The following is a 57,671-nucleotide window of genomic DNA, read 5'->3' as shown; positions in this document are numbered from 1 at the left end:
TGAGACCATAAAAGGTGCCAAAGAACGCGTAGTATATCCTTTTGGATACGGTCTTTCCTATACATCTTTTGACAAAGAGCTGATCAAAGTGATCGAAGAAGATGACGGCTTCACATTCAGAATACGAGTTACCAATACAGGTAAGCTCGCCGGTAAGGAAGTTGCTGCTATCTATATGTCAGCACCTATGGGCCAACTTCAAAAACCCTCAAGAGTTCTTGTTGCATTCGAAAAGACAAGACTTCTTGAAGCAGGAGATGCTCAGGTTATGGAGCTGTATGTATCCAGATACCAGCTATCATCCTACGACGATCTTGGCAAGATAGAAGAGTCCTCTTATGTTATAGAAAAAGGTGAATACAGTTTCTTCCTTGGGTCAAGCGTAGAAGATGCCTTCGAGACAGAGTATAAGTTCGTGGCACCTGAAGACATAGTTTATAAGAAACTTTCAAGAAAGCTTGCACCGGTATCTTTGAAAAAGAGACTCCTTGCAGACGGAAGCTATGAAGATCTCCCCACAGGTCCTGATGCTGATATTAACGAGTGCATATTTGAAAAGATGGTTCCGGGAACAGAAGAAGCTGTAGTTCCTGCGGACAGAGGAAGAGAACCGTATCTTCTTATGGATCCTTATAAGACCAAGGATACAAAGCCCCTTATAGATGTCTATGAAGGGAAAATATCTATTGAAGACTTTATAGCACAGCTAAGAGATGATGATCTTATAGACCTTCTGGGAGGTCAGCCCAACAGAGGCGTTGCCAATACCTGGGGCATGGGCAATAAGCCTGAATACGGCGTACCTAACGTCATGACAGCAGACGGCCCTGCAGGAGTTCGTATAAATCCTGACTGCGGCGTAGTTACAACAGCATGGCCATGCGCTACTCTTCTGGCATCTACCTGGAACAAGGAACTGCTTTACAAAGTCGGCGAAGCAGGAGGCAAGGAACTTAAGGAAAATAATCTCCAGATCTGGCTCACACCGGCTGTTAATATCCACAGAAGTCCACTTTGCGGAAGGAACTTCGAGTACTACTCAGAAGATCCATATCTTGCAGGAAAGCTTGCATCAAGTCTTGTAAAGGGTATCCAGTCTCTGGGCGTAGCAGCAAGTGTCAAGCACTTTGCAGCCAACAACAAGGAGACCAACAGGAAACACAGCGATTCTAGAGTATCAGAAAGAGCCCTTAGAGAGATATACCTAAAGGCCTTCGAAATAATAGTCAAAGAGGCAGATCCATGGACCATCATGTCAGCCTATAACGCAGTCAATGGCCAGAGAGCATCAGAATCCAAGGACCTTCTTACAGGAATCCTTAGAGATGAATGGGGCTTTAAAGGAATGGTAACCAGTGACTGGTGGAACAGGGCAGAGCAGTACAAAGAGATCCTTGCAGGCAATGATGTTAAGATGGCCAATGGCTATCCGGACAGAGTAAGGAAAGCCATGGAGATGGGAGCTATACATAGAAGCGACTTGGAAATATGCGCAAAGCGTGTACTTATGATGATACTGAAGCTTGATTGATGGGATGTTATTACTTTTTTATGCTATAACAGGATGTTATCACGAATAAAAATCGGAAAGAAGTGAGGCATGGAAGCCGAACGCCGATTTTTATGCTATAATTGCCTCATATCATTCTAATTTCGGGGGTCCTTGCCATGGAAAATAAAAAAGCAGTTGTATCACTTGGTCACGAAGCACTTGGATATACAACAGGTGAACAAAAAGAAGCAGTATCTAGAACTGCAAAAGCACTTGCTGATCTTGCTCAGGCAGGTTATCAGCTTACCATAACTCATTCTAACGGACCGCAGGTCAGCATGATACATAAGGCCATGACTGAGCTGCACAGAATATACATAGACTATACGGCTGCTCCTATGAGCGTATGTAGTGCCATGAGCCAGGGCTATGTAGGATATGATCTTCAGAGCTCACTTAGAAGCGAACTTGAGCAAAGGGGCATATCTAAAACAGTTACAACTATCCTCACACAGGTAACAGTAGATCCATATGATGAGGCTTTCTATTCACCTACTAAGGCAATCGGAAGATTCATGTCCAAAGAGGATGCTGATGCAGAGATCAAGAAGGGCAATTTTGTAAAAGAAGTTCCCGGCAAAGGATACCTTAGAATAGTAGCTGCTCCAAAGCCTATTGATATAGTAGAACTTGATGCTATAAAGCTTTTAGCTGACGCGGGAGTAGAAGTTATAGCCTGCGGTGGTGGCGGAATCCCTGTTCTTGAACAGGAGCACAAATTAAAAGGAGCATCAGCTGTAATCGAGAAGGATGCAATTGCAGGTAAGCTTGCAGCAGACCTTAAGGCAGACCGTCTCGTAATCCTTACATCTGTTCCTTGTGTATATACATCTTTTGGTAAGGACGATCAGGCTCCTATCGAGAAGATGACTGTCGCCAAGGCAAAAGAGTATATAGAAGCAGGCGAATTCGGAGAAGGAGACATGCTTCCCAAGATAGAAGCTGCTATACAGTTCCTTGAAGCAAATCCTGAAGGATCAGTACTTATAACATCGCTGGATCACGTATCGGATGCACTTAAAGGCCGCTCCGGAACATTCATTACAGCATAATAACACCGGATACGGGAAAGAAACCGGGGACAAAGTTAAGGGACCATTTTTGGATTCAAGATCCAAGAAGTGGTCCCTTTAATTCTGCCTCTGGAAGTCTTTTATTTGACAGCTGTTCTCTGCTTTTTAAGAATCTATTTTTATCTTTTGGAATCAGCCTTCAGTTTCTACAGCACCTGGCATAGATGAGGCATTTTCATCTGTAGTATAGAACTCGGCTTCGTCAGATGCATTCCATCCGGATTCTAAATAGATATTGCCGTCATCTGAGATGAAGAGATTAAGGTTTCTGGTTATTCCATGAGGTGCTACTGATGTAAACCATCTTCCGGACATTGTAGTGCCATCACCAAATACAGCTTCACCAATTGATGTTTCAAAGATTCCATATAGAATGGGAGTCTCAAAATACTCTTCATAATCAAGTCCGTTATCACTAAGAAGCTTATTGATAGCTGTAAGCTCATCTTCTGTAAAAGCAAACTCAATATCATGTTCATTAATATATTCAGGCTCGGTCGTCACATAGGTTCCATTGGCGGATACGCCTCCTCCCATGCATCCAAAGCCCCTTTGAGCAATCTCCATTGATTCGCCGCTTATTTTGAAAAAGTATACAGCATCAAATTCTTCGTCTACAGCGAACATAGTATTCTCCGAAAGATAGTAACCTGTAATATTATCTATATCTCCACAGTTGCCGTAGTGATCGAAACTACCATTTACAAGGCAGGTACTTTTTGAAACTTCTTCTATTTCGACATAGCCATCTACACCCATAGCTACATATGTCCTGTTCCAGGTGCCGATGAATTTGCTGTTATCTATATCGGATACTCCGTTTTTGAGTGTCTGGAGCTTTGAATCATCAACTTCTATACTTGGATCATTAAAAAGTTCTTCGAACAAGTCACAAGCTGCAAGATAGTCTTCTGAAGAAGAGATAAGAGCGGTGGACTCATCATCTACCAGATCATCGCTTGCACCAATTGATGAAGCGTCAGATGAGTTGTCAGATGCGTCTTTCGAGCTTGAATTATTAGAATCAGTATTTACATCTGTTGTTATGACTATAGATGCATCATCAGTAGAACTTAGATTTTCAATATTAGCGTCAGTGCATCCTATGAGAAAAGAAGCAGATAGAGATGCGAGCAAAGCTTTTGCAAGTATTTTTTTCATAATAGTCCTCTTATTAATAGATAAGCATGATCTATTGAACGTATCTTATAAAAATATACTATCAATATACATGTCTATGATCTTGTGATCAAAAAGATACTATTATTAAAAACTATAATAGTTATATTTTCAAGGGTTGTATATTTTGTGATATTATAAAAAACCCCGGAAAATGAATGAACATCTTCCGGGGGATATTGTACTAATGAGCAGATGATATTACAGATCGGATACATGGAATACTTCCAGTAGTTCAGTAAGCTCGGTTGAGATATTCTCAAGTGTAGCAGAAAGATCGCTGATATTCTCAACAGTGTTGTTGACTTCCTGCATTGAAGCACTTGTCTCCTGAGCGCTTGCAGCATTTTCTTCTGATATAGCTGACAGTGAACTCATTGTATCGTTTAGATCAACGCATTTGGTTCTGGTGATCTCTGCTGCATCCTTGGCTTTGTTGAAGTTCTCACGAACATCTGCGATCATACTGATAACATCTCGTACAGCCTCAGCTGTTTCATCGCTTATCTGCTGCTGGCCTCCAACTGCGTCATTGAGCTGGCTTACGGTTCTTACTGCGGATTCGGAGCTGTCGGATAGTCCCTTCATGATCTCGCCGATACGCTGAGCGGACTGAGATGACTGAACTGACAGATCCTGAATCTCTGTAGCAACGACCGCGAAGCCTTTACCTGCTTCACCTGCTCTTGCAGCTTCAATTGATGCATTAAGTGACAAGAGGTTGGTTCTGGAACTTATCTCATTAATAGCTGCAACAGCATTCTGAACTTCTTCTACAGAATCACCCATTGCTTTTACTTTTTCTGATACATCAGCAAGGGAATCTGCTGACTGGGTCATGGCAGCTTTTAACTTCTCGAAGTTAGCCTGCATGTTGTCGGAAGACTCTGCCATAGCATTGGCTTTCTCGTCAGCAGCATCAACTTCATTATTGAGAGTTTCAACATTCTGAAGAATCTCCTGAATAGCGTTAACACCGTCCTGAACACTTTCAGCCTGATTGGTAGCACCATCGGCAATCTCGCCTACAGCTATAGTGATGTTAGCACTGTTGTCCTTGGTCTGTGCTGCGCCCTGAGCCAGTTCGATAGAGGAGTCGTGGACACTTATAGAATCGTTCTTGGCACCTTTTAAGAGCTTGCTGACAGAATGTCTCATCTTTTCAAGCTGCTGCATGAGTATACCAAAATCATCATGAAGCTCTGTGTATTTAGGATCTATATGTCTTGAGAAGTCTCCGCTTCCCATTTCATCAAGCCATACAGAAGTATCCTTTAATGGACCTACGATAGATCTTGTGAGCATTACTGTCAGTACTACAGATATTATGATAAGTACAACACCTGTACCTATGGAGATTGCAGAGATATTGGTTGCTTTAGCAGACAGGACACCTTCATGCTCAGCAGTAGTAGATTCTATATAATCGATATAGTTACCTGTTCCTATTACCCATTCGAAGTTAGGATAAGCTTTGGTATAGGCTCTCTTTGGTGAAGGCTCAGTTTCGCCTGCCTTTGGGAAATAGTACTCGTTGAAGTAGCCTTCGTTTACATTTTTTTTGGCACCTTCAATGAAGTCAGCCACCATTGCAAATCCCTGACTATCTTTGGATCCCAATCTGTTGGTTCCTTCTGTATCGTTTCCAAGGAGGACTACATTGACGCCGTCATAGGTATCTACCCACAGATATCCGGCTTCGCCATAGCTTATACCTCTTATAACAGTCGCGGAATATTCTTTGGCTTCATCAAGTGTCATTGCACCGGCCTGATACAATCCATAATATGTATCGCAGATTGCGAAGGCCGTATCAACTTCGTTTTTTATCTGATCATCATAGTCCTGACTGATGGAGTCTTTGATGATCTCAACTGAAGTCGACTGAATCTGACTCATTCCTATTATAGCCATACCGCTTAATCCGATCATGGCTATTACTACAACTGCAAGAAGGATACTTAGCTTTGTTCTGACTTTCAGATTTTTCATAAGATTTTCCTCTATTAAACATATAAATGTATGGTTTGGGAGAAAAGAGACACCCAATGACTAGAAGATATTTCGGGTTTTTGGCCATAATTATTTAGCGGCTGAAGATTATTTTTTCAAGTTAAAAAATAGACTGTGCAATGACCCAAAAGAGCTTTTGGCATCAGGTGCATCATATATATTAGTGATGGTAGTAACAGCCAGGGGATACATTATCTAAAAGTTATTGTTATAGCCTTTGTTGTGATATACTATTTAAAGTATTGTGCTTAACATGCATATCAGGGAGGTTCAAGATGGATATCGCACTTAAAATCACACAGGAGCTTGGCGTTAACAAATGGCAGGTAGAAGCGGCCATTAAGCTTATCGATGAAGGTAATACCATACCTTTTATTTCCAGATATAGGAAAGAGGTAACAGGTTCACTTAACGATGAGCAGCTCCGTAACCTTGATGAGAGGCTCAAATACTTAAGGGGCCTTGAGGACAAGAAGCAGACTGTCCTTGCGTCCATAGAAGAGCAGGGTAAGCTCACAGAAGAACTTAAGAACAAGATCATAGCAGCAGAGACTATAGTAGCTGTTGATGACTTGTATCTTCCATATAGACCTAAGAGAAAGACAAGGGCAAGCGTAGCAAGAGAAAAGGGACTTGAGAAGCTTGCTGATATCATAAGACAGCAGAAGATCTCTATAGATGAACTTATAGTAAAGGCAGGAGAGTTTGTCACATCAGGTGATGTACCTGCAGATAAAGAAGTCAAGAATGTCAAGGAAGCCCTTCAGGGTGCCAAAGATATAATCGCAGAGGAACTGTCTGATAATGCAGATGTTCGCACTTATATCCGTGAAGCTACTATGCAGGAAGGCCTTATATCATCTACTGCCAAGGATGATAAGGCGGAGAGTGTATATGAGCAGTATTATGCTTATGAAGAGCCTGTAAGCAAGATTGTAGGACACAGAGTCCTTGCTCTTAACAGAGGAGAAAAAGAGAAATTCCTTAATGTTAAGATATCTGCTCCTGTAGACAGGATCCAGATGTTCCTTAATAAGACTCTTAGTCCTGATGGAGAGACTCCTCTTTCTCCTGTAATAGCAGAGATATGTCAGGATGCATATGATCGTCTTATAGCTCCTGCTATCGAAAGAGACATAAGGAATGAACTTACAGAAAAAGCTGAGGATTCTGCAATCACAGTATTTGGTAAGAACCTCCAGCAGCTTCTCATGCAGCCACCTATTGCGGGTAAGACTGTACTTGGCTGGGATCCTGCTTTTAGAACAGGATGTAAGCTTGCAGTAGTAGATCCTACAGGTAAAGTTCTGGATACTAAGGTTATTTTCCCAACAGCACCTCAGAACAAGGTGGATGAGGCTAAGTTTGAACTCAAGAAGCTTATCAAGAAGTATGGCATAGACCTTATCTCAGTTGGTAATGGTACAGCATCCCGTGAGTCTGAGCAGGTTATAGTAGAGCTTATCAAAGAGGTCGATACCAATCTTCAGTACGTTATAGTTAATGAGGCAGGAGCTTCCGTATACTCTGCAAGTAAGCTTGCTACAGAAGAGTTCCCTCAGTTCGATGTAGGCCAGAGGTCTGCTGCATCTATAGCAAGACGTCTTCAGGATCCTCTTGCAGAACTTGTTAAGATAGATCCTCAGTCCATCGGTGTAGGTCAGTACCAGCATGACATGAACCAGAAGAAGCTCGCAGAAGCACTTGGCGGAGTTGTAGAAGACTGCGTTAACAAGGTGGGCGTAGATCTTAATACAGCATCTGCACCACTTCTTACATATATATCAGGTATCAGCAAGCCTATTGCCAAGAATATTGTTGAGTATAGAGAGAAGAACGGCAGATTCACATCCCGTGAACAGCTCCTTAATGTACCTAAGCTCGGACCGAAGGCTTATGAACAGTGTGCAGGATTCCTCAGGATCCATGATGGAGACAATCCTCTTGATGATACTTCAGTTCATCCTGAGACATATGAAGCTACCAGAAAGCTCATGGAGAGACTTGGAATCACTATGGATGATGTCAGACAAGCTCAGAAGCAGGCAGCAAAGAGCATAGCTCCCGGAGCACAGAAAGCCAAGGCTTCTGACAATAAGGCTTCCAAGCAGGGATCTAAGAATGACAACCGCCGCAGAAATGAAAATAAAGTCGTAATAAGAAATACAGGAACAGCAATGGGCGCGGCTCTTGCAGCAGCATTTGGCACAGCATTTGTTGCTGACGGATCATCGGACAACAAGAAAAGCTCAGGTTCAAAAGGCGGATCAGCAAGTGCAAATAATGGCAGCAGCGCATCATCTTCCAAAGGCACAGCAGGATCTCTTTCTGCAAGGCTTGGAGATAAGGCTAAGCTTGCAGCAGATCTTGGAATAGGTGAGATCACTCTTACAGATATCGTATCTGAGCTTGAAAAGCCAAGCCGTGACCCTCGTGAGAGCATGCCGGCACCAGTCCTTCGCTCAGATGTAATGGATATGAAGGACTTAAAGCCCGGAATGATCCTTAAGGGAACAGTACGTAACATAGTAGATTTCGGTGCCTTTGTTGATATAGGTGTGCATCAGGACGGACTTGTACATATATCTCAGATCACAGACCGCTATATTAAGCACCCTCTGGAGGCTGTGAGCGTTGGCGATATCGTCGAAGTTCAGGTTATAGAGGTTGATATTAAGAAGCAGAGAATCGGACTTACAATGAAGATCAAGAACCAGAGCAAGTAAGCTTTGGATAGAGGGATATGAGAAAACAAATCTTATCTGCGTTAATAATCATAACAGTTTTGTTCACAGAGTTGTCTTTTGCAAGTAAAGGCAGCTCTATGGATGATACTATTGCCAGCATGCAGGAAGAGGAAGCCAAGACTCAGGAGAAGATATCTGATCTTGAGAAGCAGACTCAGGAAACTCAGAATGCTATAGATGAGCTCAATGAGCAAAAAGAGCAGACACAGAACAATGTATCATCTCTTCAGAATCAGAAGTCTCAGCTGCAGGATACTGTAGATGACTATTCTGACAAGCTAGAAACGCTCAGCGCCGAGATCACAGAGACAGAGAGTGCCATGGCAGAAGTTTCAGCTCAGATCATTGCACTAAATGAAGACCTTCAGGCTGCGGAGACTCTTAGAAAAGAGCGATATGAAAGCCTTAAAAAGCGTATGCAGATGACATACGAAAGAGGCGGTGATGAAAGTCTTCTTTTGATCCTTTTTGACTCAACATCACTTCAGGACTTCCTGACCAAATATGAATATATCAATGATATAGTAGCCTACGACCAGATGAAGATGGAAGAATATCAGGCTCTCGTAGACAGTATAGCTGCGCAGATAGCGGAGATAGAGAAAAAAGAAGCAGAGCTCGATGAATATCAAACGCAGCTTGATGAAAAGCATGAAGAGCTTGCTGATCTGACAGATACGGTAATGGGGCAGCTGTCTTCTACCAACAGTACCCTTTCTTCTGAAAGAAGTAAGCTAGATGATTATGACAAGCAGTTATCCGATCTTGATGAAAAGATGAAGTCCCTTGAATCCCAGACAGCAGCTGCTCAGGCAGAACTTGCCAAGCAGATAGCAGAAAGACTTGCTCTTACCAAGGAAGATACATCAGGTTCTTACAGCGCTTCTGCATCAGAGCTTGAATGGCTTGCTGCAACAATACAGGCAGAAGCTGGAGGCGAGTCCTATACAGGTAAGCTTGCTGTAGGTTCTGTTATCATGAACAGGGTTAAGAGTTCAGCATTCCCTAATGATATTGTAAGTGTTATAACCCAGACCAATCAGTTTGCATCCTACAGGTCAGGTAAGGTTGAACTTATCATATCGGCTGGTCCCAATTCCACCTGCATTCAGGCAGCTCAGGAAGTTCTGGGCGGAGCCCGTGTGGGCGACTATCTCTTCTTCATGACCCAGTATTGGGCTGACTATTACGGGATCAGTGAATATACCATGATAGGTAACCATGCATTCTTCTACCGCTGGGTTACCAACAAGAAGTCAGAAGAACAGAGCACTCCGGATACAAGTACTTCGGAACAGAGTGAACCTGCAGATAATACTCAGGATAGCGGATCACAGGATGCACTTCCGGAGGACAATGCTACACCTGAAGCTATTCCAGAAGATAATGGCGAAGGAGATGGTGGATCAGAAGGCGATGGGCAAGAAGGATCTGGTGATGGAGAAAACACGCAGTGATATCACGTAATATGTATAAAATATATAGTGATAGATCTGATTGAATGGATAAAAACGGAAAATTGTCTATTGATATATAAGAAAATGTATTGTAGTATATGTGTGAATGACTAAGAATAAGTTATTCACACATATTTTTAATTCTCTTATTCAGAGTGGTGGAGGTACATAGGACCTGTGAAGCCACGGCAACCCCTTGATCATATCAGGAAGGTGCCAACCTGAGCGTGCAAATTACGAGCAATAAGAGGATCTGAGACCAATATCAGTTCCGCTTGTTTGTGCACGCAACAAGCGGATTTTTTATGCGCTAAATAGCGCGGTGTGTTTACACACAGAAAGGAAAACTAATGGATAAGTTTATTTTCACTTCCGAGTCAGTTACAGAAGGACATCCGGATAAAATCTGTGATAACATCTCTGATGCTATCCTTGATGCCTGCATAGCACAGGATCCTATGAGCCGTGTAGCTTGCGAGACAGCAACATGCACAGGTTTCGTTCTCATCACTGGTGAGATCACAACTAAGGCAGTAGTTGACTATGCCAAGATTGCTAGAGAGACAATCTGCGAGATCGGCTATGACAGCTCAGCTAAGGGCTTTGATGGTAACACATGTGCTGTACTTGTAGCACTTGATCAGCAGTCAGCTGATATCGCTATGGGTGTTGATAAGGCTCTTGAAGCTAGAGAGAACCAGATGACAGATGAGCAGCTTGAAGCTATCGGTGCCGGTGATCAGGGTATGATGTTCGGTTATGCTACAAACGAGACAGAAGAATACATGCCATACGCTATCAGCCTTGCACACAAGCTTACCAAGAAGCTTACAGAAGTTAGAAAGAACGGAACACTTGATTACCTCAGAGCAGATGGTAAGAGCCAGGTATCTGTTGAGTATGATGAGAATGGTAAGGTTAAGAGACTCGAAGCTATCGTTATCTCAACTCAGCATGATGAAAAGATTACCCAGGAACAGATCCACGCTGATATCAAGAAGTATGTTATCGACGCAGTTGTTGATGCAGCTATGGTTGATGCTAACACCAAGATCTATATCAATCCTACAGGACGTTTTGTAATCGGCGGACCTCAGGGTGATGCCGGTCTTACAGGTCGTAAGATCATTGTTGATACTTATGGCGGAGCAGCTCGTCACGGCGGCGGTGCTTTCTCTGGTAAGGACTGCACTAAGGTTGACCGTAGCGCAGCATATGCAGCAAGATACGTTGCTAAGAATATCGTAGCAGCAGGTCTTGCAGACAAGGCTGAGATCCAGCTTTCATACGCTATCGGTGTAGCCCAGCCTACATCTGTTCTTGTAGATACATTCGGAACAGGTAAGGTTTCTAATGAGAAGCTTACAGAGGCTGTTCGTAAAGTATTCGACCTTCGTCCTGCTGGAATCATCAAGATGCTCGACCTTCGTCGTCCTATCTACAAGCAGACAGCAGCTTACGGCCACTTCGGACGTAACGACCTTAATCTTCCTTGGGAGCAGACTGATAAGGTTGAAGAGCTCAAGGCAGCAGTTAATGCATGATCAGCTTGATTAAAAATAGAAATAAAAAAATGTAAAAATATAAAAAGTGTCCCCCTTAAGGATCTGATTTTCCTTAAGGGGGACGCTTTCATTAACTGCTAATAGTATAAGGCAGGTGTCAAAAGTCCCGTAATTACAGGATGTAAAAAGGGAATGCCCAGAAGTACACGGATGTACTTCTATTCCCGTCATTATTAAGGGAATGCCAAGAAGTACACGGCCCGTTAAACCCTTATGTCATCTGTACATTTTCACTTCCAAATTTATCCTGCAGCATGGTCATGACTTCTTCTCCCGCATTGAATTTGATGCCGGGATATTTCTTCATCTGTTTGGTGTCTTTGAGGTAGGCGATTATAGAATCTTTACCGCCGTGACCTTCTATGATGCTGAGCATTTCTTTTTCGCTTATATCAAAAGCTTCCCTGTTTGCAAACTGAACCCATACTGTTCGTGGGATCTCTTCAAATGTCATGACTTTGTCAGCCATGAGTTTGGCGTCTTTTTCATCTTCGACGGATACATGGCCTTCGATTATCACGTGGGCATCTTCTGATATCTTCATGGCAGCACGCTCATAGATCTTAGGGAATACTATGACTTCTACAGCACCTGTCAGATCTTCAAGTGTTACGAATGCCATCATTTTATCATTTTTGGTATACTTGGTCCTTCTGTCTGTGACCATGCCGGCAAGAGTTACCTTTTGTCCTTCAGTAACTTTAGGTGTTCCTGTCTCCTCATCGAGATAGAAATCTGTTGTGAGGTTTGTAGAGTGTTTTTTCATAAAAGAGGCATAGGCTTCAAGCGGGTGACCACTTACATAAAAGCCCAGGACTTCTTTTTCAAAATTAAGGAGCTCTTCCTTATCAAACTCGCCTACATCAGGAAGCGGTATCTCGAACTGGTGCTTTTCTTCAGGTGCTGCAAAATCAAAAAGCGACATCTGACCTGCCATGGTGTTCTTGTTGTTATGAAGAGAATCCATGATCTGCATGTATACGTACATATACTGGCGTCTTGTTCCTCCAAGGCAGTCAAGGGCGCCGGACTTGATGAAGGCTTCTACGGCTCTCTTATTCATCTGACCGTCACCGGACATCCTTGTGAGGAAGTCATTAAGGCTTCTGAACTTGCCGTTTAAGTGTCTTTCTGCCACGACAGCTTCGATGACAGGAGTTCCGACTGATTTGATTGCGGTAAGAGCGTATAATATCGCCTTGTGCTTGTGGTTGTCTAAAGAGGCCACGTTCATAGCTTTAGAGGAATGCTCTTCATTAGGGGATGCAGCGTTCTTAGTCGAAGAGGTGGCACTTTCATCTGTATCCTCGTAGGTACAAACTGAGAATCCCACTTCTCCCTGGTTAATATCAGGAGCAAGGATTTCTATTCCCATAGAGTGGCATACGGATATGTAATACGAAACCTTGGAAGGTACGTCTATTACTGATGTCATAAGGGATGCCATAAATTCTACAGGATAGTAGTATTTGAGCCAGGCTGTCTGCATGGCTACAACGGCGTAGCAGGCGGCATGGGACTTGTTAAATGCATACTTGGCAAAGTCCATCATGGAGTCGTAGATCTTGTTGGCAACATCTGTAGATATACCTTTTGAAGCACATCCGGGAACCCCTTCTTCGGAATTACCGTTTACGAAGTTGTTCCTTTCAACTTCCATGACGTGCTGCTTTTTCTTACTCATGGCACGTCTTACAAGGTCTGCTCGTCCTAGAGTATAACCTCCAAGCTGCTGTACTATCTGCATTACCTGCTCCTGATATACGATACATCCGTAAGTTGGCTTTAAGATGGATTCAAGCTCAGGAGTGTCATAGGTTATGGATGACTGGTCGTTTTTGCCCTGGATATATTTAGGAATGAAATCCATCGGACCCGGGCGAAATAGGGATATACCGGCTATGACATCTTCAAGTGATCTTGGCTTTAGTTCCTTCATGAATGACTGCATGCCGCCGGATTCCAGCTGGAAGATACCGTCTGCATGACCGCTTCCTATAGATGCAAGTACCTTGGGATCGTTGTAGTCTATGTTGTCGATATCTATATAATTCTTATCACCTTTTTGGGCTCCAATAGAAGCGTTAGCTGCGTTAACTGCATCCTTTATTACAGTGAGGGTTCGAAGCCCCAGAAAGTCCATCTTAAGAAGGCCCAGCTCTTCGATGGTAGTCATCGTGAACTGAGTTGTTATGGAACCTTCAGCTGATCTTGAAAGAGGGATCAGGTCTTCGGCATTTTTGGAGCAGATAACTACGCCTGCAGCATGGATCGAAGTATGTCTTGGAAGGCCTTCAAGTTTTCTGCACATTTCAAGAAGGTCATGAGCCTGGTCGTTTTCTTCGTATTCTTTTCTAAGTTCAGGATTCATCTCAAGAGCTTTATCAAGTGTTATCTTAAGCTCCATGGGAACCATCTTGGACAGGGTATCAGCATAGGCATAAGGGATATCCATAGCTCTTGCAACATCCTTTATAACGCCTCTTGCAGCCATGGTTCCAAAGGTTATGATCTGGACGACTTTATCTTTGCCATACTTTCTCGTCACATGGTCTATAACATCCTGACGGCGTGTATATTCGAAGTCCACGTCTATATCAGGCATGCTGACACGTTCCGGGTTAAGGAATCTTTCGAAGAGAAGATCATACTTAACAGGGTCTATATTAGTTATATGCATGCAGTAGGATACGACAGATCCGGCTGCAGAGCCTCGTCCAGGGCCTACTGCGATGTCATGCTCTCTTGACCAGTTGATGTAGTCCCATACAATGAGGAAGTAATCAACATAGCCCATCTTCTTGATGACAGACAGCTCGTAGTCAAGCTGCTTTCTGACTGTTCCGTCGTCATCAGGATATCTTTCTTTTAATCCGTCATCACAGAGCTTATTAAGGTATGTCCATGAATCGTAGCCTTCCGGTACATCGAAATGTGGGAGCTTGGTTACACCGAACTCTATCTCGACGTTACATCTGTCAGCTATTATCTGTGTGTTATCTATAGCTTCCTGAGCGTATGGGAAGAGGGCTCTCATCTCGTCTTCGCTCTTAACATAGTAGTCAGGCTTGCCGCTCATCCTCATACGGTCTTCGTCAGATACCTTGCGCTGCGTCTGTATGCACAAAAGTACGTCCTGAGCAGCAGCGTCTTCAGATCTTGTATAGTGGCAGTCGTTGGTTGCAACAAGTGGGATGTCCAGCTGCCTTGACATACGAAGTAGAGCATTGTTGACATCTGCCTGCTCCGGGATTCCGTGATCCTGCATTTCAAGGAAGAAGTTGCCGTGACCGAAGATATCGTCATACTCTTTGGCAATTTCCACAGCCTTTTCATAGTTGCCTGATGTGATGGCCCTGGGGATAGCACCTGCAAGGCAGGCGGACAGGCATATGATGCCTTCGTGGTACTGCTTTAGAAGCTCTATATCAACACGGGGCTTATAATAATATCCTTCTGTAAAGCCTCTGCTTACGATATGTGACAGGTTCTCATAGCCTTTATTATTCTCTGCCAGAAGTATCAGGTGGAAGTATCTGTCTTCGCTTGAAGTATCCTTATCAAAACGTGATCCCGGAGCTACATATACCTCGCATCCTATGATCGGCTTTATGCCGTTTGCTCTTGCTTCTTTATAGAAATCTATAACGCCGTACATGACGCCGTGGTCTGTGATGGCACCGGCGCTCATGCCTAGCTCTTTTAATCTTTTTACATATTCAGTTATCTTGTTGGCTCCGTCCAGAAGGGAATATTCTGTGTGGACGTGCAGATGTGTAAATGCCATATAAATCTCCCATTAGCTACTTGTAGACCTAATGTTATAATCATAACATATTTTTGAGTTTTTCATTGCAAGAAGAACCTTGTTGCGATAAACTTATAAAGAAGTATTTTTTGGAATTTATATTGATATTTTTTTGTCAAACTTCTAAAAGAAATTGGCTAGGAAGTATTGAAAGGAAGCATGGATTATGGCAAAAGAGATTAAGAAGATTGGCGTACTTACCAGCGGTGGTGATGCTCCGGGTATGAATGCTGCCATAAGAGCAGTAGTACGTAAATCAATCGCAAACGGACTTCAGGTGGTTGGAATCAAAAAAGGTTATCAGGGACTTCTTAATGAAGAGTTCATAGATATGGACCGTCATTCTGTTTCAGATATCATCCAGAGAGGTGGTACAGTCCTCGGAACTGCCAGATGTATGGAGTTTAAGACCGAGGAAGGTCAGCAGAAGGCAGTTGAGATCTGCCACCAGTATGGTATCGACGGTGTCATCGTAATAGGCGGTGACGGATCTTACAGAGGTGCTCAGAAGCTTTCACAGCACGGCATCAATACAATCGGTATACCGGGTACTATCGACCTGGATATCTCCTGTACAGATTATACTATCGGTTTCGATACAGCTATCAACACAGCTATGCAGGCTATCGATAAGGTTCGTGATACATCATCTTCACATGAGAGATGCTCTATCATCGAGGTTATGGGTCGTCACGCAGGTTATATCGCACTTTGGTGTTCTATCGCTAACGGCGGTGATGATATTCTCATTCCTGAGAAATATGACTTCAACGAGCAGAAGGTTATCGACAACATCATCGACAACCGTAAGAGAGGTAAGACTCACCACATCATCATCAATGCTGAGGGTATCGGACATTCAACATCTATGGCTCGTCGTATCGAGGCAGCTACAGGTATTGAGACAAGAGCTACTATCCTTGGTTACATGCAGCGTGGTGGTTCACCTACATGTAAGGACCGTGTATACGCTTCTATGATGGGTGCATACGCAGCAGATATCATGACTCAGGGCAAGACCAATAGAGTTGTCGGATATCGTGATGGTAAGTTCCAGGATTTCGATATCGAGGAAGCTCTTAACATGGAGAAGTCAATCGACGAGTACATGTATCAGATAGCAAGAATCCTCTAATATTTATGTTTAAAACTTCAGGACACCGGAGCAATCCGGTGTCTTTTGTAAATATGGGGTTATCGGGGGGATTCCTGAGGGCTGGCAGTTTATAAATGATTATTGTGTCAAAAAGGATTTCAACTTCAAGGCATGATATCTGAAATAATATATTCCGGGATCCAAACTCGCTTCGCTCAGACATGTGGATCCCTTGCGGAATATATTATTTCATCTATCAAGCTCTTGAAGTTGGAAATTCTTTTTAAGACACAAAAATCATTTATAAACTGCCAGCCCTCAGGAATCTTCAACACGTAAGCAGCATAATATGTGTGCGCAGTTTGAGATAATAAGATATTATATTAATAAAATAGTATTTTGAAATAAACTGTATCCATGAAAACGGAGTCATATGATAAGCAGTCCATCTAATGAAAAAGTAAAAAGAATAGTAGCATATAATGCCAAGAATCGTCTTCGGAGAGAGGATAAAGTTTTTATTGTTGAAGGAATAAGGATGCAGGTGGAGATACCGGCGGAGCTTATTCTTGAGACATATGTGTCCGAATCTTTTTTGGATAAGGCATCGGGAAGTGATAAAGAATATTTGATGAGTCTTCCTAATGGATATGAAGTGGTGACGGATCAGGTGTTCAAGAAGATGTCTGATACCAAGGCACCGCAGGGGATTCTTTCTCTTGTCAAGCAGCTTGAATATGAAGATAAGGACCTCTTCGTTTCAGCCAAAAACAGAGATGGATCAAGTACAGGGCAGGCACCTATGATTCTGATTCTTGAAGGCATTCAGGATCCTGGAAACCTTGGCACGATCTTTAGAAGTGCTGAAGGAGCCGGCGTTACCGGTATCTATATGAGCAGCGACTGCGCTGATGTATACAACTCTAAAGTTGTAAGATCCACGATGGGAGCTATATTCCGTCAACCTTTCAGGTATACAGACGATCTTCTTGGAACTATAAATATGTTGAAAGATAAAGGCATCGTAAGCTATGCTGCTCATCTTAAGGGCACTAAAAACTACGACGAGCTTGACTTTACAAAAGGAACAGCATTTCTTATAGGTAATGAAGGTAATGGCCTTAGTAAAGAGATTGCAGATGCGGCAGATGAGTATCTGCTGATACCTATGCTGGGTCAGGTGGAGTCCATGAATGCGGCAACATCTGCAGCACTACTTGGATTTGAAGCAGCAAGGCAGAGACGAATTGGTTAAATAAGAAAACTGCCCGGTTGTATTACAGAGATGGCAATAGTCATAAGTAAAAACAACCGGGATTAAGTTAATACAAAAGGTATATAAGGAGGCAAGCAATGGTTATAGGTTTTATCGGACTTGGAAATATGGCTAAGGCCATGATTGGTGGCATCTTAAAGAAGGATATCGTATCCTGTGAAGATATAATCGGTTCAGCTGCTACTAAGAAGACCTGCGAGAAAGTAAGCGAGAAATTCGGGATTCAGACAAGAGATTCCAATCGCAAGGTAGCAAAGGAAGCAGATGTTATAATCCTTGCGGTTAAGCCTCAGTACTTCACTCAGGTCATTGCTGAGATAATGGATGATGTTGATGAAGACAAGCTTGTGATATCTATTGCTGCAGGTAAGACTCTTAAATGGATCGAAGGCGCTTTTGAAAAGAGGGTCAAGCTTATCCGTGTTATGCCTAATACACCTGCCCTTGTAGGCGAAGGATGTACAGCGGTTTGTCGTAACGAGCTTGTATCTGATGAAGAGCTTGCATTTGCCATGACTATATTCGAAAGCTTCGGACAGGCAAGTGTTGTCAATGAGAATCTTATGGACGTAGTAGGTGGTGTCAGCGGATCAAGCCCTGCATATGCCTTCATGTTCATAGAAGCTATGGCCGATGCTGCCGTAGAAGGCGGAATGCCAAGGAAGCAGGCTTATCAGTTTGCTGCACAGTCCCTTCTTGGAAGTGCCAAGATGGTACTTGAGACCGGCAAGCACCCCGGAGAACTCAAAGATATGGTATGTTCACCCGGAGGTACTACGATAGCAGCAGTTAGAGTCCTTGAAGAGAAGGGATTCAGAGGAGCTGTGATCGATGCTATCAAGGCCTGCATAGATAAGACTAAGCAGTTATAATATGTATAGCTCCCTGGCTAAGATACAGATAGATCTTAGCCGGGAAGTTATTTTACCAGCTGACCATAGAACAGGAGTTCCGGAGTTTCACTGTCAGTGAGGATCATATATGTAAACGGTTGATTAGCGATAAAATTTATTACTTCTCCCGGTTCTGCACATGTTTCGCTCATCATGACGGCCGTGGCAGCAGCTGCCTTGATGCCATTTTCATCAACTTCTATTTTGGTTTTCTGAATAATATCAGATATATACAGGTTCATCTCGCTGCTCATAAGAGAAAAGTCAGCATCTGATCCAAAGGCAGAATACGCGCCGCGTTCCTGGCAAAATGTTATAAGATCGTCATTACTAAATGTTGTTTCTGTTTCAAATTTTGGTATACATACATTGACATCTTCATAGGATGCTTCAGGTATTTTGGTCATCACATCTGTAGCGTCGCCTAGGATAAATACTGCATCTATCCCGCCATTCAAAGGTATTACAACGAATGTACAGTCACTATCCTCATAGTATTTATATGTATCTTCCTGATATATATAGTCTTTTTTTACTATATCTCCCTGAATAGTTGTAAAATCATCTGATCCCCCTTCATTAAAGCTTTCTGCCCAGGCTGTTTTTAGATATAAGGTATTGATCAGTACGAGATCTACAAGTGACAGATCGTCGCTGATGGAATCTATAAGTCCGTCTGTGCTATCCTTGATCCAGTTATTAACGGTATCAGTGATCTCGTCAGCAGATACGTTGCACGCAGTAGCATCAAAGTTCTTGGCTACATAGTTCATATAATCTTGTGAGAGTTCACCACTTGCACTTGTGGTGTTACGCCATATGGAATTCTCAAGTTCGAATGCACCATCAGGCTCTGAAGAGTTATCATCGAAGTCTTCTCTATTATCGTTATAATATGCCTTGTCCTCTTCTAACAACTTGTTAAAGTTGTCAATAGATCCGGTAACACCTGTATACCATGCTACAAGTTCTTCCATGTCATTAAATCCCATAGCATGAAGCAGTTCATCTTTGGTATCGTTATCAGCACCCGCGATTGCTAGTGCCATGGCGGCTCTAAAAGAAGTTGGGGATATCATGAAGTTCTCATCTTTTAGGCGGTTTTCGCTTATGTATTGTATGAGCGCAGTGTTAAAGTTTTCGCTACCGGCTAAGGTGGTATCTGCTGAAACATTTGACGGGTCATAGTCACTTGTGATATCCGGAACATTGGATAGATCGGTATCATTGAAGGTGGTTGAGCTTTTAGACTGATCATTGGCATCGGTGATATCTGTGGTATTTGAAGTGCTTTGAGTCTTGTTGTCCTCCATCGAAACAACAGGGCTGGAACATCCTGTTATAAGATTTGAAATTGCCAGGATTGTAAGGAATGATGATATTATTCTTTTTTTCATGAGTAGTCTCCTTTAACATATATTAGTAGCGAGTGCAGTAGTCATAAGATGTCAAAAGAAATTCTTGGCACATGCATCATTATATTTGCTTTACATTAGCATTATGGAATTATAGTCCTTATGATGCTTTCAATATATGAGACGGAGACAAGTGCATATAGGTCACAGTGAAAAAATAAAAAATAGAATCTATCCAATCTGTGGTTACTGCATCTGACTTGTTCGGCTGAAAATAAAGAGAATACAAATTAAGCCGGTCTTAATAATTCTAAAAAATGGTAATATAACTACATAAAAACCTTTAACTATATTATTGGGAAATGGCCCACAAAACCCTTTGAAATCAAGGTAAATCCAGACTGGAAGCCATTGCGCGGAAACTCCCGATTTGACAAAGCTGTGTCCAAATGTTAAGATGTCTCTTGTGGATTTTTAAAAGAAAATTAACAAAAAATCCATAAGAGGGACAAAGCTTATGAAAAGAAGAGAGCGAGTGTTCTTCTCACGAGCCTTTTGTTGTCAGCTTTAATGCTCACACCCGATTTGGGAATAACAGCAAAGGCCGGTGGGGTTGGTGTAGCTTCTGTGATTGGTGCATCCGATGAGGATGATCAGGATGAAATTGAAAAAGCGCAGGAATCAGCACAAGCTATTCAGGAGAACGCAGAGAAGACAGATGGTGCAGGTACATCATATGTCGCAGGGTACAGCTCAGATCTGGTCATGGCCAATGTCAGTAAGACACTAAATGTCAGAACCGAACCGAGCGATAGTGCGGAGAAAGCCGGAGTACTTTATAAGGACTGTGGCGGACGCATTCTGGAACAGAAGGACGGATGGACTAAAATAGAATCAGGTGATCTGGTAGGATGGGCAGATGATGATTATCTTCTCTTTGGAGAGGATGCTAAAGAGCTTGCTTCTGAAGTTGGAAGTGAAGTCATAACTGTAACTACCAATGCTCTTTATGTAAGAAGTGAGGCAACTACTTCTTCAGATTCTCTTGGAGTTATAACAAAGGGCGATCAGCTGGATATAATCGAAGATCTTGGAAATGGCTGGATCAGCGTTGAATACGACGATGAAGAAGGCTATGTACAGGCTAAATATGTAACTACGGATTTCAGACTTGATGCCGGAGAGACTCTTGCTGCTATCAAGCTTCGTGAAGAGGAAGCCAAGAAGGCCGAGATGACACGTCAGCGTGAAGCTGTACAGGCAGATGGCGATGAAGTTAAGCTCCTTGCTGCACTTATTCAGTGCGAAGCAGGCAACCAGCCATATGATGGCAAGGTAGGCGTCGGAGCAGTTGTTATGAACCGCGTCAAGAGTGCTGCATATCCTAATACAATATATGATGTTATCTACGCTTCAGGCCAGTTCACACCTGCCCTTAACGGCAAAGTGGCTGAGGTCTATAATAGCGGCAAGATAAGCGATAGCTGTATGCAGGCAGCGCAGGCTGCTATCAACGGTGAGACTACCGTAGGTGGAGCTACCCATTTTAAGCGTGTAGGTCACCACGACGGTGGTTACGTAATACAGGATCATGTATTCTGGTAAAACTAAATATTTATCCGGATGCTACATAAGCGACGGATCATGGCTCTCCTGCTAAGATGATGGCAGGGGAGTTTTTATATAACTCTCACTTGTATGCAGGCCAATCCAGGTAGCTTTAGTATATAAGCATTTGACATAGTCTACTATTTGGATTGATTGTATATTTTAGATATCTAATGTGCGAAAAGAGCAAATTAGAATATGCTAAAACTGACTTGTTATATATTTATCATAAGTACAGTTTAGGGTATACTATAGAAAACAGAGAGATTCCTGAAGCTGTCTTTTGGGAGAAAGGAGTTTTGCATGGAGATAAATATGGTTGTTGTCTGGCTGGTACTGCTTCTTGTATGTATCATAGTTGAAGCGGCAACAGCATCTCTTGTCAGCATCTGGTTTGCCTTTGGGTGCCTTGTTGCAGCTGTTATGGCTCAGATAGGAGTTCCGATATTTGCTCAGGTAGTTGCTTTTGCAATCGTATCAGCTCTTATCATGGCAGTGATAAGACCTATCGCCAAAGAGCATTTTGGTAATAAGACGGTTGAGACCAATGCAGGAAGCCTTGTAGGCAAGCGTGCAAGAGTAACATCTGATATAGACAATCAGCAAGGATTAGGCCAGGTCAATGTTGAAGGTATGGACTGGTCTGCAAGATCATCTTTTGACGAAGTTAAGATATCCGCCGGACAAACTGTTATAATAAAAGCTATTGACGGTGTAAAACTTATAGTAGAAAAAGTAAACACAAATTAAGGAGGAGAACTATGACAGGAATAGTAATCGCTATTATTTTAATCATCATCGTAATTCTTTTAGCATCATGCTTTAAGATCGTTCCACAGTCTTATGAATATGTAATTGAGAACCTTGGTACTTACAAATGTACCTGGAAGGCCGGAATTCATTTCCTTGTACCTTTCTTCGAAAGAGTTGCCAAGAGAGTCAACTTAAAAGAGCAGGTGTGTGACTTCCCACCTCAGCCCGTTATCACTAAGGATAATGTTACAATGCAGATCGACTCAGTAGTATTCTTCATGATCACAGATCCTAAGCTTTATACATATCGCGTAGAGAATCCGATCATGGCTATTGAGACTCTCACAGCTACAACACTTCGTAACATCATCGGTGATATGGAACTCGACCAGACACTTACAAGCCGTGAGACTATCAATACTCAGATGAGATCACTTCTTGATATTGCTACAGATCCTTGGGGCATCAAGGTTACAAGAGTAGAGCTTAAGAACATCAACCCTCCTGTTGCAATAAGAGATGCGATGGAGAAGCAGATGAAAGCAGAGCGTGAAAGACGTGAAGCTATCCTCCGTGCAGAAGGTGAGAAGAAGTCAACAGTCCTTGTAGCAGAAGGTAAGAAGGAATCACAGATCCTTGAAGCTGAAGCTAAGAAGCAGGCTACAATCCTTGCAGCTGAAGCTCAGAAGGAGAAAGAGATCCGCGAAGCAGAAGGTCGCGCTCAGGCTATCCGTGCCGTACAGGCTGCTAATGCAGAAGGTATCCGTATGATCAAAGAGGCAGGAGCTGACGAGTCAGTTCTTACTATCAAGTCTTTGGAGGCTTTTGAAAAGGCTGCCAACGGCAATGCTACCAAGATCATCATCCCTTCAGAAATCCAGGGTCTTGCAGGACTTGCAACCTCTTTCAAAGAGATCGTTAAGGATGATTCCAAGAAATGATCTGACATTGATGTAAGTATCATTCCATTATCAGTTAAATATTGATCTATTGTATAAAGGGTTTCAGGCTTAGGCTTGAAACCCTTTTTTGTGCTAATTATGTTGCCGGTTTCTTAAGGGGAATATAGAATCTGCCCGGTAGTAGTAAGGATATATTTTATGATAATGATAGAAGTACGAGGCAGAAATGGAATAATTTGCATATATGCAAATATAGAAATCTTCCGGTCCCTTGATGATATATTCAGTATAAATCAAGCGGACGGAGGTTTTTTATTATGGAAAAGGGAATAAAAAAGAATGAAGCACTTCTCTGGCTGGGCAGCTGGACTTCAAAATTTGGAAATATTGTATTTGACTATGCTAATAGTATAAGCATCGTAAGCTTTTTTGCCGGAAAGCCTATAGTACTGGCCTTATATCAAAGCTCAGAAACGATAATCCAGATCATATTCAATCTTGTGGGCGGAGTTAAGGCTGACAATGGCAATAGAAAAAGGCTTGTCGTAATAACGGATTTACTGGCGGCTCTTATATGCTTTGTCCTTAGCTTTTTGGTTGATTCCGGCAGGATGGCTATGGCTATAATAGCTGCCAATGCGCTTCTTGCCCTTGTATATGCCTTTAATTCACCAACTTATAAATCTCTTGTAAGGGAGATGATCTACAAAGATCGTATAGGCTTTTTTAATTCTATAGCTCATGCAGGAAGCGAGATCATAGGTATTACAGGCCCAATACTAAGTGTAGGGCTTGTAGCTGTTATAGGAACAAGGGGAGCTCTTTTGTTTGATGCTATGACATTTTTGGTATCAGCACTTCTTGAATGCTGTCTTGTAAGAGTTACGGATGCGCTGTCCAAAGGTAAGAGCAGTAATAATGTTTTTACAGATATAATCGAAGGAATAAAGTATCTTGTAAGCAAGAAGCAGATCTTCTTTTTGGTGATACTATCAGCTCTTGTTAATTTCTTCCTGGCAGGATACAATCTGCTACTGCCATATACGGATGTGATGTATAAGGGGGTCTTTGATAACTTCTATAGTAAAGCGCTTGCTATGGAAGCTGCCGGAGGGATACTTGGATCTATAGTTATCTCTAAAGCTGCTGACAGATTTAAGGATAATGTCTATATTATGATACTGTTTTTGTCAGGCACGGGTATTGCTATGCTGGCTGAACCAATAATAGCACCTTTACAGAATATGTATCTGTGCCTTATCCCTTTTGCGATATTTGGTATATCACTAACAGTTTTCAATATTATATTCATGTCACATGTTCAGGTATCAGTTGACGAGAACTTCCTTGGGAGGGTGTTCAGCATCATCTTCACTGTAGCAGTCTTGTTCATGCCTGTAGGATCATTTTCTTTTTCTGCTTTTGTAGATGCTAAGAGTGTGGGAAGCTTTGCAATAGTCGGAGGCGGCATAGTGATCTTATCACTTATGAGCATTTTCATATTGAAGGCTATCGAAAGAAGAAATGGATAATGGCGAAGATATAATAAACTGCACCGTCTAAGCAGGAAGTCTGCAAATATATGAAATTCTTAGTATGGGGGAGTTTGATTTGTAATAAAAAGAACACCATAGTATAAAATGAAACCTTTTTTGGAGTGAGCATTTTCTATATTCTTTATATAAAAATAGTAAAGCTGTATGCAGGGGAGAATGCACTCATGATAAAAAAGAGATACTTGTTATTTATAGGACTTGTGGCACTTATTGGGATTGCTGTTGGATGCGGAAAAAGTAAAGTTAAGATTAAAGATTTCCACACAGACATCTTTGGAGATAACGTTTATATTTTTTCTCCGGAAGATGATATGTCTAAAGTGCAGGAAACTCTTGATAAGATATATGAAAAGCAGGAGACAGCGCAGTTTGATAATGCGCGCTATGCCATATATTTTATGCCCGGATCCTATGAGGTATCTACAAGTGCAGGTTTCTATACTCAGATAGCAGGACTTGGCATGCTTCCTACAGATACTAAGATATCTGCTATCAATACTTATGCAAGGTGGCTTTCGGATGACCCTTCTAATCACAACGCAACTTGTAATTTCTGGCGAAGCATTGAGAATGTTGAGATCACGTCAGATGTAGTGTGGGCTGTGTCTCAGGCAACTGGTATGAGAAGAGTTCAGGTAGATGGGAACCTTACTCTTCATGATGAATACGGCTGGGCAAGCGGAGGATTTCTTGCAGATTCCAGGATTGAAGGGATAGTGGATTCCGGAAGTCAGCAGCAGTGGCTGTCTAGGAATAACAGCTATAAAGGATGGACAGGTCAGAACTGGAACATTGTAATGGCTGGTGACAATGCATCTGGAGTGCCGGATAAGACGTGGCCTGAAGCTGCTTATACCGTAGTAGATACTACAAAAGTGGTTAGAGAAAAGCCATTCCTTGTATATGATGACAAGGACGGCTTTGGAGTCTATGTGCCTGATTGGAAGAACGACAGCGCATCTTATGGCTGGGAGAAGGATACTAATGAGGGCAAGGTCCTTCCTATTAGTGATTTTTATATTGCAAAAGAAAAAACAGATAATGCAGATACCATAAACAAGGCTCTTTCTGAGGGCAAAAGTATTATTTTCACTCCTGGAATATATAAACTTGATAAGGCTATTAATATTAAAAACTCAGGGACTATCCTTCTTGGAATGGGCCTTGCAACGCTTAGATCCGCAAATGGAAACGAATGCATTGTATCGGATAATGCTGATGATCTGATACTTGCAGGACTTCTTGTAGATGCAGGTATAAGTGAATCTGATAACCTAGTTCATCTTGGCCAAAAAGATGGTGCCAAGCCGTCCCTTCTATGCGATATGTACTTTAGAGTCGGCGGTATTCCATCAGACAGACCTTGTAAGACTAAGGCATGCATCACTATAGATCTTGATAATACAGTGGGTGACAATCTATGGGTATGGAGAGCTGATCATGGTGACAATGTTGGCTGGGATCGTAATACCTGCGAGAACGGTATCATCATAAACGGCGACAATGTCACTATGTATGCTCTTATGGTGGAGCACTTTAACGGATATCAGACGCTGTGGAACGGTAACGGCGGAACCTGCATCATGTATCAAAGTGAGGTTCCTTATGATGTTCCTGACAAAAAGCAGTGGATTAATCCTGACGGGAAAAGATTCGGCTACGCGTCCTTCAAGGTTTCTGATGATGTTACATCCTTCTATGCGGCAGGTCTGGGTGTATATCTATACAATAGGGATAATTCTATTCCTATGTACTGTGCAATGGAGGTTCCGGATATAGAGGGAGTGCATGTACACAACATCATAACCGCTTATCTTAACGGATTCCCCGGTATGAAATGTGTTATTAATGAGGCCGGAGATTCTATCATCAGTCCCAGTCAGACATCCAAGATACTTGACTACGAAAACGGGCAGTGGAGATGATCCACTGCCTTTGGCTGCTTCAGATATTTAATTGAACTTCCCACTTGAACGAACCAGTATCCCCAAAGTCTTTACAGGGATAGGCAGTATATAAATCATTTCCACACTGTTAATCATTTTATGAATTCATGGCATGATATCTGTAGTTTTTTATTCAGGGGTCTGAAACTCGCTGCGCTCAGACATGCAGACCCCTGGCAGAATAAAAATCTCCATCTATCACGCTCACGAATTCTATAAAATGATTAAAAAGTGTGGAAATAATTTATATACTGCCTATCCCTGTAAAGGCTTTTGGGATGCTAGTTCGTCCAAGTGGGAAGTTCGAGTAATCAAATATAGTCGGTCATATCCTTGCGATAGTTTTGGGCTAGGTTGATGCAGCCTAGGTAGTCGTAGATTTTGATTGCTTCTTCCATGATTTCTTTGCCTCTGGTTTTATCTTCCCATTTGTATGTATACATGCCTAGTAAGAAGTGGTAGAGGTTTCGCTCATATAGTTTGGTTTCATCGGAGATTAGAGCGGGTATGTTGTCTTTATAGTAGGTGGCGGCGTCTTTGCTGTTTCTATAGACACAGGTTTCGAAGATGTTTAATAGCACTATAGTTGCGAGGTTTTTGTTGGCGCCTGTTTTTGTGACTTTGGTTAAAACTTCTGTGCCCATCTTGTGGAGAAGAGGGATGTCTATGAACATGTAGATGTTGCCGATCAGTATCAGTTCATAGATATTCCATTCATCTGTTACGAAGAGGTAGTCTGCAATCTCACGTTCATATTCTTTTGGAAAAGGAATGCTTCTGTCACATTTACAGATAAAGCTCTGAGCCAGGATCATATTTAAATGGTATTGGTATACAGATGGATTGCTGCTATATTTCTCTTTTTGTTCTTTATATAAACTTCTGAATCCTTCTATATCTCTTTCATACTCAAGTTTTGATAATTTGGACATGAATTCGATTGTTTCTGACTTTTGATGGCCGTTAAGAGCGCTGAAGAATTCACCGGGTTCTGTCTGTATATTTTTAAGGGCCGATATAAATTTTGATATAGACAGATCTGCCTGCCCTCTTTCAAAACGAGACAGTTGTGACATGGACACGTTTTCATCTGAGGCCTGTTTAAGGCTTATGTGATTATTGATTCTTAGTTCACGAAAGGTTCTTCCTATTTCTGAAAGACTTTTCATAAAAATCTCCTATATTTATGTGATTTTGGTCATAGTAATAGATTTCGAGGTTACAGCTTTTATAGATTGGATAGTTTGAGTTTCAAAGAAACGGAACAATCCGGTAGTCATATGGTGTCAAAAGTAACTTTTGACACCTACCTCATAATATATTATACACGGCGTAAAATCAGGTTTTTATAATTGATCGATCATGAGAAAAACAAAGGTGTGATCTTTTGCATATTTTGTAAATAAATATACATGTAGGGGTTGTTAAAAGTATAATTATGCATTATAATCTTTAATATCTTACAAACGATTTGGCTTTTAGAGATGAAAGGAACAGAGGTTATGGCAGAGATTAACTTACATGGCAGGGATTTTTTGAAACTTTTGGATTTTACTCCCGAGGAGATTGAATATTTATTAGATTTGGCAGCAGACTTTAAGGACAAGAAACAAAAAGGTATTCCTCATAATGAATACCCGACCAAGAATGTTGCTCTTATTTTTGAGAAAACATCAACTCGTACAAGGTGCTCGTTTGAAGTGGCAGCCCATGATCTTGGAATGGGTTCTACTTATCTTGAGCCGACGGGTTCTCAGATAGGTCATAAAGAGAGTATTGCTGATACAGCGAGGGTTCTTGCAAGCATGTATGATGGAATAGAATACAGGGGTTTTGATCAGGAGATAGTGGAGACTCTTGCCAAGTACTCCAAGGTTCCTGTTTGGAACGGCCTTACCAATGAATTCCATCCAACTCAGATGCTGGCAGATCTTCTTACTATAAGGGAACACTTCGGGTATCTAAAAGATATACATCTGTGCTATCTTGGGGATGCCAGGTACAATACTGGTAACTCTCTAATGGTTGCTTGTGCCAAGATGGGTATGCATTTTACTGCTGTTTCTAATAAGAAGTATTTTCCTTCAGAAGATCTTATAAATACATGCAAAGATATTGCAAAAGAAACAGGTGCTGTTATCGACTTCTCAGAAGATGTTATGGCCGCTACTAAGGGCGCAGATGTTATCGCAACTGATATCTGGGTATCTATGGGCGAGCCTGAAGAGGTATGGGAAGAGCGTATCAAGGACTTATCTCCGTATGCTGTTAACAGTAAGGTTATGGCTAATGCGGGTGATAAGGCGGTATTTATGCACTGTCTTCCTTCATATCACGACCTTAATACCAAGATGGGTCAGAAGATCAAGGACAAATATGGGCTTGATGAGATGGAAGTTACAGATGAAGTGTTTGAATCTGAGCAGTCACTGGTATTCCAGGAAGCCGAGAACAGAATGCACACTATCAAGGCGGTTATGTACGCGACGATCTGATATTTAGTAGGTGATCTATTATTAGAATTATAAAAAAATCCCCTATAAGCGAAGTTGCTTATAGGGGATTTTTGCGTATAATTTTAATGGGATATAGAAGTACATCCGTGTACTTCTAAGAATATCCTAGTTACATCCTGTAACAGGGATATAGAAGTACATCCCTGTACTTCAGTTAAAAGAGGTTTTTAACATGCTTGAGATGACAGAAGATAGGATTAGATCTATGCTTACTACAAAGTGGGCTGGACAGAATCTTTATGTAAAGAAGGAAACCGGTTCGACCAATGATGATGCCAAAGAGGCCGGGCAAAAGGGTGAAGACCATGGAACGCTTATAGTTGCTGATATGCAGACTAAGGGACGTGGGAGGAATGGCAGGTACTGGCATACTCCTAAGGAGAAGAATATAGCAATGAGCCTTCTTCTTCATCCTGAGTTTCCGCCTGCCAAGGCACCTGAACTTACTATAGTAATGGGACTTGCCCTTGCTCAGGGTATAGAAGAGGTATGCGGGCATAAGGTAGGTATCAAGTGGCCCAATGATATAGTTCTTGATAAGCATAAGCTTTGTGGGATCCTTACTGAGATGTATCTTCATGATGGCAGATGTGATGTGGTTATAGGTGTGGGCATCAATGTCAATCAGGAGACTTTTGCACCGGATATAGCGGACATGGCCGGATCTCTTTTCACACAGACTGGTATAGAGTATGATAGGAATGAAGTTATCGCTAAGGTGATGAACGCTTTTGAGAAAGATTATGAACTCTTTTTGGAAAATGAGAATCTTAAGTCCCTTAAGGATAGCTATGAAGCTCATCTTCTTAACAAGGGAGAAACTGTCAGAGTCCTTGATCCAAAGGGTGAGTATCAGGGAACAGCTCTTGGCATAACTGATACGGGTGAACTGATTGTAGCAAGAGAAGATGGAAATAAGGCTATTATAAATGCAGGCGAAGTCTCGGTCAGAGGCTTGTACGGATATGTATGATTATAATGTCAGTCCTTTTCAGTATAGGCTTTAAGGGTAGAACGCAGCTCAGGTGCTAACATTGAGTATAAATAAAAAATGTATAGGAGACCATTATGAACAAAAAACTGGTTCTTGTAGTAGATATTGGAAATACAAATTTTACATTCGGAGCTTTTGAAGGCAAAGAGCAGAAGGCAACCTTCCGCATGATGTCTCAGAATGCGTGCACTTCTGATGAGTATGGAATACAGCTTATCGCAATGCTAAGTGCTAATGGCATTAACAAAGAGGACATTGAAGGTATAATCGTTGCAAGTGTTGTACCTCAGGTGATGCATGCATTCATATCAGCACTTATCAAGTATATAGGAATAAGGCCTTATATAGTAGGCCCTGGGATCAAGACAGGCATCAAGATCACAACAGAGAATCCCAAGGAGATCGGTCCTGACCTTATAGTTGATGCTGTTGCGGGATTTGAGCTTTATGGCGGACCTGTCATGGTCATAGACTTTGGAACAGCTACTACATATGAGATCATCAATGAAAAGGGTGAGTTCTTCACAGGTGTCATCTCTCCAGGTATCAGGATCTCTGCCAAGGCTCTTTGGCAGGATACAGCCAAGCTTCCTGAGATCGAGATCAGGAAACCTGCATCAATACTTGCCAAGGAGACTATCTCCAGCATGCAGGCAGGACTTATGTATGGACAAATCGGTCAGACCAAGTATATAATAAGCCGCATGAAAGAAGAGTCAGGTCTGTCTGATATGAAAGTTGTAGCAACAGGCGGACTTGGAAGAGTACTTGTGGATGATATACCGGAGATAGATGTATACAATCCCGCGCTTACTCTTGAAGGACTCAGGATATTATATGAAAAAAACAGAAAAGTAAAACCTACAGAAAGCGATTATGAGGATAATGCAAATTAAAAAAGATAATCGATTTGATGTGGTAAGTGGCATTATTTTTACTTTGGCCACAAGGTTTTGATATGTTCATAGGGCTTTTGATAAGTTCTATACAAAGAGGAATGTTATGAGTAATAAAGATTTTGAACAAAATGATGATAATGTAAATTCTGAAGGAATGTCTCCAGATCAGGTGGATGAAGAGATTCATTCTGAAACTCTTGAGGGCAAGAAGAGAAAGCCTCAGCACCTTATTATCAATAAGGAGAGCGGTAAGGTAATAAATGCTGAAACAGGTGAAGAGGTTCAGTCTATTGATATCGTGACCGAGGACGGAATGCTTGGCTCTGTATCATCAACCGGTAGGATCGTCCTGTGTGGTGCTAATGCTTATGAGGAAAAATATTACTTCAATCCTCTTTTTAGAAAGGTCCCTGAAAGTATTCAGAAGGAACTACGCATTATCTGCGTACTTTATACTCAGAATGCAGGCGGTGTCTTCACTATAGAGTTTGAAGAAGACGGAACTATCACCATGGAGACCAATGCTGATGAAGAGGATATTACATATGACGAAGTCAGCGCCGGTCTTCTTATAGGAGAGATCAGAAGACAGCGTCAGGATCTTTTCAGGGCACTTGAGACTTATTACAAGGTTATAGTGCTCCATCATGATATATCAGAGCTTTTAAACGAAGATGAAACGGATGATGAGGACTAAAGGAGGTTAAAGCTTGAAAGTGTTCCACTTTCAAACCCAAATTGGTGTAGCTAGCTCCACCAATTTGAACCATTAGTCACTCGCTTTGCTCGCGACATGAGGTTAAGAATGCAGTATTATCACAAGTTACAGATTGGTAATGTAACTATTCCTAATAATATAATCTTAGGCCCTATGGCAGGTGTATCAGACCTGCCATTTCGTTTGCTGTGCCATGAGCAGGGTGCAGGGCTTGTATGCATGGAGATGGTATCCGGTAAGGCTATTACCTATAAGAACAAAAAGACCGGAGATCTTATGGAGATCCATGAAGGCGAGCATCCTGTATCACTCCAGCTCTTCGGATCAGAGCCTGATACTATGGCCAGGGCTGTTACTATGATAAAGGATCGTCCTTATGACATACTTGATATCAATATGGGATGTCCTGTTCCCAAGGTTGTATCTAACGGTGAAGGCTCAGCACTTATGAAAAGTCCATCTTTAATAGAAGAACTGGTAAGAAGTGTAAAAAGCGCCACAGACAGGCCGGTAACTGTTAAGATTCGAAAAGGATTTACCGATAAAAGTGTCAACGCTGTAGAGTGCGCTCTTGCAGCCCAGCAAGGCGGAGCAGATGCAGTAGCTGTTCATGGAAGAACCAGGGAGCAGTACTATAGCGGCAAGGCAGACTGGACTATTATAGCTAAAGTTAAAGAAGCTCTGAGTATACCTGTAATAGGTAACGGAGATATTGTAGATGCAGAATCTGCCAAGCGTATGATAGATGAGACAGGGTGCGATGGCATTATGGTAGCAAGAGCTGCTCAAGGTAATCCCTGGATATTCAGAGAGATAGCTGCAGGACTTAAGGGTGACCCTATCCCGGACAGACCTTCCAAGCATGAAGTATATGACATGATCATGCGTCATGCTGATCTTCAGCTTCAGTACAAGGGCGAGTATATCGGCATAAGAGAGATGAGAAAGCATGTCTCATGGTATACGACAGGATATCCCAATTCCGCCAAGCTAAGAGATGCAGTCAATGCCATGGAAGATATGGATAGTTTAAGGAAGGCTTGCAGGGACGTCTTTTTGGCAGAATAAGTTTAAAAATGCAGGGAATATAGTTTAGGACTTATTCAATCCCAGACTGATCGCGGGATGGTGTTTTATCGGCAAAAAGAAAAATCCTATTGCGTTTTGAAATATATTCCCATCTTTGACAGTTTGGAATAACAAAAAGTCTCGTAACCCTCATATATAGAGGCATAGCGAGACTTTTTTCTTCGTTTTAAAGTATAGTAATTTCTATCTTCCTTTACTGTTTTTTTGAATTGTTTTCATTTGACTTTTGGTGATGAACTCAAAGTCTGTTCTGAAACCGCAGGCTTCATGGAGATTATCGGTTAGTTTTGTTCTCTGATATGTTGGTATATAGCCTTGTTCTTTGATTCCTGCAAAGTTCATTTCTTTTAGTGTGCTGAGTATATCATTACAAGTGTATCTGCTATCAATGCGTTTTTCTAAATATCTATAGATGATTAGAGCAAGAAAACAAGTAAGAAAGTGTGCTTTAATCCTAACATCATTCTGAAGAAATACAGGTCTTGCTTCAAAATCTGTTTTCATAATCCTGAAACATTCCTCTATCTCCCAGCGACCTTCACTGACTTTCAATATATCGCTTACAGGATCATCTAGAAGATCTGTTGAAACAGCATACATGCCATCGTAAAGAGATTCCTGTTCAATCTTGTCTGTATCAAGGTAATTATGTATGTTTGCAGCTTCTCCGCTATCGGTTACAGCAATCTTGCCGATAAAACGTGCCGGATCGTTGGGATTTTTCCTGTTCCGTTTTGTTGAACCAGAATCGATAAGTTTCTGCGCACGTTCCACCTGTGACTCACGGATTGCTTTCTGATACTTGGCAAACTTTGGAGAATAGGTGACTATAAGACGTTGATGGAGTTTCTTGGGAGTGTAGGGTTCTTCTTTGTAGTATAAATCAGTATCATCATCAGATAGTTTTGATATATCTACAAGAGTATCGTCTGATAATCTTTTGAAGCCTTCGCCATCTAATGCCCATTTTTTATCTTCAGCGTTAAGCTTCTTGATGGACTGAGTCACGATAAATGCCCGTTCACCCATGTGGTTGTAGTTCCTTATCTTCTCTGAACCAAGCCCTGCATCACTACAATATATGAATTTTTGGCATCCGAATTCAGACAGTACTTTTTCTTCAAGAGGCTTAAGCGAAGTCTGCTCATTGGCATTGCCTGGAAACAACGAAAAAGCTAAAGGAATACCGTCACCGTCCATAAACATACCCATTTGTATGATTGGATTTGGGCGGTGTTCTTTACTCTTGCCATATTTCTTATCGCCGTCTTCCTGCTCAATCTCAAAGTAGTAATTAGTGCAATCGTAGAAGAGGATTTTGTCATTTCTTTTGCCAATAAGATGGCTGTTTTTATAAACCTCGGATTGAATGAATTCACATTCATTTCCAAGAACATCAATGCGCGGTATATATCATGAAGTTTATATGTTGGCTTTTCTAAGAATTCAGAAGCTACTTTAAATGAAGATCTTTTACTTGATGGTTCAAGAATTCTTGCGAAAATCATGTCCGAAAGAATAGCATTGATATCGTACTTGAACTTATATTTATCTCTAAGTTTTCTGCAGGTTTTATCTAATGCCAGGGAATAGTAAATGTATTGAAGGAATAGGTATCCTCCGCGGTGAAGTACTTGCTGATTATAATCGAGCTGTCTGTTGGCATGGAATGTTATCTGGACAGACTTCGATTGCTGGTCTTCTTTATATTTCAGTGTTTCGAGTCTTGCTTCCTCTTTAGCCCATGCCATAACATCATCTCTTGTTGGCCCGTGTTCTTTTATTAGTTCCTGTAAGGTTCCAAGTTTTCTGATAATCGTAGAAGTGTTGATACCTTTATCATTGATATACCCTTTAGAAATGTAGAATGATTCGGCGTTTTTGGATTTAGATGTTATCACTCTCATATGCAAAACCTCCACACCTTATTATAACACACATTGCGATACATTGCGATAGTATAACACCATAAAATTGACATAAAAAATACAGACCTTAAGCGGTCTGTAAGGTATTATTATTTTATTGAACTGTCAAACTACCGAGCCTAAAGATGAATATTGAAATAGATACCATTCCTTTGCTGCTCAAAGTGATGCTATAATATGGGTAGTTGGTGGAAAGGAATACGCAGAAGATGATACTAAATAACAGACAATTGCCTGTTGGCATTCAGAGTTTCGAAAAGCTTATAGATAATAACAATCTATATGTTGATAAAACTGAATATGTATATCGATTGGTTCATACAGGCATGCCATATTTCTTGAGTCGTCCTCGTCGCTTTGGTAAGAGCCTTCTCCTTTCCACAATGAAGGCGTATTGGGAAGGCAAAAAGGAACTCTTTAAAGGTTTGAAAATTGAGGAACTTGAAAGAGATAATCCTGATGCCTGGCAACCCTACCCGGTTTTTTATTTTGATTTTAACAAAGCTAATTTTGCAGAAGATGGAGCCTTGGAGGCAATACTTGAGGTCCAGCTTCAGGAATGGGAGAAATTATACGGAGAAACATCAAAAAAGGTGCCTCTTGGTGCCAGATTTGGTCTGCTTTTAAAGGCGGCTTTTGAAAAAACTGGCAAGCGCTGCGTTGTTCTTGTAGATGAATATGATAAGCCACTGCTTGAGACAATGGATAACAAGCAATTGGTAGAACACAATAAAGCTGTTTTCAAGGGATTCTTCTCTGTTTTAAAGAGTGAGGATGCGCATATCCAGTTTGTTTTTATTACTGGTGTTACAAAGTTCAGTAAGGTTAGTATATTTAGTGATATTAATCAGCTCATGGATATCTCTATGAGCATGGACTATGCAGATATCTGCGGTATAACAGAGAAAGAGATTAGGGATAACTTTGGGCCTGAAGTTGAGAATCTTGCTAAGGAACAGGACTTAACCACAGAGGAATGTCTTGAAAAACTAAAGCTGGAATATGACGGTTATCATTTCCATCAAAAAGGAAGCGGCGTTTATAATCCCTATAGCCTTTTGAATGCATTATTTAACAGAGAATTTGATTCATATTGGTTTGAGACTGGCACTCCGACTTTTTTGGTAAAAAGACTACGAAATATGAATTTCGATGTCAGGAAATTCAATGATAAAACCCTTTACGCTACCAAAGATATGCTAAAGGATTACAGAGATGATAATCCTGATGTTGTTCCGCTTTTATATCAGAGTGGTTATCTGACTCTCATAGATTATAATATAAGAGATCAGTCATATACGCTGGGATTTCCTAATAATGAAGTACAATATGGATTCTTTAAAAGTCTGCTACCGGTATACGTTGGAGATGCAGGCACTGGAACAGGAAAAGATATCTTATCTTTGAAAAATCATATAGAAGCAGGAGATTTGGATGATATAAAAAAGGTATTTATGGCTATCTTTGCAGGAATTCCATATTCTTCAAATGATGATCCTTTTGAGCATGATTTCCAATCAGTTTTTTATATAACACTTACATTACTTGGACAGTATGTACGTCTTGAGCAGCATACAAACGCTGGAAGAATAGACTGTACAGTAGAAACCAATAATTATGTCTACCTCTTTGAGTTCAAACGAGATGACAGTGCTGATAATGCCTTAAAACAGATAGACGATATGCACTATGCTGATACTTATGCGGCAGATAAAAGAACGTTGTATAAGATTGGAGTAAGTTTTGACTCTGAAACTCGTCAGATGGCTGAATGGAAGGTAAAGGCATAATCTACTAAAACCAAAATGGCCATAAATAAATGAGTAGCGATCCCAAGCGTCGCTACTCATTTATTTATGGCCATATTCTTAAGAAGATTTACAATAATACGTTTGTCTCTCTTGCTTATACGATGGAAAGATTAGATTGTAATGTCATCCTCATAATCGATTTTGGAATGAGTTGTTAGGATGGTTTTTTCTTCATAATACATATCTCCTGTGTCAAACGGGGCGTAGGAGGATATGGTTATAGAAATATACCATGGAAGAGCAGATCTATCAGCTTTTCTGTCTTCCGTTTCTACATCTTTGACCAATGCTGTAAGGGTAGACATATTCTGCGAAGCTTTTATATAAGCACATTAGGAGTTTTTTAGGATTCTTCAATCCTTCGAGATATAAAGAAACAAAAGCTCAAATCCGAAATATAAGCGTAAGGCTTATATCGTAATTGGTTTTTTGTTTCTTTTTTTATCAAGGAGGGTGCCCATGGCTAAAAAAACTAGTAGTACATCAAAAAAAGGAAAGCATATCAGCGCGCAGCTTTTGCTGGTCATCGTGCCGATCATGACCCTGGCTATTGCGATAGTAACTACATTTATCGCTATCAGTGCAAAATCTGTCATTAAGGATCTAGCTACGAAAGCTTTGGCGGAGGAAGCAAGGGCTAATGCTGCTGAAACCAGTGGAGAGGTCCAAAAGATCACATCATATTTTGAAGGCCTTGCACAAACTATTGAATCTACAGACTTTAAAAACGATCAGGAAATAGTGGATATCTATGGCTTTAGTATGTCACAGTTTTCTGAGACTGAGCTTGGATTTTATATTGGATTATCCAATAAAGACTATATAGATGCTTCGGGATGGGTGCCTGAAGATGATTACGATCCTACACAAAGACCATGGTATATAGAAGGCCTTAACTACAGCACAATGACTGTTAATGAGCCTTCAATAGATGCTAACAGTAAGGAAATGGTTGCATCTATCTCAAGAAAGATAACACTTAAAGATGGTAGGAGCGGTGTTATTGCAGCAGACATTGTACTCAATAATATTTCTAAGACAACCAGTGCATTTAAACCTCTTGGCACAGGTGCAACAATGATGTTCTCTGGTACTACTATGGTAGCTTCACCGGCGGAGGACCAGATAGGAAAAGATGTTTCAGATTATCCTGATGATGGATTTATCCAGCAGGTGGCAAGCATTACAAGTTCCGGTGGAACGGATGAGATCATAACAATTCATGGAACAGATGGATATGACTACTATGTTGCATTTGACCAGGTAGAAGGAACAAACTGGTACCTTGTTTCTTTTGTAAAAGTATCTGAGGTTCTGGCATCACTTAATAGATTCATCATGATAAGTATTATTATGGCAGCTGTAATGATCCTTATTATGGCTATCATCATGCTCAATATCATCACAAGAATGATCACTAAGCCAGTAAGCTCACTTACTAACAATATTACAAGGATCGCAGATGGAGACTTTACTGTTGATATCCAAAAAGGCGGAGACAATGTTAACGAGATCGGCCTTATGAACAACAACATGTTCGACTATGTTAACCAGATGCGTGATACCCTCGCAGAGCTTAAGGGAGTTACAGGAAAGCTTGCAACAGAGGCCAATAACAGTAAGAATGCATCCAGTGATCTGAATGCCCAGGCTGATGAACAGAACAAGGCAATGCAGCAGATCCAGGAAGCTATGAATGATATGGCCAATGCTGTTACAGAGCTTGCAGAACAGGCTACTACACTGGCACAGGAAGTTAGTAACCTTACTGATAAGAGTAATCAGACCAAAGAGACTATGAGTAGTCTGGTTACCAAGGCTAGAGATGGTCAAAGAGATATGGAAATAGTTCAAAAAGGAATGTCCAATATCTCATCATCAATGGAAGAAATGAACGAAGTAGTAGTTGTGGTTGGAGAATCTGCTAATAAGATCAATTCTATTATTGAGATGATCAATTCTATTGCATCAGAAACTAATCTTCTTTCTCTCAATGCATCAATTGAAGCTGCAAGAGCTGGAGAAGCCGGTAAAGGATTTGCTGTTGTTGCTTCAGAGATTGGACAGCTTGCAAATAACAGTGCAGATTCGACAACTCAGATCGCCGAGATCATTAAGGATATAACAGCACAGATCCATGATCTTTCAGAAAAGTCCCAGGCCAATATGGAAGAGATCAGTGCAAACCTTGAAGCTGTTAATACAACAGGTGAAACCTTTGAAGAGATATTCAGAAGTCTTGATGAGACCAGTGATATTGTAAGCGAAATGATCGCCAAAGTCGGCAATGTTGATGAGATCGCAACTTCCATGGCAGCTATTTCTGAGGAACAGTCAGCCAGCACGGAGGAAGTAAGTGCTACAGCTACAACACTTGCATCTAGTGCTGAACAGGTTGCAGAAAACTCCAGAGGAGTTGATGGAAGTGCTTCTGCAGTATCCGAGTCTTCTGACAGGATTGAAGGACTTATAAAGCAGTTCAGATTGTAACTTAAAGTAAAGATAAAGCAGCTCTGGCCTAAAACCAAAATGGTCAGAGCTGTTTTTTTATTTTTTAAGCATATGCAGGTAAAGTGTGTTATATTCCCATCTTTGACAGTTTGGAATAACAAAAAGTCTCGTAACCCTCATATATAGAGGCATAGCGAGACTTTTTTCTTCGTTTTAAAGTATAGTAATTTCTATCTTCCTTTACTGTTTTTTTGAATTGTTTTCTTTGACTTTTGGTGATGAACTCAAAGTCTGTTCTGAAACCGCAGGCTTCATGGAGATTATCGGTTAGTTTTGTTCTCTGATATGTTGGTATATAGCCTTGTTCTTTGATTCCTGCAAAGTTCATTTCTTTTAGTGTGCTGAGTATATCATTACAAGTGTATCTGCTATCAATGCGTTTTTCTAAATATCTATAGATGATTAGAGCAAGAAAACAAGTAAGAAAGTGTGCTTTAATCCTAACATCATTCTGAAGAAATACAGGTCTTGCTTCAAAATCTGTTTTCATAATCCTGAAACATTCCTCTATCTCCCAGCGACCTTCACTGACTTTCAATATATCGCTTACAGGATCATCTAGAAGATCTGTTGAAACAGCATACATGCCATCGTAAAGAGATTCCTGTTCAATCTTGTCTGTATCAAGGTAATTATGTATGTTTGCAGCTTCTCCGCTATCGGTTACAGCAATCTTGCCGATAAAACGTGCCGGATCGTTGGGATTTTTCCTGTTCCGTTTTGTTGAACCAGAATCGATAAGTTTCTGCGCACGTTCCACCTGTGACTCACGGATTGCTTTCTGATACTTGGCAAACTTTGGAGAATAGGTGACTATAAGACGTTGATGGAGTTTCTTGGGAGTGTAGGGTTCTTCTTTGTAGTATAAATCAGTATCATCATCAGATAGTTTTGATATATCTACAAGAGTATCGTCTGATAATCTTTTGAAGCCTTCGCCATCTAATGCCCATTTTTTATCTTCAGCGTTAAGCTTCTTGATGGACTGAGTCACGATAAATGCCCGTTCACCCATGTGGTTGTAGTTCCTTATCTTCTCTGAACCAAGCCCTGCATCACTACAATATATGAATTTTTGGCATCCGAATTCAGACAGTACTTTTTCTTCAAGAGGCTTAAGCGAAGTCTGCTCATTGGCATTGCCTGGAAACAACGAAAAAGCTAAAGGAATACCGTCACCGTCCATAAACATACCCATTTGTATGATTGGATTTGGGCGGTGTTCTTTACTCTTGCCATATTTCTTATCGCCGTCTTCCTGCTCAATCTCAAAGTAGTAATTAGTGCAATCGTAGAAGAGGATTTTGTCATTTCTTTTGCCAATAAGATGGCTGTTTTTATAAACCTCGGATTGAATGAATTCACATTCATTTCCAAGAACATCCAATGCGCGGTATATATCATGAAGTTTATATGTTGGCTTTTCTAAGAATTCAGAAGCTACTTTAAATGAAGATCTTTTACTTGATGGTTCAAGAATTCTTGCGAAAATCATGTCCGAAAGAATAGCATTGATATCGTACTTGAACTTATATTTATCTCTAAGTTTTCTGCAGGTTTTATCTAATGCCAGGGAATAGTAAATGTATTGAAGGAATAGGTATCCTCCGCGGTGAAGTACTTGCTGATTATAATCGAGCTGTCTGTTGGCATGGAATGTTATCTGGACAGACTTCGATTGCTGGTCTTCTTTATATTTCAGTGTTTCGAGTCTTGCTTCCTCTTTAGCCCATGCCATAACATCATCTCTTGTTGGCCCGTGTTCTTTTATTAGTTCCTGTAAGGTTCCAAGTTTTCTGATAATCGTAGAAGTGTTGATACCTTTATCATTGATATACCCTTTAGAAATGTAGAATGATTCGGCGTTTTTGGATTTAGATGTTATCACTCTCATATGCAAAACCTCCACACCTTATTATAACACACATTGCGATACATTGCGATAGTATAACACCATAAAATTGACATAAAAAATACAGACCTTAAGCGGTCTGTAAGGTATTATTATTTTATTGAACTGTCAAACTACCGTGTTTTATCGGCAAAAAGAAAAATCCTATTGCGTTTTGAAATATATTAATGTAGAATATACGAGTTATATTCTACTTATACGATATTTGACAAAAGTAATGTTTTAAATAAAGATTTTTAGGAGGCGCAAGCAGACCATGGATGAGAAGAAGATTTTAACTTACGAAGGCCTGAAGAAGTACGAGGACGAGCTCGAAAACCTTAAGGTTGTAAAAAGAAAAGAAGTTGCAGAGAAGATCAAAGAAGCTCGTGAGCAGGGCGACCTTTCTGAGAATGCTGAATATGATGCAGCTAAAGATGAGCAGCGTGATATCGAAGCAAGAATCGAAGAGCTTGAGAAGATCCTTAAGAATGCAGAAGTTGTAGTAGAAGAAGAGGTTGATCTTGATAAGATCTCCATCGGCTGCAAAGTTAAGGTTAAGGACATGGAGCTTGACGAGGAAGTTGTTTATAAGATCGTAGGATCATCAGAGGCAGATTCCCTCAAGGGCAAGATTTCTAACGAGTCTCCTGTAGGTAAGGCTCTTATCGGAGCTAAGAAGAACCAGACTGTTAAGGTTGAGACTCAGGTTGGCGTTCTTAAGTTCAAAGTACTTGAGATCGAGCGCCCTCAGATCGCATAAGGATTAACTTGTATTAGGCCGTGTGCATCGGCTGGTAATTGTGTGTGATTCTTGAACTTTTTTCAGAAGCGCGTATTTGTGCACGTTTCGTGAGAATATGACTCGAAGTAAAAGTCCTGTGTTATGCACAGGACTTTTGTTGCGTAAATGAGCCTGCATGAATTTAATGCAGGCTGATATAAAAAAGATTCTGTAAGTGAGGTAAGAAATGGCAGATAACAATCAGCAGAACAAGGGTGCTGCTCCCGCAGAAGAGCAGGATGTAGGAAGACTTCGTCAGGTAAGACGTGATAAGCTTAAGGAGTTACAGGATGCCGGCAAGGATCCTTTCCAGATAGTAAAATATGATCAGACACATCACACACAGGAAATTCGTGATAACGTAGAAAAGCTTGAGACAGTTCTTGAAGTAGGAGAAGATGGCAAGACTATAACTCCAAGCAGAGAAGATATCCCTGCAGAGAAGATCGTATCCATCGCAGGTCGTATGATGTCCAAGCGTGTAATGGGTAAGGCATCTTTCTGCAATATCCAGGACAGAGACGGACGTATGCAGGTATATGTATCACGTAACGATCTTGGTGATGAAGCATATGCTGAGTTCAAGCGTATGGATATCGGTGATATCGTAGGAATCAAGGGCTTTGTATTTAAGACCAAGACAGGTGAGCTTTCAGTTCACGCTTTTGAGCTTACACTTCTTTCAAAGTCTCTTATGCCGCTTCCTGAGAAGTTCCACGGCCTTACAGATACAGAGACAAGATATAGACAGAGATATGTTGACCTTGTAATGAATGAAGACGTTAAGGAGACATTCAAGAAAAGGTCTGCTATCCTTCGTGAGATCCGTAACTTCTTATCAGGACGTGATTTCATGGAAGTTGAGACACCTATGCTTGTTGAAAATGCAGGTGGTGCTGCAGCAAGACCATTCATCACACACTACAACGCACTCGGAGAAGACAGAAAGCTTCGTATCTCTCTTGAGCTTTACCTTAAGAGACTTATCGTAGGTGGAATGGAAAGAGTATACGAGATCGGTCGTGTATTCCGTAACGAAGGAACAGATCCTCGTCACAATCCTGAGTTCACACTCATGGAGCTCTATCAGGCATACACAGATTATGAAGGAATGATGGAACTTACAGAGTCCATGTTCAGATATCTTGCTGAGACTGTATGTGGTACAACTCAGATCACATATGGTGATAAGGTCATCGACCTTGGTAAGCCTTTCAAGAGACTTACAATGTCTGATGCAGTTAAGGAATATGCAGGCGTTGATTTCGAAACTATCGAGTCTGCAGAAGCTGCAGTAGCACTTGCTAAGGAGAAGGGTCTCGAGATCGAAGCAGGTCACGATACAAAGGGTGATATCCTTAACCTCTTCTTCGAAGAGTTCTGTGAAGACAAGATGATCCAGCCTACATTCATCATGGATCACCCTGTTGAAATCTCACCTCTTACTAAGAGAAAGCCTTCTGATCCTTCAAAGGTAGAGCGTTTTGAGCTTTACATCAACGGATGGGAGATGTGTAACGCATACTCAGAGCTCAACGATCCTATCGATCAGAGAGAGCGTTTCAAGGCACAGGATGCTCTTGCAGCAGCCGGTGATGAGGAAGCTAACCACACAGATGAAGACTTCCTCAATGCTATGGAGATCGGTATGCCTCCTACAGGTGGTATCGGATACGGTATCGACAGACTTTGCATGCTCCTTACTAATGCTCCAAGCATCCGTGACGTACTGCTGTGGCCTGCACTTAAGTCACTTGATCCAAACGCAAGAAAGTCAGCAGAAGCTGAAGAAGAGTCTACAGGATTCTTCACACCTAACAACAAGATTGACTTCTCTAATGTTAAGATTGAGCCTTTATTCGAAGAGAACGTTGACTTCGAGACATTCTCAAAGTCAGACTTCAGAGCAGTTAAGGTTAAGAACTGCGTAGCAGTACCTAAGTCCAAGAAGCTCCTTCAGTTCACACTTGATGATGGAACAGGAACAGACAGAACTATCCTTTCAGGAATTCATGCATTCTATGAACCTGAAGAGCTTGTAGGTAAGACACTTGTAGCTATTACAAATCTTCCTCCAAGAGCTATGATGGGCATTGAATCCTGTGGTATGCTTCTTTCTGCAGTTAACAACAAGAAGGATTCCGAAGAGGAAGAGCTTCACCTTCTCATGGTTGATAACCACATTCCTGCAGGTGCTAAGTTATACTAATTAAAATTTTAATAATACAGGAAAAATTGATGACGCCAGAATCCGTAATAGCGGGTACTGGCGTCATTTTTTGTGCGCAGGACCTGCGAACGAATAGATTTTTCATATTATTTTTTTCCAATTGTAACTTAAACATCCCTGATTGCAACTTAGCACCAAAAGCATTGTAGGTATGATCCTTATGAGATAACCTATGCATATCAGATGACAACGACACAGAAACACATCTCACAAATATAAAAGGAGCATACAAATGAAGACACTTACACTTACCAAAAACAAAAACAGATTTTTCCAGGGAGTTGATTTTCTTAGTTATGGACTTGAGATCTTTGGTTTTATCGGTTGGGAATTATTACTTACCTATGTTATTGAATTCAATATATATAATTGCAGCGATTTCACAAATTATACGGCTCTTCAGACTATTATTCACTGGACTTTAACATGCGCTGTATGGATCTTCGGAATCTGGTACGTAGTAAGAGAAGCTGCTGCAAAGTCAGATGTTGACCTTTATAAGAATTTCAAAGAGAACAGCCTTTTAAAGGGTGCAAAAGAAATGTCAGTTCTTCAGTGGGTGCTTTTAATTACAGGTACAGTTCTCTGCCTTATATCTACATGGATCGACTGGAATGGTAGTAAAGTACTTGCAGAGATTAAGAGTAATGGTTTTCTTTTTCCTGCTCAGTATTTCTATTATTTCGTAGAAGTAGCTATGGTTCTTCTTATTATCGTATTCGGACAGTATGCATTTGAAAAATGGTTCAAAAATGATAAGATTCCATATGGAGGAATTCTGGTAGCACTTACCTGGGGACTTGGCCACTGGCTTACAAAAGGTTCTCTTGGAGTGGGAATCTATACAGCAGTCGGTGGTTTCGTATTTGGAGGCGCATATCTTCTTACAAATAGAAATATCAAGCTTTCATACCTGTTCCTCTGCATTATGTTCATTCTGTAAGGTTATGTAATAAGGGTTATACGCAGAAACAAGGGATTGTTTGATAGGCCTTGTACATCGAAATGCTATTATTTTTGATATGTATCGGGCCTTGTAGGTTAACCTCATGTATGCCTTATAGCTAAAATATGGGGTTGATGATGAAACTTATAAAAACAAAAGAAGAATATTTAGACGAGAACTACCTTGAACTTCACTATGACGAGATCGACGATGAGACAGTCGGCGTACTTGAAAGACTAAGATCTGCACTTAAATACATTGAAGGAACGCTTGATGAAAAAAAGCTGACAGTTCCTATTGCTGACATGTTCTATTTCGAGACTGTAGACAGGAAGACCTTTGGATACACCAGAGACACCTGCATCGAAGTCAAAGAAACGCTTCAGGGAATAATAGATGAGTATACTGATGCCGGGTTCGTTCGCATCAGCAAGTCATCGATAGTAAATCTCTATAAGATAAAAAAGCTTCAGGGTGATCTCAACATGCGAACCCTCATATATCTAAGGAATGACGAGTGCCTTGTGATGAACAGAGGTTACAGGGCGGAATTCTATAAAGCGCTTAATAAGCTTCAGGGCAAAAAACGTAGTAAATAAATGAATCCCATTAAGGTTAATAGCCTCAATACCGAAGGCGTTCTCAATCAGGCTATTTGCATGATTATTGGAACGAAGTGAATAAATATATAGGAAAAAAGATATGAAGATAATAGACAGACATAATTTTATTTCCGTTGTTTGCGTCAGCTTTACGCTGATAGTATGCGGCAAGCTCCTTTATGAAAAGCTGATTGGATTTACTGACAGATTCTATACTGAAAATATATTTACCTGCCTTTTGGTATGTGTGCTGGCAACTTTTATCTTGTCACTTCACTACTATCTTCAGCGATTTCCTTTTATTCCTGTAGTGATAGGTCAGTATGTATTTTTGATCGGAGTGATATTTGTTACTATATGGTTTGCTTCAAAATTCACAGACATGGCCCCATCTGCTTACAAGGATATGTTCATTTCAGTAACTATCCCATACGTAATCGGGGCAGCTGCCTACTATATATGTTATTTTCTTGAGATCAAAAAGGCGAATGAGTTTTTCTCAAAGCTTTAACACTAATTTTTCTTGAGACTTTTTGTAAAAAGTATTTCTCTATATACAGTATGGGTTAGCTGATCACGTGATATAATATTTGCATGTGTATTACGTGAATTATGTGACTTATATGAATCAGTAGATAAGAGGAATAATATATGGAGAATAATAGAGATAACGTCATTATAAGAACCAGTATCATCGGCATCATCGCAAATGTATTCCTTGCATCCTTCAAGGCTTTTGTAGGCGTAGTGTCCAATTCTATAGCAGTAACATTGGATGCGGTTAATAACCTTTCAGATGCCTTATCTTCAATAATTACTATCGTAGGAACCAAGCTTGCAGGTAAGCTTCCCAACAAAAAACATCCCTTTGGATATGGCAGGATCGAGTACCTAAGCGCTATGATCGTTTCGGGAATCGTTCTTTATGCAGGTCTTACTTCCCTTGTGGAATCTGTGAAAAAGATAATAAGTCCGGAAAAAGCTGATTACAGCGCAGTATCACTTGTGATCATCGTATCGGCAATTGTTGTAAAGCTTATCCTTGGAAAATACGTTAGAACTCAGGGAGAGAAGGTTAATTCAGGATCTCTTATAGCATCAGGTAAGGATGCTTCCTTTGATGCACTTCTGTCAACATCTGTACTTGCCAGCGCTGTGATATTTCTTTTGACAGGATTATCCCTGGAAGCATATGTAGGTGCACTCATATCAGTGATCATCATCAAGTCCGGTATAGAAATGATGAGAGATACTGTAGATGAGATCCTTGGCGAAAGAGCTGATAAAGAAACAACCAGGAAAATTAAAGCTCTGATAAAAGAAGAGCCTGAAGTAAGAGGTGCATATGACCTTATAATGTACAACTACGGCCCTGACAAGAATTATGCTTCTGTTCATATTGAAGTTCCGGATACAATGACTGTAGACAAGCTTGATAAGCTTACAAGGCGTATTGAAAAAAGAGTTATGGAAGAATCCGGTGTTGCTCTTGTAGGAGTGGGAGTATACTCCTACAATACCGGTGATAATGATATAGCAAGATTGCAAAATGCTGTTTCCAAAGTAGTATTATCCCATGAATGGGCTGTTTCCATGCACGGTTTCTATGCAGATCTTGATGCCAAAGAGATACGATTTGATGTAGTCATTAGCTTTGATATAGGTCAGGCTGAAGCTATGAGTATCCTCAATAAAGACCTTAAGGACGCATTCCCTGAATATAAATTCATGTTTTCACCGGATGTAGATGTATCAGACTGATATAAAAGAAGCCTTTACAACATGCTCCAAGTAGTGGTGCCTGTTATAAAGTAAACTTTTGTGTAACGTAGGTGAAAACCCACAGGCTTGCCCATTGGTACAGTCAGAGCAGGATATTAGAAGTCTGTAACTAAGCATCCTTTATAGCTTTATTTATAGTATTAAGAACAACCTTTTTGTTGGCGGACCATAAGGGCGCGATAAGCAGCCTTTTTGGTCCGTCTCCTGTTATACGATGAACCACAATTTCCGGAGGCAGAAGTTTCAAACATTTGATCACTATATCGCAATACTCTTCAAGAGTAAAAATATGAAATGAAGTCTCTTCAAACTCTTTTGCAAGATCAGTACCTTTTAGAACATGAAGAAGCTGAAGCTTGATTCCGTCAAGAGAAGGAGTTAGGCCTGCAAGATACCTGACAGAAGAGAGCATATCTTCTTCACTTTCACCGGGAAGCCCTAATATTACATGAACGATAACGACAAAGTCTCTTTCTTTTAACCTTCTATATGCATCTTCGAATACAGGCAGCTTGTATCCCCGCCTAAAGTGACGAGCACTTTCTTCATTAACAGTCTGTAGCCCAAGCTCGATCCAGATATCCTTCCCATACTCATCTCGCAGCGATTCAAGCATTGAAAGTATCTCATCAGGAAGACAATCTGGCCTTGTTCCGATAGATAGCGCAACAATCTCAGGGTGCGAAAGCGCCTGTCTGTATATCCTCTCCAGAATTTTGGAATCTCCATAAGTATTGGTAAATGACTGGAAATAAGCAATATACTTGTGATCCTGCCCCTTAAGCTTCGAGGCAACTTTCTCTTTAGCAGATTCAATCTGCATATCAATGTTTTCTTCGATAGTGATGGCATTACCATCAGCATCTTTAGTCAGGAAAAAAGAAGCAAAGTCTCCCGAACCGCCTTCAGAACAGAAAGTGCAACCACCAGTTCCTATATTTCCGTCCCGGTTTGGGCAGGTGCATCCTGACTGAAGCGAAAGCTTATAAACCTTGCAACCATATGTTTTTTTCAGATATTCAGATAAAGTGTTTATTTTCATAGGTTAATTATACTTCAAAAATAGTGAATGGTTTTGCGAAAGTCAGGGAGATAAAAAATATCCCTTGCCGAATCTATTTCCTATGAGGTAAGGGATATTTTTTACAGACTTCCCACTTGGACGGCAAAGTATTTGGTGATACTGAACCATCCAAGTGGGAAGTTATTTATTATTGCCCGTCCTTACGCCATTCTTCATGCCAATCTCCTCATTTCAAGAATTGCATATTTTGTCTTTAAAGGATATACTATAGCGTGATATATAATCGATAATTATAAGATGCGGACATTATAATTATAAACCGCATCACCACAGGTCCAGGCGCATCATTCGCGCTGTGAGGCCGGAAAGAAGGTAAAATGTACACAAAGATCGGTAGTAACGAACCCTGCTGGTGTGGCAGCGGCAAAAAGTACAAAAAGTGCCACGAGCAGTTTGATGAGCGCATTATCGGGTTTGAACTTAAAGGGCATGAAGTTCCACCCCGCAGGATCATCAAGACCAAAGAACAGGTAGAAGGAATCAAGGAAAGCGCCAAGATCAACATAGCTTGTCTTGACCGCGTAGCTAAAGAGATTCATGCAGGCATGTCAACTGAAGAGATAGATCATATAGTAGCAGAGACAACAAGGGCAATGGGCGGCATCCCGGCGCCACTTAACTACGAAGGATTCCCAAAGAGTGTATGTACCTCTATCAATGATCAGGTATGTCACGGAATCCCATCCCCTGATGATATATTAAAAGATGGTGATATCATCAATGTAGACTGCTCTACAATCTACAACGGATATTTCTCCGATTCATCACGAATGTTCCTCATAGGAGACGTATCTCCCGAGATGAGAAAGCTTGTAGAAGTTACCAAGGAATGTGTAGAGATCGGTATCAAGATGGTTAAGCCATGGACTTTCATGGGAGATATGGGCCATGCTATACACCAGCATGCGCTTGATAACGGATATACAGTTGTAAGAGAGATAGGCGGTCACGGCTGCGGCGTAGAGTTCCACGAAGATCCATTCGTAAGCTTTGTATCAAGGCCGGGAACAGAGATGCTCATGGTACCCGGTATGACTTTTACCATAGAGCCTATGGTCAATATGGGAACAGACCGTATCTTCGTAGACGAAGAGAACGACTGGACTATCTATACCAATGACCACAAGCCGTCTGCGCAGTGGGAAGTTCAGGTACTCGTAACGGAAGACGGCTGCGAAGTTTTGACATACTAAGACAAGGCTAATAGCAGACTATATAATCCGGGAAAAGATCTATTAAAACCTGATCATTCCCAGATACAAAGGCATTTAAAGAAAATCATAAAGATATGAAATAAAGGAGTTTTACATGCAAAACAAAGGCAAATATTATCTCACTACGGCTATTGCCTATACATCAGGTAAGCCTCATATAGGTAACACATATGAAGCAATCCTTGCTGATGCTATCGTTCGTTATAAGAGAGCTGACGGCTATGATGTTCACTTCCAGACAGGTTCTGATGAACACGGCCAGAAGATCGAGTCAAGAGCTATTGAAGCAGGGTGCGATAGCCCTAAGGAATTTGTAGATCAGGTATCCGGAGTTATCAAGGATATCTGGAACAAGGTTGGAACATCTTATGACCGTTTCATCCGTACTACTGATGAGGATCATGTTAAGCAGGTTCAGAAGATCTTTAAGAGATTCTATGATCAGGGCGATATCTACAAGGGTTCATACAAAGGAAAATACTGTACAGAGTGTGAAGCTTTCTATACAGACTCTCAGCTCAAGGACGGCAAGTGTCCTGTATGCGGCGGCGATGTTCATGATTCAGAAGAAGAAGCTTATTTCTTCAAGATGAGCAACTATACTCAGAGACTCATTGACTATATCAACGAGCATCCTGAGTTCATCCAGCCTGAGTCCCGTAAGAACGAGATGATGAATAATTTCCTCCTTCCGGGTGTTCAGGATCTGTGCGTATCCAGAACAAGCTTTAAGTGGGGAATCCCGGTAGACTTTGATGACAAGCACGTAGTATACGTATGGCTTGATGCTCTTGCTAACTATATCACAGGTATCGGTTATGACTGTGATGGTAACAGCACAGAAGAGTTCAAGAAATACTGGCCTGCGGACCTTCACCTTATAGGTAAGGATATCTTAAGATTCCATACAATTTACTGGCCTATATTCCTTATGGCTCTTGATCTTCCTCTTCCTAAGCAGATCTTCGGTCATCCATGGCTCCTGCAGGGCGGCGAGAAGATGAGTAAGTCCAAGGGTAACGTTATCTATGCTGATGATCTTGTAGATCTCTTTGGTGTTGATGCGGTTCGTTATTTCGTACTTCACGAGATGCCTTTTGATAACGATGGAACTATCACATGGGAACTTATGGTTGAGCGTTTCAACTCTGATCTTGCCAATACTCTTGGTAACCTTGTAAGCCGTACGATCGCTATGAGCAACAAGTACTTTGACGGCGTGGTAGAAGATAAGGGCGTAGCAGAAGCTGTTGACGAAGACCTTAAGAGCGTTGTTACAGGTACATACAAAGTAGTAGAAGAGAAGATGGATGAGCTTAGAGTAGCTGATTCTCTTACAGAGATCTTCAACCTCTTCAAGAGATGCAATAAGTATATCGATGAGACAGAGCCGTGGGTACTTGCCAAGGATGATTCCAAGAAGGACCGCCTTGCAACAGTTCTTTATAACCTTACAGAATCCATCATGATCGGTGTATCACTTCTTGCTCCGTTCATGCCAGAAACAGCTGAGCAGACAGCTAAGAACTTTAATACACAGCTTAGAGGATTTGACAGCCTTTCTACATTTGGTTCATATCCTAATGGAAACAAGGTTTCAGCTGAGCCTGTAATGCTCTTTGCAAGAAAAGATCTTGAGACAGTCCTTAAGCAGACTGCCCAGATCACCGAGAAGCAGAAAGCAGAGTTTTTTGAAAGTCAGGAGACAGCTGCCAATAACCTTGAAAAGGCAGGAAGAGTTCAGGATGCTGAAAAGATCCGCGACAATCTTAAGAAGCTTCGCGGTGACGATGGATCATCTGATGAAGAAGCTATCGACATCGAGCCTAAAGCTGAAATAGAGTACAACGACTTTGCAGCAATGCAGTTCCAGGTAGGCGAAGTTATCAAGTGTGAAGCTGTACCGAAGTCCAAAAAGCTTCTTTGCTCACAGGTCAAGGTTGGGTCTAAGACTCTTCAGATCGTATCAGGAATTCATAAGTATTATGAGCCTGAAGATATGGTTGGCAAGAAGGTTATGGTTCTTGTAAACCTTAAGCCTGCTAAGCTTGCAGGAGTTACTTCTGAAGGAATGCTTCTGTGCGCAGAGGATGCTGATGGCAATCTCTCACTCATGGTTCCTGAGAAGAAGATGCCTTCTGGAGCAGAGATCTGCTAATATAATACGGCTTTGAGCCTTAGGGGAGGTTACAGTGCTATATGGGTGATGCTATCAAAAAAGAAAGTCTGTTCTATCAATCAGCCGATGGAATCGATAAGATTCATGCAAGTATATGGACACCTGAAGGAGAGCCTCGTGCTATCCTTCAGATAATCCATGGCATGCAGGAATATATTGACAGGTATGATGAGCTTGCACGTTTTTTTGCCGGTCATGGTTTTGTTGTGTGTGGTGAAGATCACCTTGGACATGGTGAAAGCGTTGCAGATGGCAAAAGCTACGGATATTTCTGCAAACAGGATCCAGAGAAGGTTCTTCCTGAGGATTCGCATCAGCTTACACTTATGATGAAAGAAAGATATAAAGGTCTTAAGTACATAGTACTGGGGCATAGCTTTGGATCTTTTATCACAAGAGAATATCTGGCCAGGTTCGGATCAGATGTTGATGTGGCTATAATCTCAGGAACAGCATATCAGCCGGCGAGTGTTGCAAAGAGCGGTTTGTTTGTGGCAAGACTTCAGAAGCTGTTTTTCGGAGACAGGCATATAGCCAGGTCTCTTGACAAGATATCTTTTGGCTCCTATCTGTCTAAGATTGAGAATCCAAAGACGTCTTCTGACTGGCTTTCTTATAACGAAGAGTCCGTTGCGGCATACCGGAGTGACCCTTGGTGCACATTTACTTTTACCATTAATGGATTTGAAACTATGGCTAAACTCCTACTGCTTGTGGGTAACAAGAATAGGATGCAGTTTATCCCTCACGATCTTCCGATCCTTCTGTCTGCAGGAAGGGAAGACCCCGTAGGAAACTATGGTAAGGGTGTAGAACAGCTTTATAATATTTACAAAGATGAGATAGGCCTTAACGTATCTTTGAAGCTTTATGATCATATGCGTCATGAGATACACAATGAACCGGACAGACTCAAAGTGTATGAAGATTACCTTGAATTTGTTAATAGGTTTATCTGAGCCGGAATCATATTTTTACAGTTTTTGTTTTGATCTATTTTATATCTATACTGACATCTGTTTGAACTGACATAAGCAATGTGGAGGAGATTGGCGCTTATTAAAAGGCCACTCTTGGGAGATATCATGGAGTTTATTATCAGGAAGGGATATGCCAGTGACTGGGACAAGGCAATGGAGCTGGTGTGGAGGACATTTATAGTATTTAATGCCGCTGATTACAGCACGGAAGGACAGGAGAATTTCAGGAAATTTCTCTTTGGCCAGGAACTGTATCAGCAATATGCTATCGGTAACTATGACCTTCTTACAGCATTTGACAAGGATACTCTGGTTGGCGTGCTGCTTCTTAGAGAGAACAGACACATATCGCTCCTATTCGTGGACGGAGACTATCATGGCCGCGGGATAGGGCATATGCTTATAGAATGTGCATCCAAGTATGTCAGGAAAAAAGGAAGAAGATTTAAGATAAGCGTTAACGCTTCGCGCTTCGCTGTTCCTTTTTATAAACATGAGGGTTTCAAGGAAGCCAGAATCGAGCAGTTCGAGGATGGTATAAGATATCTCCCTATGGAACTAAAATTGTGATTGGTATTTTGACTTTTCAGGCAATAGGGCCTTTTGTTCAAGCACCAAAAGCAGCTCTATTGCTATATTTTTGTAATGAGTGACAATAAGTCACAGAAAATGGTGGGTTATGAGTAAGTTATTTGATTTAGACAGTCCTTTGATGAGAATTCTTAATAAGGTTGCGGATCTTATGATCCTTAATGTTGCAACGCTTCTTTTCTGTGTGCCGGGCCTTTTTAGCGGCTATGTTGCACTTCAGATCTACATGAGTGAAGGTGTTATCAATCTTCCTGCGATCCTGATGTTCGTAGTATTGTCCATACCGATAGGAAGTGCACTTACAGGAATGCATTTTGTGCTTCTTAAGATGGTTAGAGGTGATGAAGCATATATTATCAAGGATTTCTGGAAGTCTTTTAAACTTAACTTCAAGCAGGCATCAGTGATATGGCTTATATTTGAAGTTGCGGGATTTTTACTTATTGCGGATTACAAGATATATATGGGCTCAGATACTTTCCCTAAGATCATGCTCATCATGACAGGTGTTGTTGCAATAGTTATATTTATTATATACATTTATGTATTCCCGGTATTGTCAAGGTTTTCAAATACAATAGCTAATACTATTAAGAATTCATTTCTTATGTCAGTTCTGGGACTTCCGAGAACTCTTGGAATGATACTTATTACAGGCGCATCATTTGCTCTTCCTGTTCTTGGTGCAACTTTGATCTATCGTATATTCCCTATATACATTTTATTTGGATTATCACTTCCGGGATTTTTGTGCGCTCTTCTTTACAGCCCTTTATTCAAGAGGTTTGAGCCTGAAGTCAAAGAAGAAAAGATGTCCACAGAAGAAGAACTCCTTGAGGCTGCAAGAGCTATTCAGGGAGCTAAAGACGAAGACTACGACGAAGTTGCAAAGATCATTCAGGATGATGGAATGGATGATGAGGATAATTGATAATGATAAAGTTCTGATGACAGCTATTAAGGGTTGTTTAAGGCTGATTGTTTTGCGAACATATCATTATTGAAACGGGATGTAAATAACATTTACTTATCGAATCGTGCCGGGTTTATTACTTGCAGTAATGAACCTGGCATTTCTTTTGGATGTTGATATCGGTATATTGTCATTTTGACGTAAAGTTTTCGTTTTCTTCGGCAGATTGACATAAAAAAGAGAGAATATAATTCTCAATATGCATATTGTCTATAACCGCTGATTAATTTTGTTAAATCGCTCCATATCAAAAAAAGAAAGTAAACGATATACTGAGTAAGGATTGAAAAATCCGGATGACTATTTCTTTTATGAATGGGAGGATTATAATATGGCAAGTTTACAGTTAGAGCATATTACAAAACAGTATCCTAACGGTTTCGTAGCTGTTAAGGATTTCAACCTTGATGTTGAAGATAAGGAATTCATCATTTTCGTTGGACCTTCAGGATGCGGTAAATCAACAACTCTTCGTATGATCGCAGGTCTTGAAGATATCTCTTCAGGTACACTTAAAATCGGCGGCAAAGTAATGAACGATGTAGAGCCTAAGGATCGTGATATCGCGATGGTATTCCAGAACTACGCTCTGTATCCTCATATGACAGTATATGATAACATGGCATTCGGTCTTAAACTTCGTAAAGTTCCGAAGGAAGAGATCGACCAGAAGGTTAAGGCAGCAGCTAAGATCCTTGATCTTTCAAATCTCCTTGATCGTAAGCCTAAGGCTCTTTCAGGTGGTCAGAGACAGCGTGTAGCTATGGGACGTGCTATCGTTCGTAATCCTAAGGTATTCCTTATGGATGAGCCTCTTTCAAACCTTGATGCTAAGCTCCGTGTTCAGATGAGAACAGAGATCGCTAAGCTTCACCAGAGACTTGGTACAACAATCATCTACGTTACACACGACCAGACAGAGGCTATGACTCTTGGTACCAGAATCGTAGTTATGAAAGATGGTGTTGTTCAGCAGGTAGATACACCTCAGAACCTCTATGACAAGCCACAGAACCTCTTCGTTGCAGGATTCATGGGTTCACCTCAGATGAACTTCCTTGATGCTGACGTAGAAGTTACAGGTGATACAGCATACCTCAAGATCGCTAACCAGAAGATCGAGCTTCCACCGGCTAAGTCCAAGAAGCTTATCGAGGGTGGCTATGACGGAAAGAAGGTTACATTCGGTATCCGTCCTGAAGATGTTGATGATTCAGAGATGTTCGTTAACACTTCAAAGGCTGTATTCGAGTCTACAATCAACGTATACGAGCTTCTTGGTGCAGAAGTTTATCTGTACTTCGATCTCGAAGGATTCCCTATCACAGCTAGAGTTGATTCTCGTACAACAGCTAGACCTGGCGATAAGGTTAAGTTCGGTTTCGATGTTGAGAAGATCCACGTATTCGACAAAGAGACAGAGAAGACAATCACAAACTAATAATAGTTTACTTAAAGGCAGAGCTTACGGGCTCTGCCTTTTTTGAGCAAAAAAACGTCCTGCCCGGAGATATACTCAGCAGACAGGACATTTCATTTGTTTATAATTATCATAGTGTTACTTCCTTTCAACTATAATATCGGTGTATTATGATAAAACTTTAGCGTGTTTCAGCCATTTTTATGTTTCTATATAGTATAATTATAATGTTTGACTGTATTGATATATAAGATGAAGGGATTGTATGGGAGATGAAGCACGATAAACATAGGGATAAACTGATTGTGGGGGCACTTCAAACAGCTCTGTGTCTTGTTATGATAACAGCTCTTGTTCTTACGGGGTGTGAGAGCGCGCATGTATCCTCTGGGACAGGTGCCAGTGCGGTTATGCTCACAAGCATGGAGGAAGCTGCACTATCAGAGAGTGCGGCGACTTCATATACATCTGATGCTGTACTAGAATCTGGCGTAGACATTAGTATTGATAGTAGTTCTTATGATTCTGTAGTAGAAGTTACTATCGAAGATGGAGCGCAGAGCTCATCAGAAGAAAGTAGCACATTTACAGTAGCAGGATCTCCTGCACGGACTTTCTATGTAGAGGGAACGCCGGCCGTTGTAAGTGATTCTGATTCCAAGGATGATGACTCTATGAATCTGAACGGTCAAAGCAGCGGCGCAGATGTAAGTGTAACAGAGCTTGTAGCTGATAATTCAACTGATGAGAGCCAGAAATCTTCGGAATCATCAGATAATAATTCTTCAGATAAATCTTCTCAGGAGTCCAATAAAGACAGTAATTCCGGTAATACCCAGCAGACTCAGTCAAAGACTGTAGCCTCAGAGACAGGAGATGTCACCTATGGTATTGATGTGGCTTCATATCAGGGTGTTATTAATTGGCAGAAAGTTGCTGCATCCGGAGTTGGCTTTGCTATGGTCAGGGTTGGTTACAGGTCCAATGACGGCGTACTTCATGAAGATGCCAATGCTAGATATAACCTTCAGGAAGCAAACAAATATGGTATTAAGACAGGAGCATATTTTTTCTCCAGAGCTACTAGTCAGGATGAGGCAATTCAGGAAGCTAATCTTTGTATTAGTATAGTAAGCGGATATTCCATAACCTATCCCGTTGCATATAACTGTGAGGGATATAATAAATCCACGAGCCGCCAGTATGGTATCTCTATGCAGGATAGATCCTCATATGCACAGACATTCCTCTCTACTGTTAAAAACGCAGGATATACTCCGATGTTTTATGCATCCCGTAACGAGCTTGCGGGAGGTACAGACTGGGATACAGCATCTCTTGCAGGAAGTAACAAGATCTGGCTTGCCTACTATCCGTCGGATCCATCGGTTACTAGCCCGGGATATTCAGGTTCTTACTGCATGTGGCAGTATACAAGCAAAGGCTCTGTGCCCGGTATTGAAGGCAATGTTGATATAGATATAGCTTATTTTGGATACTCAGGAACTAGTTCTGCCAAGTCTGATACAGCAACAGAAAGTGTTACTGCCAACATGGAGTCAGGTATGACATTTACAGAGGTAAGTGAAACTGTGACCTGTAAGGATGTTCTAAACCTGCGGGATCGTCCCAGTCAGGGCGAAGCTTCTGTAGTCATAGCCAAGATCAAAAACGGCGAGACAGTAACAAGAACAGGATATAATGAAACTACCGGTTGGAGCAGAGTTGTCTATAACGGTCAGACTCTTTA

At 41.1% G+C, this 57,671-nt stretch carries 40 protein-coding genes, 2 pseudogenes and 1 riboswitch (2 of these 43 running past the window's edge); of the genes and pseudogenes, 33 read left to right on the top strand and 9 right to left on the bottom strand.

Going from position 1 to position 57,671, the window contains the following annotated elements; genetic code table 11:
* Together I7804_RS02335 and arcC are read left to right on the top strand one after the other, a co-directional pair.
* Positions 1–1,531, top strand: the 3' portion of a protein-coding gene (locus I7804_RS02335; protein ID WP_248404752.1) for a glycoside hydrolase family 3 protein. Its footprint begins 884 nt before the window's first position; the window shows 1,531 of its 2,415 coding nt (coding positions 885–2,415); the start codon falls outside the window, past its left edge; its stop codon occupies positions 1,529–1,531.
* Between the two features lie 137 nt (positions 1,532–1,668).
* Positions 1,669–2,604 (top strand): carbamate kinase, encoded by a 936-nt coding sequence (gene arcC / locus I7804_RS02330; protein WP_027217284.1) that lies wholly within the window; start codon positions 1,669–1,671, stop codon positions 2,602–2,604.
* A gap of 153 nt (positions 2,605–2,757) precedes the next feature.
* On the opposite strand, the gene I7804_RS02325 is transcribed toward arcC, so the two are convergent.
* Together I7804_RS02325 and I7804_RS02320 are read right to left on the bottom strand one after the other, a co-directional pair.
* Positions 2,758–3,786 carry a hypothetical protein gene (locus I7804_RS02325; RefSeq protein WP_248404751.1) on the bottom strand — a complete coding sequence of 343 codons (1,029 nt, stop codon included), beginning with the start codon at positions 3,784–3,786 and terminating at the stop codon, positions 2,758–2,760.
* A gap of 219 nt (positions 3,787–4,005) precedes the next feature.
* The gene (locus I7804_RS02320) at positions 4,006–5,796 is read right to left on the bottom strand and encodes a methyl-accepting chemotaxis protein (RefSeq protein ID WP_248404750.1); all 1,791 of its coding nucleotides are present in this window, start codon (positions 5,794–5,796) and stop codon (positions 4,006–4,008) included.
* Between the two features lie 296 nt (positions 5,797–6,092).
* Here I7804_RS02320 and I7804_RS02315 point away from each other — a divergent pair, with 296 nt between their 5' ends.
* The 3 genes from I7804_RS02315 (at position 6,093) to metK (ending at position 11,565) form a co-directional block, all read left to right on the top strand.
* Positions 6,093–8,543: a Tex family protein gene (locus I7804_RS02315; RefSeq protein ID WP_248404749.1), complete on the top strand. Its 2,451-nt coding sequence runs from the start codon at positions 6,093–6,095 to the stop codon at positions 8,541–8,543.
* A gap of 17 nt (positions 8,544–8,560) precedes the next feature.
* Complete coding sequence (locus I7804_RS02310; RefSeq protein ID WP_248404748.1) at positions 8,561–10,021, top strand: LA_3659 family protein; 1,461 nt, start codon at positions 8,561–8,563, stop codon at positions 10,019–10,021.
* 143 nt (positions 10,022–10,164) lie between these two features.
* A riboswitch (SAM riboswitch) is annotated at positions 10,165–10,271 on the top strand.
* 100 nt (positions 10,272–10,371) lie between these two features.
* Positions 10,372–11,565 (top strand): methionine adenosyltransferase, encoded by a 1,194-nt coding sequence (metK, locus tag I7804_RS02305; RefSeq protein ID WP_248404746.1) that lies wholly within the window; start codon positions 10,372–10,374, stop codon positions 11,563–11,565.
* 232 nt (positions 11,566–11,797) lie between these two features.
* On the opposite strand, the gene I7804_RS02300 is transcribed toward metK, so the two are convergent.
* Positions 11,798–15,373 (bottom strand): DNA polymerase III subunit alpha, encoded by a 3,576-nt coding sequence (locus tag I7804_RS02300; RefSeq protein WP_248404743.1) that lies wholly within the window; start codon positions 15,371–15,373, stop codon positions 11,798–11,800.
* Positions 15,374–15,560: 187 nt separating this feature from the next.
* Between I7804_RS02300 and pfkA the strand changes: the two genes are divergently transcribed.
* The 3 genes from pfkA to proC all read left to right on the top strand — a co-directional run bounded on the left by pfkA (position 15,561) and on the right by proC (position 18,638).
* Positions 15,561–16,529, top strand: a complete 969-nt coding sequence (pfkA, locus tag I7804_RS02295; RefSeq protein WP_022753847.1) for a 6-phosphofructokinase — start codon at positions 15,561–15,563, stop codon at positions 16,527–16,529.
* 394 nt (positions 16,530–16,923) lie between these two features.
* A complete protein-coding gene (locus I7804_RS02290; protein WP_248404742.1) occupies positions 16,924–17,745 on the top strand; it encodes a TrmH family RNA methyltransferase in 822 nt (273 codons plus the stop codon).
* A gap of 98 nt (positions 17,746–17,843) precedes the next feature.
* On the top strand, positions 17,844–18,638 hold the full coding sequence (gene proC, locus I7804_RS02285) for a pyrroline-5-carboxylate reductase (RefSeq protein WP_022753845.1): 795 nt from the start codon (positions 17,844–17,846) through the stop codon (positions 18,636–18,638).
* A gap of 47 nt (positions 18,639–18,685) precedes the next feature.
* Here proC and I7804_RS02280 read toward each other — a convergent pair whose 3' ends face one another.
* Positions 18,686–20,056, bottom strand: coding sequence for a serpin family protein (locus tag I7804_RS02280; protein WP_248404740.1), 1,371 nt, complete (start codon positions 20,054–20,056; stop codon positions 18,686–18,688).
* A gap of 543 nt (positions 20,057–20,599) precedes the next feature.
* Between I7804_RS02280 and I7804_RS02275 the strand changes: the two genes are divergently transcribed.
* The 5 genes from I7804_RS02275 (at position 20,600) to I7804_RS02255 (ending at position 26,758) form a co-directional block, all read left to right on the top strand.
* Positions 20,600–21,619 (top strand): SH3 domain-containing protein, encoded by a 1,020-nt coding sequence (locus I7804_RS02275; protein ID WP_248404738.1) that lies wholly within the window; start codon positions 20,600–20,602, stop codon positions 21,617–21,619.
* 306 nt (positions 21,620–21,925) lie between these two features.
* Positions 21,926–22,372, top strand: coding sequence for an NfeD family protein (locus I7804_RS02270; protein WP_248404737.1), 447 nt, complete (start codon positions 21,926–21,928; stop codon positions 22,370–22,372).
* An 11-nt stretch (positions 22,373–22,383) separates the two neighbouring features.
* Positions 22,384–23,316, top strand: a complete 933-nt coding sequence (locus tag I7804_RS02265) for an SPFH domain-containing protein (protein ID WP_022753842.1) — start codon at positions 22,384–22,386, stop codon at positions 23,314–23,316.
* A gap of 278 nt (positions 23,317–23,594) precedes the next feature.
* A complete protein-coding gene (locus I7804_RS02260) occupies positions 23,595–24,809 on the top strand; it encodes an MFS transporter (protein WP_248404735.1) in 1,215 nt (404 codons plus the stop codon).
* Between the two features lie 188 nt (positions 24,810–24,997).
* Positions 24,998–26,758 carry a sialidase gene (locus I7804_RS02255; RefSeq protein WP_248404733.1) on the top strand — a complete coding sequence of 587 codons (1,761 nt, stop codon included), beginning with the start codon at positions 24,998–25,000 and terminating at the stop codon, positions 26,756–26,758.
* 332 nt (positions 26,759–27,090) lie between these two features.
* On the opposite strand, the gene I7804_RS02250 is transcribed toward I7804_RS02255, so the two are convergent.
* A complete protein-coding gene (locus I7804_RS02250) occupies positions 27,091–27,948 on the bottom strand; it encodes an Rgg/GadR/MutR family transcriptional regulator (RefSeq protein WP_248404731.1) in 858 nt (285 codons plus the stop codon).
* A 342-nt stretch (positions 27,949–28,290) separates the two neighbouring features.
* Between I7804_RS02250 and argF the strand changes: the two genes are divergently transcribed.
* The 5 genes from argF (at position 28,291) to dusB (ending at position 32,974) form a co-directional block, all read left to right on the top strand.
* Complete coding sequence (argF, locus tag I7804_RS02245) at positions 28,291–29,274, top strand: ornithine carbamoyltransferase (protein ID WP_248405928.1); 984 nt, start codon at positions 28,291–28,293, stop codon at positions 29,272–29,274.
* Positions 29,275–29,467: 193 nt separating this feature from the next.
* Positions 29,468–30,268 carry a biotin--[acetyl-CoA-carboxylase] ligase gene (locus I7804_RS02240; protein WP_248404729.1) on the top strand — a complete coding sequence of 267 codons (801 nt, stop codon included), beginning with the start codon at positions 29,468–29,470 and terminating at the stop codon, positions 30,266–30,268.
* Positions 30,269–30,375: 107 nt separating this feature from the next.
* Positions 30,376–31,185 carry a type III pantothenate kinase gene (locus tag I7804_RS02235; RefSeq protein WP_027204350.1) on the top strand — a complete coding sequence of 270 codons (810 nt, stop codon included), beginning with the start codon at positions 30,376–30,378 and terminating at the stop codon, positions 31,183–31,185.
* Positions 31,186–31,291: 106 nt separating this feature from the next.
* Positions 31,292–31,885, top strand: a complete 594-nt coding sequence (locus I7804_RS19065) for a DUF6145 family protein (RefSeq protein WP_331477843.1) — start codon at positions 31,292–31,294, stop codon at positions 31,883–31,885.
* 96 nt (positions 31,886–31,981) lie between these two features.
* Positions 31,982–32,974, top strand: a complete 993-nt coding sequence (gene dusB, locus I7804_RS02225) for a tRNA dihydrouridine synthase DusB (protein WP_248404727.1) — start codon at positions 31,982–31,984, stop codon at positions 32,972–32,974.
* A 204-nt stretch (positions 32,975–33,178) separates the two neighbouring features.
* Here the strand turns inward: dusB and I7804_RS19235 are convergent.
* Positions 33,179–34,902, bottom strand: a pseudogene (locus I7804_RS19235) (IS1634 family transposase).
* Between the two features lie 230 nt (positions 34,903–35,132).
* Here I7804_RS19235 and I7804_RS02215 point away from each other — a divergent pair.
* Complete coding sequence (locus tag I7804_RS02215; protein WP_248404725.1) at positions 35,133–36,713, top strand: ATP-binding protein; 1,581 nt, start codon at positions 35,133–35,135, stop codon at positions 36,711–36,713.
* Positions 36,714–36,844: 131 nt separating this feature from the next.
* Here I7804_RS02215 and I7804_RS02210 read toward each other — a convergent pair whose 3' ends face one another.
* The gene (locus tag I7804_RS02210; RefSeq protein WP_248404723.1) at positions 36,845–37,039 is read right to left on the bottom strand and encodes a hypothetical protein; all 195 of its coding nucleotides are present in this window, start codon (positions 37,037–37,039) and stop codon (positions 36,845–36,847) included.
* 154 nt (positions 37,040–37,193) lie between these two features.
* Here I7804_RS02210 and I7804_RS02205 point away from each other — a divergent pair, with 154 nt between their 5' ends.
* Positions 37,194–39,224 (top strand): methyl-accepting chemotaxis protein, encoded by a 2,031-nt coding sequence (locus I7804_RS02205; RefSeq protein WP_248404721.1) that lies wholly within the window; start codon positions 37,194–37,196, stop codon positions 39,222–39,224.
* Positions 39,225–39,415: 191 nt separating this feature from the next.
* Here the strand turns inward: I7804_RS02205 and I7804_RS02200 are convergent.
* Positions 39,416–41,139 (bottom strand): annotated as a pseudogene (locus I7804_RS02200) (IS1634 family transposase).
* A gap of 274 nt (positions 41,140–41,413) precedes the next feature.
* Between I7804_RS02200 and greA the strand changes: the two are divergent.
* The 6 genes from greA to I7804_RS02170 all read left to right on the top strand — a co-directional run bounded on the left by greA (position 41,414) and on the right by I7804_RS02170 (position 47,459).
* Entirely contained in the window at positions 41,414–41,899 is a 486-nt protein-coding gene (gene greA / locus I7804_RS02195) for a transcription elongation factor GreA (RefSeq protein WP_022753833.1), read from the top strand.
* 208 nt (positions 41,900–42,107) lie between these two features.
* Positions 42,108–44,129, top strand: a complete 2,022-nt coding sequence (lysS, locus tag I7804_RS02190; protein ID WP_248404717.1) for a lysine--tRNA ligase — start codon at positions 42,108–42,110, stop codon at positions 44,127–44,129.
* Between the two features lie 253 nt (positions 44,130–44,382).
* On the top strand, positions 44,383–45,093 hold the full coding sequence (locus I7804_RS02185) for a hypothetical protein (protein ID WP_248404715.1): 711 nt from the start codon (positions 44,383–44,385) through the stop codon (positions 45,091–45,093).
* 140 nt (positions 45,094–45,233) lie between these two features.
* Positions 45,234–45,695 (top strand): LytTR family DNA-binding domain-containing protein, encoded by a 462-nt coding sequence (locus I7804_RS02180; protein ID WP_248404713.1) that lies wholly within the window; start codon positions 45,234–45,236, stop codon positions 45,693–45,695.
* Positions 45,696–45,798: 103 nt separating this feature from the next.
* Positions 45,799–46,209, top strand: coding sequence for a DUF6608 family protein (locus I7804_RS02175; protein WP_248404711.1), 411 nt, complete (start codon positions 45,799–45,801; stop codon positions 46,207–46,209).
* Between the two features lie 140 nt (positions 46,210–46,349).
* The gene (locus tag I7804_RS02170) at positions 46,350–47,459 is read left to right on the top strand and encodes a cation diffusion facilitator family transporter (RefSeq protein WP_027218893.1); all 1,110 of its coding nucleotides are present in this window, start codon (positions 46,350–46,352) and stop codon (positions 47,457–47,459) included.
* A gap of 130 nt (positions 47,460–47,589) precedes the next feature.
* Here I7804_RS02170 and I7804_RS02165 read toward each other — a convergent pair whose 3' ends face one another.
* The gene (locus tag I7804_RS02165) at positions 47,590–48,522 is read right to left on the bottom strand and encodes a TIGR01212 family radical SAM protein (protein WP_248404709.1); all 933 of its coding nucleotides are present in this window, start codon (positions 48,520–48,522) and stop codon (positions 47,590–47,592) included.
* A 359-nt stretch (positions 48,523–48,881) separates the two neighbouring features.
* Here I7804_RS02165 and I7804_RS02160 point away from each other — a divergent pair, with 359 nt between their 5' ends.
* The 7 genes from I7804_RS02160 to I7804_RS02130 form a co-directional block, all read left to right on the top strand.
* Positions 48,882–49,757 carry a methionyl aminopeptidase gene (locus tag I7804_RS02160; RefSeq protein WP_022753826.1) on the top strand — a complete coding sequence of 292 codons (876 nt, stop codon included), beginning with the start codon at positions 48,882–48,884 and terminating at the stop codon, positions 49,755–49,757.
* Between the two features lie 115 nt (positions 49,758–49,872).
* On the top strand, positions 49,873–51,936 hold the full coding sequence (gene metG, locus I7804_RS02155; protein WP_027204340.1) for a methionine--tRNA ligase: 2,064 nt from the start codon (positions 49,873–49,875) through the stop codon (positions 51,934–51,936).
* A gap of 41 nt (positions 51,937–51,977) precedes the next feature.
* Positions 51,978–52,916 (top strand): alpha/beta fold hydrolase, encoded by a 939-nt coding sequence (locus I7804_RS02150; protein ID WP_248404707.1) that lies wholly within the window; start codon positions 51,978–51,980, stop codon positions 52,914–52,916.
* Between the two features lie 126 nt (positions 52,917–53,042).
* A complete protein-coding gene (locus tag I7804_RS02145; protein ID WP_074755867.1) occupies positions 53,043–53,507 on the top strand; it encodes a GNAT family N-acetyltransferase in 465 nt (154 codons plus the stop codon).
* A 109-nt stretch (positions 53,508–53,616) separates the two neighbouring features.
* Entirely contained in the window at positions 53,617–54,459 is an 843-nt protein-coding gene (locus tag I7804_RS02140) for a YesL family protein (RefSeq protein WP_248404705.1), read from the top strand.
* A gap of 373 nt (positions 54,460–54,832) precedes the next feature.
* Positions 54,833–55,942: an ABC transporter ATP-binding protein gene (locus I7804_RS02135; protein ID WP_022753821.1), complete on the top strand. Its 1,110-nt coding sequence runs from the start codon at positions 54,833–54,835 to the stop codon at positions 55,940–55,942.
* 251 nt (positions 55,943–56,193) lie between these two features.
* On the top strand, positions 56,194–57,671 hold the 5' portion of the coding sequence (locus I7804_RS02130) for a GH25 family lysozyme (protein ID WP_248404703.1). The gene runs 34 nt beyond the window's last position; only the first 1,478 of its 1,512 coding nucleotides appear in the window; it begins with the start codon at positions 56,194–56,196; its stop codon lies beyond the right edge, outside the window.

Source organism: Butyrivibrio fibrisolvens, from assembly GCF_023206215.1.
Lineage (GTDB): Bacteria > Bacillota > Clostridia > Lachnospirales > Lachnospiraceae > Butyrivibrio > Butyrivibrio fibrisolvens_C.
Note: the sequence above shows the minus strand (reverse complement) of the source record. Positions and strands in the feature narration are given on the sequence as shown.

Excerpts from the sequence above, each read along its gene's own strand:
- arcC (WP_027217284.1), top strand. The coding sequence starts at position 1,669 with ATGGAAAATAAAAAAGCAGTTGTATCACTTGGTCACGAAGCACTTGGA.
- I7804_RS02325 (WP_248404751.1), bottom strand. The coding sequence starts at position 3,786 with ATGAAAAAAATACTTGCAAAAGCTTTGCTCGCATCTCTATCTGCTTCT.
- I7804_RS02320 (WP_248404750.1), bottom strand. The coding sequence starts at position 5,796 with ATGAAAAATCTGAAAGTCAGAACAAAGCTAAGTATCCTTCTTGCAGTT.
- I7804_RS02315 (WP_248404749.1), top strand. The coding sequence starts at position 6,093 with ATGGATATCGCACTTAAAATCACACAGGAGCTTGGCGTTAACAAATGG.
- I7804_RS02310 (WP_248404748.1), top strand. The coding sequence starts at position 8,561 with ATGAGAAAACAAATCTTATCTGCGTTAATAATCATAACAGTTTTGTTC.
- metK (WP_248404746.1), top strand. The coding sequence starts at position 10,372 with ATGGATAAGTTTATTTTCACTTCCGAGTCAGTTACAGAAGGACATCCG.
- I7804_RS02300 (WP_248404743.1), bottom strand. The coding sequence starts at position 15,373 with ATGGCATTTACACATCTGCACGTCCACACAGAATATTCCCTTCTGGAC.
- pfkA (WP_022753847.1), top strand. The coding sequence starts at position 15,561 with ATGGCAAAAGAGATTAAGAAGATTGGCGTACTTACCAGCGGTGGTGAT.
- I7804_RS02290 (WP_248404742.1), top strand. The coding sequence starts at position 16,924 with ATGATAAGCAGTCCATCTAATGAAAAAGTAAAAAGAATAGTAGCATAT.
- proC (WP_022753845.1), top strand. The coding sequence starts at position 17,844 with ATGGTTATAGGTTTTATCGGACTTGGAAATATGGCTAAGGCCATGATT.
- I7804_RS02280 (WP_248404740.1), bottom strand. The coding sequence starts at position 20,056 with ATGAAAAAAAGAATAATATCATCATTCCTTACAATCCTGGCAATTTCA.
- I7804_RS02270 (WP_248404737.1), top strand. The coding sequence starts at position 21,926 with ATGGAGATAAATATGGTTGTTGTCTGGCTGGTACTGCTTCTTGTATGT.
- I7804_RS02265 (WP_022753842.1), top strand. The coding sequence starts at position 22,384 with ATGACAGGAATAGTAATCGCTATTATTTTAATCATCATCGTAATTCTT.
- I7804_RS02260 (WP_248404735.1), top strand. The coding sequence starts at position 23,595 with ATGGAAAAGGGAATAAAAAAGAATGAAGCACTTCTCTGGCTGGGCAGC.
- I7804_RS02255 (WP_248404733.1), top strand. The coding sequence starts at position 24,998 with ATGATAAAAAAGAGATACTTGTTATTTATAGGACTTGTGGCACTTATT.
- I7804_RS02250 (WP_248404731.1), bottom strand. The coding sequence starts at position 27,948 with ATGAAAAGTCTTTCAGAAATAGGAAGAACCTTTCGTGAACTAAGAATC.
- I7804_RS02240 (WP_248404729.1), top strand. The coding sequence starts at position 29,468 with ATGCTTGAGATGACAGAAGATAGGATTAGATCTATGCTTACTACAAAG.
- I7804_RS19065 (WP_331477843.1), top strand. The coding sequence starts at position 31,292 with ATGAGTAATAAAGATTTTGAACAAAATGATGATAATGTAAATTCTGAA.
- dusB (WP_248404727.1), top strand. The coding sequence starts at position 31,982 with ATGAGGTTAAGAATGCAGTATTATCACAAGTTACAGATTGGTAATGTA.
- I7804_RS02215 (WP_248404725.1), top strand. The coding sequence starts at position 35,133 with ATGATACTAAATAACAGACAATTGCCTGTTGGCATTCAGAGTTTCGAA.
- I7804_RS02210 (WP_248404723.1), bottom strand. The coding sequence starts at position 37,039 with ATGTCTACCCTTACAGCATTGGTCAAAGATGTAGAAACGGAAGACAGA.
- I7804_RS02205 (WP_248404721.1), top strand. The coding sequence starts at position 37,194 with ATGGCTAAAAAAACTAGTAGTACATCAAAAAAAGGAAAGCATATCAGC.
- greA (WP_022753833.1), top strand. The coding sequence starts at position 41,414 with ATGGATGAGAAGAAGATTTTAACTTACGAAGGCCTGAAGAAGTACGAG.
- lysS (WP_248404717.1), top strand. The coding sequence starts at position 42,108 with ATGGCAGATAACAATCAGCAGAACAAGGGTGCTGCTCCCGCAGAAGAG.
- I7804_RS02185 (WP_248404715.1), top strand. The coding sequence starts at position 44,383 with ATGAAGACACTTACACTTACCAAAAACAAAAACAGATTTTTCCAGGGA.
- I7804_RS02180 (WP_248404713.1), top strand. The coding sequence starts at position 45,234 with ATGAAACTTATAAAAACAAAAGAAGAATATTTAGACGAGAACTACCTT.
- I7804_RS02175 (WP_248404711.1), top strand. The coding sequence starts at position 45,799 with ATGAAGATAATAGACAGACATAATTTTATTTCCGTTGTTTGCGTCAGC.
- I7804_RS02170 (WP_027218893.1), top strand. The coding sequence starts at position 46,350 with ATGGAGAATAATAGAGATAACGTCATTATAAGAACCAGTATCATCGGC.
- I7804_RS02165 (WP_248404709.1), bottom strand. The coding sequence starts at position 48,522 with ATGAAAATAAACACTTTATCTGAATATCTGAAAAAAACATATGGTTGC.
- I7804_RS02160 (WP_022753826.1), top strand. The coding sequence starts at position 48,882 with ATGTACACAAAGATCGGTAGTAACGAACCCTGCTGGTGTGGCAGCGGC.
- metG (WP_027204340.1), top strand. The coding sequence starts at position 49,873 with ATGCAAAACAAAGGCAAATATTATCTCACTACGGCTATTGCCTATACA.
- I7804_RS02150 (WP_248404707.1), top strand. The coding sequence starts at position 51,978 with ATGGGTGATGCTATCAAAAAAGAAAGTCTGTTCTATCAATCAGCCGAT.
- I7804_RS02145 (WP_074755867.1), top strand. The coding sequence starts at position 53,043 with ATGGAGTTTATTATCAGGAAGGGATATGCCAGTGACTGGGACAAGGCA.
- I7804_RS02140 (WP_248404705.1), top strand. The coding sequence starts at position 53,617 with ATGAGTAAGTTATTTGATTTAGACAGTCCTTTGATGAGAATTCTTAAT.
- I7804_RS02135 (WP_022753821.1), top strand. The coding sequence starts at position 54,833 with ATGGCAAGTTTACAGTTAGAGCATATTACAAAACAGTATCCTAACGGT.